Genomic DNA, 57,671 nt, shown 5'->3' with positions numbered 1-57,671 from the left:
GAAGGGCGCGTACTTGTGGTGGATGATTTACGTGATTTACGTATGCTTGTGGGGCACATGTTGACCTCTGCTGGTGCTGATGTTGTTTACGCTGAAAATGGTAAACAGGCGTTGCATAAAGTTGAACAAGCAAGGTCTGAGGGAAAGCCTTTTGATATTGTATTTTTAGATATTCATATGCCTGTAATGGGCGGGAAAGAGGCAACCATAGAGCTCAGACGTCAAGGGTTTAAAGGCGCTATCATTGCATTAACCGCAGCCACAATGAAGGGAATAAGAAGCGAATTGACGGCTTTGGGCTTTAATGAAGTGATTGGCAAACCTGTAGACGCAAGCCATCTTTATCAGTGTTTAGAGGAGTATCTAACACAAACTAAAGAAGCCGATATAACTGAGCTACCCAAGACGCAGAAATCAGATGAATCAGACCAGGTATTACCCCGTTTCTTACTCGTGGAAGATGATGCCGATGCTGCGCAAATAACCCAGTTATTATTGGAAAGTTTAGGGGTTAACACAGCTATTGCACGCAGTTTTGAGCAATGTATTTCAATGCTCAAAAGAGATTCGCAGTATGATAAAGCATTACTCGATATGCATTTACCAGACGGTAGTGGGCTTGAGCTTGCTCAGCATATAAAGCAAGATTACCCACATATAGAACGCGTTATTGTCAGTGGCGTAGAGCCTAACCCTATACAAATTGAACAGCTTAAAATTGAGTCGGTCTTATTAAAACCAATTAACTTATCGTTGTTATCAACCCTTATTGACGATTGATTGGCGAATTACAAGTTCAGGTTCAAAGAGGGTTTGTAGCACAGGGGTGGTTTTTTGATACACCTCGCTTAAAATCCAGTTAGCTGCCATGCGACCCATTTCGTTGATAGGGTAATTTATTGTTGTTAATGGTGGGAAAACGTGACGAGTGAAAAACACGTTATCGTATCCCATAATAGAAAGGGCTTCTGGTAGCACAACACCAAATTCGCGTGCAATTGCCATGGCACCTGTTGCCATTTCATCGTTTGCGCAAATTAAAGCTGTAAAAGTGCGCGCCGATGCATGTAAGTGTTTATAGCCATGTGCACCCCCGCTCTCCATGAAGTCACCTTCATACAGTAGTTGCTCATCAAATGGTATATGGTGTTCTTTTAAGGCTTGTTTGTGGCCTGCCAGGCGCTCTTGTGCATCTTTTTTCCAAAGTGGGCCGCTTATATAGGCAATGTTTTTGTGCCCTTGCTCTAAAACGTACTTTGCTGCTAAATAGCCACCGCGCTTATTATTTAAAGTAATACAGCGCTCTGCTAATTCAGGAATAAAACGGTTGAGCAAAACAAAGGGTGTTTTACCTTTGGATAGCTCAATAAGATATTGATCGCTTACGGCTTCAACATGCAAAATTAAGCCATCGCAATTGCGGCTAATTAAAAACTCTATTGCTTGCTCTTCACGTACTTTATCACTGTGGCCTGCAGCGATGATAACGTGCTTACTTTGCTTACGAAAAACATTTTCTATACCGCCCATCATCGGTCCATAAAAAGGGCCTGACAACTCAGATACCAATAAACCCACGCTATTTGAGCAATTTGAAGCAAGCGATTGAGCAATTGAGTTGGGTCTATAGCCGAGCTCATTCATTGCCGAAGTTACTTTTTTTCGCGTGGTATCACTGACATTCGCATTGTTGTTCATTACTCGCGAAACAGTCGCTAGAGAAACCCCTGCAAGCTTTGACACCTCATAAATGGTGGCCATGTTTTTCCTTTTAGGTATTTGTTTACGTGTTATTACTTGTTGCTAAATCAGCGTTTATTTGTCTTACGGTCTTATTATCAAGAATATACCTTTTCATGATTAAGGCGACAAGCACACTACCAATAGCGGGATATAACGTGAATGACATCAATATACCACTTTTAGTTGTTTCACTAAGTACAGTATTCGCTTGGTAATCATAATAAGCCAGCAACCAGCCTGCTAATGCACCGCCAAGGGCTAGACCAAGTTTGATAAAAAACACAACGCTAGCATAAACAAGACCAGTTAAACGTTGGCCATCTTGCCATTGGCCAAAGTCAATGGTGTCGGCCATTTTAGCCCATAATAATGGAGTTGCCATTTGGGTGAAAAAGCACCATAAAAAATAAACCCCAAAAGCAAGAACTAGGCTGTCACTGGGTAACCAAAACGCAAGACAACTTATAGCAGCAGAAATGTACTGTAAGTAAATGTAGGCAGTTTTCTTATCTACAAATTTACTTAAAGGCTGAGCACAGGCGCAGCCTAAAATGTTTCCTATCATTCCTAAGGTTACAAATTGTGTGACTAAATCGCCTTCACCCAGCACATATTTTATGTAGTAAATAGCCAGCGTTGTTCGCAATACCATGCTTGTTAGCAGCACAGCTGATGCACAGCAAAGAACTTTAAAGGGGCCATTTCTCCAAAGTGTTGTCATTTGCTGCTTTAAATTGAGGCGTATAGCCTGGCTTGCACACACTCGCTCTTTGGTAAACTTAAAACAAGTAAGAAACAACACAACGCCAAGGCAGCTCATTAATACCATGGTAAGTTGATAGCCTAACGCGTTGTCACCTTGGCCCAACCAACTCACTAGTGGTAGTGTGCACGCACTAACAATTAAGCCACCAAGCATGCCAAATACAAATCGGTATGACTGAATGGAGACACGTTCATTTGGGTCGCGGCTAAGTACACCACCAAGTGCGGAGTAGGGGATGTTAATTGCGGTATAAACCAACATTAGTAAGGTATAAGTAATAAATGCATAGATAACTTTGCCAGAATCACTTAGATCGGGGGTCGTGAAAGTGATAATGCTAATTAACCCAAAAGGCACAGCAAGCCAGAGTAAGTATGGTCGATAACTGCCATAACGAGTGCGAGTTGAGTCAGTTAATGAGCCCATAAGCGGGTCTGTAATTGCATCTATAACTCTAACTACTAAAAATAAAGTACCCACTACAGCAGGAGAAATACCAAATATATCGGTATAAAAAAAAGTTAAAAATAATATCACTGTTTGAAAAATGATGTTACTCGCGGTGTCACCTAAACCATAGGCTATTTTTTCTTTTTTAGTTAGCATAGCCGGTTCTCATTGATTCTTAGCGTTGTTTTAATAGGGCGCGATAGTGTTTTGCACTTTCTTTAAGTGTGCGTTGCTGGGTTATATAATCAACATAAACCAGACCAAAGCGTTTTTCATAACCGTATGCCCATTCGAAGTTATCCATGAGACTCCAAGCAAAATAACCTTGTACGTCAATGCCTTGTTTAATCGCGTCGTCAACGGCATTCAAATGGGTGTGATAATAACTGACACGGTCATAATCTAGCACTTGATTATTTTGGCAAGTATCAGCCATAGCTGCACCATTTTCAGTGATATAAATCTTAGGCAAGGTGTATAACTTATTTAATGAGATTAAAAGTTCAGTTAAACCTTGTGGATATATTTCCCAGCCCATATCCGTGACGGCAACATCGGGTAATGCAACTTCTTCAAACCAGTTACCAGCTGTTTTTTTATAATGTATTCGAGTGTAGTAATTCACCCCAATAAAATCAATCGACTGGCTAATAATTGCCATGTCATCTGGTGCGATAATCGGTTGTGCAGCAACAGGTAATTCATTTAAAAGTGACGGGTATTGCCCTTCTAGCACAGCCTTTATGTACCATTGATTGTGGTATTCATCAGCACGTTGTGCCGCGGGTGCATCATCTTCAGTAAGTGGATAAGCGGGGCTAAAGTTTAAAACGATGCCGGCTTCAACATTGGGGCAATTTTTACGTAACACTTTCATTGCTAAACCATGAGCTAGCAATAAGTAATGGGCTGCTTGTCGTCCGGCCTTTTGGTTTTTAATTCCAGGAGCATGAACACCAATTTCATACCCTAAATAGGCGCTGCAAAAAGGTTCGTTTAATGTTGCATATGAATCAACTAACCCACTTAGTGCGTGGCTCACTATGTCTGTATATGCAGCAAACGCATGCGCTGTATCACGGCTTTGCCAGCCCCCCGCATCTTCCAAGTATTGAGGCAGATCCCAGTGATATAAAGTGACGTAAGTTTTGATGTTACGTGCTTTTAATGCTGTTAATAGTTCACGGTAAAACGTGATGCCTTGTTGGTTCACACTACCATCTTGGTTTATTACACGCGGCCATGAGATGGAGAGGCGATAAGCATCCACGGCTAAATCGGCTATCATCTCAACATCTTGTTGCCAGTATTGAACATGCTGACATGCTTTATCGCCATTGCTTTGGTCTGCAATGGTATTGGGCTTAGCACAAAAAGTATCCCAAATGGATGCAAGGCGTGAGTCACGGGCCCCTTCAATTTGAAATGAGGCAGTAGCAACACCAAAAGTGAACGATGGCTTTAGCATTGCAGATTGCTTAGGTAAAGAGATTGTTTTATACACGACTAGGGATATCCTCTTACTTTTAGTGGCAATGCGCATTAGATAAAACACATCATAACGAGTTTATGTAAGCGCTTACAATATTATTGTAAATAAATTGATAAATAAATTTTATATGGTATAAATGTAAGCGCTTACATTTTATGTTGCAACTATTATTTACTTTTTAAATGCTTGGAAAAGTGCATAACTAGGGGCAATCAACTGATAATTATTAATAATTAGAGATATATTATGGCACAAGCGCCTTTGACAACACATCAACACAATGACACTCAGGCGATGCCGAAGCAAACATTTGCTCTTGCGTCGTTAACCACCTTATTCTTTATGTGGGGTTTCATTACATGTTTAAACGACATTTTAATCCCCTATTTGAAGGGCATGTTTTCGCTTTCTTACACACAGGCCATGTTGGTGCAGTTTTGCTTTTTTGGCGCCTACTTCGTGATGTCTATTCCCGCAGGTAAACTGGTCAGTAAAATTGGTTACCAATATGGCATTGTTGTTGGGTTAATAGTTGCAGCAATAGGCTGTGCACTGTTTTATCCAGCCGCTGATGCACATGTTTATGAACTGTTCTTATTCGCATTGTTTGTATTAGCCTGTGGTATAACAATTTTACAAGTGTCAGCTAATCCATATGTTAGTGTATTGGGAAGTTCTAAAACAGCTTCCTCGCGACTCACAATGACACAAGCGTTTAACTCATTAGGCACAACTGTTGCCCCTATCTTTGGTGGTTGGTTGATTCTTAGTGAAATAAGCCAAGCCACAGCTGAGCAAGTTAAACTGCCTTATTTAATCCTAGCTGCGAGCTTACTAATATTAGCTGTCATTTTTGCTTTTCTAAAACTTCCTAAATTAGGCAAAAGCGATTCTCAAGAACATGTTCAACCAGATGATAACTTTGTAGATTTAGGCAGCGTTTGGCAGTATCGCCACCTTATTCTTGGTGCGATAGGTATTTTTGTGTACGTCGGAGCAGAGGTTGCTATTGGTAGCTTTTTAGTGGGCTTTTTAACTCTTGACCATATTGCAGCGCTCAGCGAACAACAGGCTGCACATTATATTAGTTATTATTTTGCAGGGGCAATGATTGGGCGTTTTGCCGGCGCGGCTATAATGCAAAAAGTAAATGCGCATATAGTACTGGCTTGCCATGGATTATTAGCTGTTGTGTTTATTCTGATTGCTATGACTGGACAGGGCTCATTAGCTATGTGGGCTATTTTATTAGTTGGCTTATGTAATTCAATAATGTTCCCGACAATCTTTAGCTTGGCATTACAAGGCTTAGGTAAATATACATCTCAGGGTTCGGGGATTTTATGTCTAGCAATTGTTGGTGGGGCTATCGTGCCGCTGCTGCAAGGTGTATTAGCAGATAACATGGGTGTGCAATTAGCATTGATGCTGCCTATTGTTTGTTACCTTTACATCACCTACTTTGCGCTATCAGGCTCAAAGGTTTCTTCAACTCGTCAACAATAATTAGGTGCAAACCATGACTTTAAATAAACCATTCACACTATCGGCGCTACTAATAGCGACAATTGCGATGAACGGCTGTTCTGGCCCTGATACTAAATCTGGAAACGAGAATAGTGATTTACAAATTTGGCCCACCATTTCAACGGGTATTAAAGACGATGCCGACATGGAAGCTAAAATAGCCAAACTGCTGTCGAGCATGACATTAGAGCAAAAAATAGCACAAATGATTCAGCCTGAAATCCGTGATATTACGGTTGAAGATATGCGTAAATACGGCTTTGGTTCATATTTAAACGGCGGGGGAGCTTTCCCTAATAATAATAAACATGCCTCAGCTGCTGACTGGATAGATTTAGCTGAAAAAATGTATCAAGCTTCGGTTGATGATTCATTAGATGGTATCAGTATCCCAACTATGTGGGGAACCGATGCTGTGCATGGACACAATAATGTCATCGGTGCGACGCTATTTCCACATAACATTGGCTTAGGGGCGACAAATAACCCCGAGTTAGTTGAGAAAATAGCAGCAGCTACAGCACAAGAAGTAATGGTAACGGGCATTGATTGGGTATTTGCACCTACTGTTGCTGTAGTGCGAGATGATCGCTGGGGCCGTACTTATGAAGGATACTCTGAAGATCCTCAGATAGTTAAATCGTACTCTGCGGCAATTGTAAAAGGCTTGCAAGGCGCTACAGACGAAGACTTTTTATCAGATAGACGTGTGATCAGCACAGTTAAACACTTTTTGGGTGATGGTGGTACGCAAGGCGGTGATGATCAAGGTAATAATATAGACAGTGAAGCGGATTTGTTTGCTATTCACGCGCAAGGGTACGTAGGTGGCTTAAGCGCGGGTGCGCAAACGGTTATGGCATCGTTTAATAGCTGGCATGGTGAAAAAATACATGGCAGTAAGTACCTCCTTACAGATGTACTCAAAGGGAAAATGGGGTTCGATGGATTCGTTGTTGGCGATTGGAATGGTCATGGACAAATCCCTGGGTGCACCAACGGCGACTGTGCCCAAGCCGCTAATGCAGGCTTAGACGTATATATGGTTCCAACAGATGCATGGAAACCCTTATATGAAAACCTAATTAAACAAGTCAAAAATGGCACCATTGCGCAATCACGTATTGATGATGCAGTTACCCGTGTTTTACGTGTAAAAATGCGAGCAGGCTTATTTGACAAACCAAGCCCAGCAAAACGTCCATTGTCAGGTAAAACAGAAGTGATCGGGAGCGCAGAGCATCGTGAAATCGCAAAACAAGCTGTTCGTGAATCACTTGTTCTACTTAAGAATAAGCAGCAATTGCTGCCTCTATCACCTAAGGGGAATGTGCTTGTAGCAGGCCTTGGGGCTGATAATATCGGAATGCAATCCGGCGGTTGGAGTATTACTTGGCAGGGAACGGGCAATGAAAATAGTGACTTTCCAGGTGGTACGTCAATTTTGGATGGTATTAAACACACCGTTTTGCAGGCAGGCGGGCAAGTTCAGTATGACTTAAATGGTGAGTTTAATACCCGTCCAGATGTTGCAATTGTGGTATTTGGTGAACAGCCATATGCAGAAGGTAATGGTGATTTAGATAACCTTGAGTATCAACGTGGTAATAAAACCGATTTAGCTTTATTACGTAAGTTAAAAGACAAGGGAACTCCCGTTGTGTCTTTATTCATAAGCGGGCGACCAATGTGGGTAAACGCTGAATTAAATGCCAGTGATGCTTTTGTAGCAACTTGGTTACCTGGGACAGAAGGAGATGCTATTAGTGATGTGTTATTTTCGCACGCTGAGGGCTCTGTAAATTACGACTTTAAAGGCAAATTATCGTTTTCTTGGCCCAATAATCCAGTGGATAATCACAACCGTGGCGATGAAGACTACACCCCATTGTTGCCATACGGGTTTGGTTTGACGTATTCAGACAAAAACACGCTCAGTGATGACCTTGCAGAGCAAAGCCAATCATCACAACAACTTGAAGATTTAGTGATGTTTGAGCGTGCAGTTAAATCGCCGTGGAGCCTTGTGTTACAAAGCGCAGAGCAAAAAAAGACCATGGCTAGTAGTCGTGAGTCTGTAGGTGCTGTCAGTGTTAAAACGTTTGATAAAGATGTACAAGAAGATGCTCGAGCAATCAGTTTTACAGGCAATGAAATCGCTGCTGTGCGTTTGATGGCTGCATTTCCATCAGACTTGCGCTCATACGTTGAGAAGTCAGGTCAACTGCAGATGCAAATTAAAGTTGATCAGGCTGCTGATGCGCCGCTTTGGCTTGGTATGCAATGTGGCGATGACTGCCAGGGGAAATTTGATATTTCAGAGCAGCTTAAGGGGCAAAATGGTTGGCAAACCCTGAACATAGATTTAGCGTGCTTTGCAGATCAAGGTGTTAACTTATCTCAGGTATTCTCACCTTGGCAAATAAGTACGTCTGCAGATTGGCGTGTATCAATTGCTAAATTAAGTATTCACACTAATCGTGAGACTTCCTCTGCAATAACTTGCCAGTAAAACCAGCTCAATCCCTTTTAGCAGGTGCTTAGCCCATTAGCACCTGCTTTTTGACTATTCACATCCTGTATATTCTATTTTTCCATGCTAACTCATTGATGAAAAACATTAAGTTCTGTGCTACTGTGATTGGAAAATGAAATAACACGTTTAAACTCTAAATAAAGGCTGTTTAAAATGACCCCATCTTTATCGTTAGCCCCCTCAAAGATTGTCTGTGTTGGACGAAATTATGTTGATCATATTAACGAGTTGGGCAATCAAATAGCCGACCAGATGGTGGTGTTTAATAAGCCAAACACGGCGATTGCGACTCAATTGTTGAGTGAGCATAATGGCGAACCTTTACATTTTGAGACTGAAATTTGTTTTAAAATACAACAAGGCCGCCTAGCTGAGGTGGGGGTAGGGTTAGATCTCACTAAACGTGACTTACAATCCAAACTAAAAGCAAAAGGTTTACCGTGGGAGCGAGCCAAAGCATTTGATGGCTCTGCTTTGTTTAGTCATTTTGTACCAATAGAGCAAGATGATATCGCTGGATTAAACCTTTCGTTAATTATTAATGACCATCTTCAGCAGCAAGGTAACGTCGAGTTGATGCTCTACAAGCCATCAAATATTTTAACGCAAATAAGTGAGTTCATGACCTTGAATGACGGCGATATAATTATGACTGGCACGCCAGCTGGTGTAGGCAGGGTAATTGCCGGAGACGCTTTTAAAGCGAGTATAATGTGTGCAGACCAGTTGCTTATTGAAGTATCTTGGCTGGCGGTTTAGCTAGGGTCTGTTGACCTTTGCGGATTAAAATTTGTTCAAACTAGGGGCGGTTTAATCGCGGCGCGAGGTTTGTAACCTAGTGGGCTAAGTCAAAACCGAGCAAAGCTACCGCGTCCTGCTAACGCCCCTTACCTACATCCATGTAGGTAACAAAGAGTAAATCGCCCCTAGGCTGAACCCGAAGGGCAGCGCCTGTTTGGCATTGATGCTGCGTTATCGCCTATTTATGGGGAATAACCACACCACATAGGCGCTGCCTTGCCTAAATACCAAACAGACTGCTGCAAATTTAACCTTGAAAGGTCAACAGACCCTAATATATTTTGCTGGTAAATTTGATTAAAATTACTAAATGAGTTTTCTAACCAAAAGTGCTGGCCCTGTTGGTAGGTTTTTGAAGGAAGTATCTTTTGCGTTAGTACCTTATTTATTTTTTTTATAGCTTGTTGGGCAAACCCATTTGGTGCACTTGATGAACAACCAACAGCACCCATTACAAAGGGCGCTTGATTTGCTTCAAAATTTAAAGAGACAATTCTGTTGAGTTTATTTTCACGGTTAAAGTAATCAGCCATAAATGGGTAATCAATTGTGTAGTCTATATAACCATGATTAATCCGTGAAATAACTGTTTTAGATTCATTTTCACTGCTCCAGCTTAAAGACGCTGAATTATATACCTGCGTATTTCTTGCTATCTCATTTAGTTTAGGGGTGAATTTTCTCGCTGCACTTTGGCCAAACACAAATTCGGGATCAATAAGCAAGTTGACTAGCTTCACTGGCTGGCCATGTTTTTTATTTATTTTAGTGGCGTTTTTGGTTGTGGTAATAATACGAAAGGGTGGGTATACCGCAGTGGGTATTGAATAGGTTGCTCTGGCGGTATCTTTGGTCCGATGAATCATGCATGGGAAACACACATTTCTACCTTCGTCTAAATTTTTTCCTATGCGCTTTTGTGGCATCACAATCCGGGTGTGTTTGAGTGATGGCAAGTACTCTATCAACTGCTCGATAAGATTGTCACATAACCCGCCGTGCGGATTGAGTTTCGTTTTATTTAGGTGAAAGGGAGGGGTCGCACTTTGCAGCCACGTAATTTCTTTTATCGTGCTAGCGGTGTCAGCAAGTGTACCTGGTATCCATAGTAATAAGAGCGCTGCGCTTTTCCTGTACCACCATTTATTCATTGATAAACCCCAACTAAGTTGTTAATTCTCGAATTAATTATAGAAGGTTTTTAATGAGCTGCTAATGATTAACCATTAGCAGCTCATTGTTTTTTCAATAGTATGTATTAAAAAGGGACAGGGTATTGCTGGTATACGTGTGCAATATCATCTAACGTTTGTTCGCTTAGTTGAATATTAAACGCATCTATATTTTCTTTAAGCTGCGCCATGCTGGTGGCACCAATGATTGTTGATGATACACCGTCAACTTGATTACACCATGCAAGGGCTAATTGTGCAGATGTAATGCCTAGTTGCTTGGCAATCTCCATATAATGGTTGATTGCTTGCTCTGATGCTTGGGTATTACGGAATAAACCATTACGCTGCGATATTGTCCAGCGACTACCACCAGGGCGAGCGCCATTTTGATATTTACCACTGAGCATGCCGCCACCAAGCGCAGACCAGGGAAGGTAGGCAACATCTTCATGAATGCATTGTTCTATTAAGTAAGGCCAATCTTTGCCATGAATAAGGCTAAATTCGTTTTGAATAGACACCATACGTGGCAAGTTATGCTCATCACTTAGGCGTAAAAATTGGCTAATTCCCCAAGGGGTATCATCAGACAGGCCACAGTGCTTAATTTTTCCTGCTTTTACACAGTCATTTAATCCCTCAAGAATATCGAGCATGCTGGCAGTATTTTGTTCGGTGTCTGCATCACTAAAGCGAATTGTGCCCGGAAAATGACGGCCAAAGTGTGGCGTCGAGCGATTTGGCCAGTGTAATTGGTATAAATCGATTACATCGGTTTTTAAGCGTTTGAGTGAGTCCTCAACAGCATCAATAACGGATTGGCGAGTAATATCACCGCCTTCTCTTACCCAAGGTAAGCCATTACCCGCAATTTTAGTCGCAATCACAATATCATCACGTTTGGCTTTATTTCGTGACACCCAATCACCGATGATGGCTTCCGTTTTGCCATAGGTCTCAGCAGAAGGTGGCACCGCATACATCTCTGCGGTGTCAATAAAGTTAACACCGTTGGCCAATGCATAGGCTATTTGCTCATCTGCATCAGCTTGTGAATTTTGCAAGCCCCAAGTCATACTTCCTAAACATACGCGAGAAACATTGACTCCACTTCTACCTAATGGACTATATAACATGGCTATTCCTTTTATTCTTGCGAGTAAGTTTTTAGCGCCTCGATGAGCGGGTCACTTAAGGTGGCTTTTTTACCTGTTTTAAAATTAAACATAACGACTTGTGATGATCCAACGGTTGTTATGGCATTTTGTTGCTGACTAAAAACAGTGTAGTGCATCATAAAACGATCAGCTTTAATATCGCTGATTGTTACACCGACAAGTACGGTATCAGGAAATGTTACCGGGCGTTTATAGCGAGCATTATTTTCGCTGATCACAGGCCCTATACCCGTTATTTGTAGGTCTTCGAGAAGGTTTACTTGATTAAAGAAGTCAATGCGAGCGGTTTCAAAGTAACGAAAATATACCACGTTGTTCACGTGTTGCAGGGCATCCATTTCACCCCACGCTACATTTATTTTAGTGTGGATAGGGTATTGTTCTATAAACGATTGCATAGCAAAGCTCTATTAATTTAAAGAATCGTTAGGTTAGCAATATGGCGCTTTTAGCTCAAGGAGATTAGAGTTTTTATAAAACACCCCTATATTTAATTAATGATGGACGTGAAGGAGTTGATTATGCAATCGATTACAAGGAAAGCCCTTAAGTGGAGTGCTTTATTCATTTTGATTTGCTTGTCATTAACTTGCTATGCAATGGGCAATGCGTCAGGGGCTATTATTTTGGTTGCGCTTGGTTTTGTACTTGAGGGTGTTTTTTGGTTGTTTGGTCATAAGTTGCTTACACGCAAAAAAATCCCCTAGCCCTCAGTCACATTAACAAACTTGCTAATCAATAAAACTTAATTAATAATAGCTGTTCATATATACAGTTGTTTGGTTTAGGGGAATGAAAAAGTTTATTCATATCGACATGGATTGCTTTTATGCGGCCGTTGAGATGCGAGATAACCCATCGCTTGCGAATGTTCCCTTGGCGATAGGGGGAAAAAGCCGCAGAGGGGTGCTCTCGACCGCAAATTATATTGCTCGGCAATATGGCGTACGCTCGGCAATGTCAAACTACCATGCAAAACAATTATGCCCTGATTTAGTTATCGTACCAGGGCGCATGCACGTATATAAAGAGATATCTAAGCAAATCCGCGCGATATTCCAAGACTATACTCACCTAATAGAACCTCTATCATTAGATGAGGCATACCTTGATGTGACCGATAGCACGGCATGTAAAGGCAGCGCTACGTTAATTGCGCAACAAATTAGAGCAGATATATTTGCAACGACGGGGTTAACCGCCTCTGCTGGAATTGCACCAATTAAGTTTATTGCCAAAATTGCCAGTGATGAAAATAAACCAAATGGTCAATGTGTTGTGCTACCAGAAAATGTAGACGACTTTTTAGCAACCCTGCCACTTGGAAAAATCCCCGGCGTTGGTAAGGTCACATTAGAGAAGCTTAATTTAAAAGGGTTATATACCGGGGCTGATGTATGCGAAAAAGGGGTTAACTGGATGCAACAGCATGTGGGTAACTTTGGTGTATCGCTGTACCAAAAGTGTGCGGGGTTACACATTGGCACAGTATCAACAGAGCGGGTTAGAAAATCGCTAAGTGTTGAACATACTTATGAATACAACAAAACCAGCTTACAAGAGTGTTTAGAGCAATTACCTTCGTTATTAGAGGAGTTAACCCGTCGGTTAGCTAAACAGCAGTTAGAGCAGCAAATTAATAAATTAAGCGTAAAAGTAAAGTTCGCAAACTTTGTAGTAACGTCAGCAGATCAGGCATCTCACCAACTTAACTCAGGCATCTTGAGTGAGCTGTTAACTAAAGCATATGAGCGTGGAAACCAGCAGCCAGTGAGGCTACTAGGGATTGGAGTTGGTATCAAAAGCGAACCACAACAGCACCTACAGTTAAGCATATTAGACTAAAGGTTTAGAGTCAGAATAAGGGAATTATTGTTAGGGTGTAGATTGAACATAATTCTATTGTGTCGCTTCAAAAAATCAGGTTGAAAGCTTTAACACAGTGGGGAATAAACCTTGCTACGAGTAAGTGGTCACCTGTCTTTTTAAAGTAATAAATACAATTAGGTAACGTGTTTTTTAAAACGTATATAACCGATTTGCTAATTTAATGGATGATTATCTTTTTTAAATTTGCTGTCAAAATAACGCGCCGCACTCAACCTTGCTTGTATTGTGTGCACACACGGGTATATCAATTTTAATTATAAGAGAGAATGCTATGCAATCAGTCGTAATTGTACTGCTGGGTATGGTTGGAATGCTTTTTGGTTGGTTTGTTTATTCTAAATTTATCGCCGAGAAGATTTTCAAAATGGACGACAATTTTGTCACACCCGCGCATGAGTTAGAAGATGGTGTGGATTATGTGCCAACAAACAAAGTCGTTCTTTGGGGGCATCATTTTACCTCCGTTGCCGGAGCCGCACCAATTGTAGGGCCCGCTATTGCTGTTTACTGGGGCTGGGTGCCTGCAGTGCTATGGGTTGTGTTTGGTACCATATTTTTCGCCGGTGTGCATGATATGGGTGCTTTGTGGGCAAGTGCGCGCAATAAAGGTAAATCCATGGGAGCACTCTCAGAGTCAGTTATAGGCAAACGTACTCGTGCTTTGTTTATGATTGTTGTTTTCCTTGTATTGTTGATGGTTAATGCCGTATTTGGCGTGGTCATTGCCAAGTCGTTCATTAACAGCCCTAATGCTGTGTTTCCTGCATGGTCAGCCATTGTGGTAGCGCTTGTTATAGGTCAGCTACTGCGCAAGAAAGTATCGCTTATTCCATTGTGTTTTATTGGCGTTGGGATCTTGTACTACACCATCTATTTAGGCAGTAGCATGCCCATTATGTTACCAGATGAATTGTTCGGTTTATCTGCGAATGCAAACTGGATAATTATCTTATTTATTTACGCTGCGATAGCGTCTTTATTACCTGTTTGGATGTTATTGCAACCACGTGACTTTATTAATGGCATGCAATTGCTTGTTGGCTTGGTGCTGTTATACGGAGCTGTATTTGTATCTATGCCAGATATCACGGCACCTGCATTTAATACGCAAACAGCCATGGATACCCCGAGTATTATTCCGCTGTTATTTGTGACCATTGCCTGTGGTGCGGTTTCTGGATTTCACGGCATTGTGTCATCAGGAACGAGCTCTAAACAATTAAATAAAGAGACTGATGGTCGCTTTGTAGGCTATTTAGGTGCGGTTGGTGAAGGTATGCTTGCATTAATCACGCTGGTGGCTGTCAGTGGTGTTGCCTTAGCGGTATCACCTGAGGAGTGGCATGAAATATACAGCCACCTAGGGGCTGGTAGTGTGGGAGCATTTGTTAATGGTGGCGCAAATTTGATTGAAAGCGGTTGGGGGATATCCAACGAAATAGCGTCAACATTGCTTGCTGTTATGGTGGTGTTATTTGCTGGTACTACAATGGATTCTGGCGTTCGTTTACAGCGTTATATTATCCAAGAGTGGGGCGATATCTATAACATAAAAGTGATTAAAAATGGTGTGATAGCAACACTCATTGCTGTTTTGAGCTGCTTATTACTCGCGTTTGGTGCAGGTGGCGCCAGCGGAAGCGGGGGGATGATTATATGGCCTCTATTTGGTTCGACGAATCAAATTTTAGCAAGTTTAACTTTATTGGTTATCTCTGTAATTCTAATTAAAGCTAATCGCCCTGCGCGATATACTCTGATCCCAATGAGCTTTGTTTTAGTTATGGCATTCTTCGCCGGTGTTATCAAATTAGGCGAATATTACCAGCAAGGTAATTGGCTACTTGTGATACTTGATGTTGTTGTGCTGGTGATCAGTGTGTTCGTAATGCTTGAAGCGTGGTCTGTTATTGCAAAACACCGCCGCGATAACGCACTTAAATCTGGTAAATAGCAGGCAGTTTAAGCTGTAAAACTTAGTTGCCAGTGATGTGTTGACTCATCTCACATTACTGGCAATAGGTACTTAAATAAATGATAATAAGGTTCTAAGCTTTTTGACAACAGGACCTTTTTTTATGGCATACCCACATGCAGTTGCGGCCCCGCAATTAGATAACGCTAAACACGATGCGCTTATTATTATTGCTGATGACTTTTCACAGCTAGACGATCCTAACTTGAGTAAAGCAATTAAAGCTCAAATGGCTGTTGATGCCCGCATAGGTAAAAAAGTAACATTACTTGTTGTTGACTCTAAACGTGTGATTTTAGCACCAACAGGTCCTTTAAATCGTGACTATGATGATGTACGTCGATATTTTGATGCAGCAAAACTGGCTATCAATGAAGCAAAAGCGTCTGGTAGTAAAAAACCTGCTATTTTTCTTCCTCAAGCCAGCCAAGATACTCGTTACCAATACGCGTTAGAAGTTGCGTACTTAGGTGCATGCCAAGCATTATGGCAACCACTTGAAGCGCGTGAACACCACGGTGAGGGCATTGAGCCTATTACACAAATCGCGCTATTTGGTGCCTCAGAACAAACGATTAAAGCCGTTAACGCTATTGCAGCGGGACAATACGCAGCACGTGATTTGTGTGGTACTGAACCTGAGCGTATGGCACCGCCAAGGTTTGCTGATTATTGTGTTGATTTATTTAAAGACTCTAGCGTAAATGTCGAAGTAATTTCAGATATCAAAGCGATTGATAAAGATTACCCAATGATGAGTACGGTTGCCCGTGCCTCGTATGCGGTAGAGCGCCATCACCCACGAGTAGTCAAACTTGAATATGTTCCAGAGGGAGAAGTTACCCGCACGTTGATGTTCGTTGGTAAAGGTTTGGTTTACGATACAGGCGGCGCAGATTTAAAAGTTGGCGGATACATGGCAGGCATGAGTCGAGATAAAGGCGGTGCAGCATCGGTTGCAGGCTTTATGAAATCAGTTGCTGACTTTCAACCAAAAGGCGTTAAGGTTATTGCCTTTTTAGCCGTGGTTCGTAACTCAATTGGCTCTGATTGTTTTGTCCCAGATGAAATTATTACTAGCCGTGAAGGTGTTCGTGTTCGTATTGGTAATACCGATGCTGAAGGGCGCTTGGCGATGGGCGATTTATTAAGTGAGATGAAAGATCTTGCTAAAAATGAAGTTAACCCTGAGCTATTCACTGTTGCAACATTAACAGGTCATGCTGCCCGTGCAATGGGGCCTTACAGTGCTTATGTTGAAAATGGCCCTGCACGTGTTGCTAATGTGTCTCGTAAGCTAGCCGATTGTGGTGATTTATGGGCTGATGGTGCTGAAGTATCACGTAGTCGTCGTGAAGATTACGATTTTATCAAACCACGCACTTTGGCTGATGATGTGTTATCAAGTAACAATGCAGCGTCTGCGGTCACTGCCCGAGGCCACCAATTTCCAATGGCATTTTTAGCGGTAGTTGGCGGGTTAGATAAGCATGGCAGTGAGTCAGCTCATCCAATTCCATATGTTCATATGGATATTGCTGGTAGCGGTGTTGAAGGCGGTGATTGGCAACATGGTAAACCTACAGCAGCAGGTTTAAGTAGCTTATTCGCACGCTATTGTTTGTAAGGTACGTGCAAGAAAAAAGCCCCGCTAATTAACATGGCGGGGCTTTTTGTTGCTTGAATTTTTTAATCCAATTTGAAACGATTTACGACATCATTTAGCTCTTGGCTGCTGTGCTTTAAATTATCACTGGCATCAGATAGTTGAGCCGTGTTTTGTAATGACTGTTGTGTTGATTGCGATAGCTCGTTAATTCGCAGATTTACTTCATCCGCAGCACTTGACTGTTGTTCAGTTGCCCGCGCTATTTGGCTGTTCATGTCTGTAATTACAGTTACAAGACGCTCAATCTCAGAGAGAGACATATTTGCAGTACCTACCTGTTCTACAGTGCGACTGGATAGTTGCTGGCTTGCGTTTACAGCGTCAACGGCCGCTTGTGCGCCTTTTTGCAGTTTTGCAATCATCGTTTGAATTTCATCAGTACTTTTTCCTGTTCGGCTGGCCAACGTTCGAACTTCATCTGCAACAACAGCAAACCCTCGACCTTGCTCGCCAGCTCTAGCTGCCTCTATTGCTGCGTTCAATGCCAGTAGATTTGTTTGTTCAGCAATGCCACGAATAACATCAAGCACCGATCCTATGTTGTTACTCTCTTGTGCCAAATCAGCTGTTACTTGGCTTACTGTTTCAATATGATGTGACAGCGTTTCAATCGCTTTAATTGTTTGTGCCACCACATTTTTACTATCAGATGCGTTAGTTGCCGCCTCGGCTGCGGCATGCTCTGCGGCTTCAGCATTGCGACTCACATCATGTATTTGGTTAGTCATTTGCGCCATAGCGGTTGCAACTTGGGTTGAGCTATCATTTTGTAATTCGATGAATGATAAATTTGTTTTGCTTGCCTCATCAATATTATGCGCATATTGATTTACGTTATTTGCACTTAAGGCTACATGTTTGAGTGATTCACGCATTTTATTTGTATATAAATTAAAGTGGCGAGAAAGGCGTGAAACTTCATCATTACCCTGCTCATTAAGTGCTTGAGTTAAATCGCCTTCACCTTGAGAGATATCTTTCATCATGTTGGCGGCAAGTTTTGTGGGTAATAAAATGCTGCGAGCAATTAAGTAACTAAGCCCAATTAGCAGTAAAATAATAACAGTTGCATTAATAATCACTAAGTTGCGAAGGTGTGCAAAAGCTTCATCTATTGTGTCAATGTAAACACCAGAACCTACAATCAGTTCCCAGGGGGGAAAGCCTTTAACGTAGGCAATTTTATCAATGGGTTTATCGGCTCCAGGTTTTGGCCATTTGTAGGGAATGATCCCCTCACCTTGTTTTTTAACTAAGTTAACCATGTCAACAAATAGCAATACGCCATCAGGATCCTTAGTATTACTTAATGACTTGCCAATGAGCTCTGGTTTAAAAGGGTGCATTACCATTTTTGGTGTGTAGTCATTAACCCAAAAATAGTTATCCCCATCATAGCGCAGTGCTTTTAATGCGTTCAGCGCTGCTTGTTTGGCTTGTTGCTCACTCATTTTCCCGCTTTGTTGTAGCGCGTAAAAGTGGCTAAAAATACTGTGCGCAGATTCAACCAAGTTTTTTGTTTTAGTGTGTTGCTCAGTTTTCAACGAATCGTATTGCTGAGTTAATGTGGTAACACTTAACAACATTAAACCAATGACAACAACGCATACTAATAGCGCTAATCGCTGAAAAATTGTAAATCGACGCAGGTAAGACATAGCTGTTCTCAATAAGTTAATGTGTTTGCTCGTTATTGTGTGTTGTTGCACCAGCTCTAATTTAAGAGTCTTTAAGGTATTGCTTGAGTGTTTACTAGTTTCTTAGTATTTACTAAGATTTTATTAAGTTGAAACTTACCTAATCGGAGTAAGCACTCTTAATTAAGTGTAGTAAAAACAGGTAATATATCTAGGGTCTGTTGGCCTTTGCTGTAGGTTTATCGTTTTAAAACTCACAGAAAGTGGAAGATAAGCAAAAAAAAGGCTGATTTTTGCAATCAGCCTTTAGTGAAATTTTAATGCTTTTTAAACAACTTATTTCACGTCAAAGTGACGGTTAAAGAAGTTAGTAATAGTTTGATGTAAATGTGTTTGCACTTGTTTACCGCGTAAGCTGTGTTTTGAGCCTGGGTAAGTCATCATTTCAAACTGCTTTTCATTATCTTGCAGTTGTTTAAATAACTTGGTTGCGTGGGTAAACAATACGTTGTCATCAGCCATACCGTGATAAATCATCAGTGGGCCTTTTAGACCGTCAGCGTACGGGAACACCGCGCTATTTTTATAACCCTCAGCATTTGTTGCTGGGTGAGATAAATAACGCTCGGTATAATGCGTATCGTATAAAGCCCAATCAGTTACTGGTGCGCCAGAAACACCCGCTTGAAAGTAATCGCCAGCTTTAAACATGGTCATTAATGCCATGTAACCACCATAACTGTGACCATAGATACCAATACGTTGAGGATCTACATAATCAAGCGTTCGTAAGAACTCGACGCCTTTTATCTGATCGGCAACTTCTACTTCACCTAAGTTTTTGTAGATGGCATCTTCAAACTTTTTACCACGGTTGTAAGAACCACGATTGTCGAGTTGAAATACCACGTAACCCTGTTGTGCCATATATTGGAAATATAAGTTTTTACTACGCCAGCTGTTAGTAACACGTTGTGCGTGCGGGCCACCATATACGTTAACAAGTACAGGGTGTTTTTTACCATTATTCACTGTTGCAGGTTTAAATAAACGGTAGTGCATAACTTGACCGTCTTCTGCTGTTAAGGTGCCGTACTCAGGCTCAGCTAACTCGTCAAGGAAAGGGGTTAGTGGGTGGTTATTATCAAGCTTATTTTGTTCAAGCCATGTAATAAATTCACCATTTACTTTGCGAAGTGCAGCCGAGTTAGGTTGATTAACTGACGAGCTATTATCAATAAAGGTTTTACTGTCTTTAGCCATAACCACTTTATGATAAGCACCTTGCTCGGTGATACGTTCAATATCACCTTTTTTAAATAATGGCACGCTGTATAAATGGCTTTCAAGTGGTGTATCTTTGCGGCCAGCAAAATACACAATGCCTTTGTTCTCATCAATGCCTTTTAAGCTATCAACAACCCAGTCTCCGCGGGTTATTTGACGAACAAGTTTGCCATTAGTACGGTATAGGTAAAGGTGTTTAAAACCATCACGTTCAGACGCCCATACGAAATGCTTTTTGTCTTTTAAGAACTGTAAGTCAAAATGTAAGTTGATCCACGTGTCGCTGGTTTCAGTTAGAGCAACTTTTTGTTTTTTAGTGTTGGCATTGTAAAAGCGCAGCTCTAATTTATGTTGTGAGCGGTTTTGCCATTGGTAAGATAACGTCGTGTCGTCTTCTAACCATTTGGCACGCGCAATATAAATGTCTTCGTTTTTACCTAAATCAATCCAATCAGTTTGCTGGTTATTAATTTTTACCACACCCAGTTGAATTTTTACGTTATTGGTGCCAGTAAACGGGTAGCGTTGGTTAAATAGCTTAACTTCGTCAGCGTAAATTTCGTTACGAATAGCTTCTTTTACTGGGCTTTCGTCAATTCGCGTGAAGGCAATTTTTGACTCATCACCTGCCCACCAGTAGCCAGTCATACGGCCCATTTCTTCTTGCGCGACAAATTCAGCCATGCCGTTTTTAATGACGCCGCCGCCATCTTTGCTAAGTTGAATCTCTTTACCCGATTTAAGGTTTAGCGCAAATAAATTCTGTTCACGTATAAAAGATACAAAATTCCCTTTTGGCGAGAAACGAGCATCGGTTTCAAATGCATCGGTATCTGTTAATTTACGGCTTTTTGCGGAGGCTAAATCGTAGTAATAAAGGTCGCCATTTAGCGGAAAAAGAAGGGCTTTACCATCCTTTGACCATTTATATTCCAAAATACCTTTACCAAAAATGCGCTGGCGCTCACGGCGTGCCTTTTCTTCGTCTGATAGGTTTTCAGGGCCAGAAAAAAGTTGTGCCGAATCGACTAGTAAGCGATTTTTGTTGTCTTTTAGATTGTATTCCCATAAATCATAGCGGTTGTAATCGTCGGTTTTACCTTGTAGGTAAGTAACACGGCTACCATCAGGCGAAAACTTCAGTTGCACAGGGGCTTTGCCCGCTAAACTAGGGTCGTCAAAAATACGCTCTAATGTGAGAGGTTTTGCTTGCACGGTTAGTGTTGTAGCTACTAAGGGCAGAGCCCATGAGAGGTGTTTGATTTTTTTTAACACGTAATTACCTTCGCTCGAATAAAAACTGCCATGATGTTAAAGCCAAGCGTGGGCAACTGCAACTAAATGCTATAAAGTAGTTTAGATGCTCCATTGAGATAAATAAAAGGAATAAAAATGACAGTTGAATTTGCTTTAGCACCAGAGCTGGCTCGTGATTGTATTGACGTGGCTGACTGGCCTCTTTGCAAAGTGTTATTAATGAATGATAGCCAGTACCCCTGGTTTATCTTAGTGCCTCGTAAAGCAGGCCTAAAAGAGAGCATTGATTTAAGTGAAACAGAGCAAATTGTTTTAATGCAAGAGTCGGCTAAGCTAAGTCGATTACTACAAGATGTTTTCTCCCCAGATAAGCTCAATGTCGCAGCGCTGGGTAACATGGTGCCACAGCTACATATTCATCATATTGCCCGCTATAAATCGGATGCTGCGTGGCCAGCACCAGTGTGGGGTAAATATCCTGCTAAACCATATTCCGATGAACAAATAGCTAAGCTAAAAGCCGTTTTCAATCATTCTTAACGACGTACCTTTGAGAGTAGTATGAAATTTATAAAGCAATGTTGCACAAGCTTACTGTTATTATCATTATCTAATGCCACTTTTGCTGTATCTAATGAGCAAGCAAGTGTTGGCTTGTCAGTGCAAGCTAATTTTCACGCAATTGACAATGTTGGAGTCGCTAATTTAACACCTCATGCAGGGCATGTGTATTCAGCAGGCCAACCAAGTATTGATCAGTTTGAGGCATTAGCGCATGAAGGTATTAAGCATGTAATTAACCTGCGTGGGCAAAGCGAACAAGACTGGGATGAAAAAGCACTGGTTAACAGCTTAAATATGGATTATGTCGCGCTACCTATTACTGGTGCCAAAGATATAAATGTGAAGAATGCACGTTTATTAACGCAGTTTCTGGCACAGAGAAAAGGTGAGGCTGTGTTAGTTCATTGTGCTAGTAGTAATCGAGTCGGTGCGTTGATGGCTATTGCAGCTTATGAACGCAGCCAAGATATAGAGGCTTCCATTGCTGAGGGAAAAAGTTGGGGCTTAAAAAGCCTGGAGCCAGTAGTACGTAATGTTATAAGTAATCTAGACTGAGTATGTGTGTTACAGCCAGAGGCCGTAACACACTAGGTTTAATGCTAAAGCCCTAGTACAGCTTTACCTTGTTTAAAGGTTACATCAACAGGAATATTTGCTTGGCTTAGTTTTTCTAAGTCTTTAGCAAGCTCGGCTTTAATATCACCATGTGTGGCAATAAGTTGATCTACTTTTTGATAATCACCATCCCCTTGTAACGTCAAAATAAGGTTCGATAATTTAGCCATTGCCTGACCCATTTTTTCCATATTTACACGGTAAAGACCTTGCTCGTTTTTAGAGAAAGCGCCTTCTTGTGCAAAAAAGTTAAAACGGATCATGTTTGCTTTGCCATGTGCACTTGAGGCACCAAAACGTACTGAACGGAAAATACCCGCCATAAACGTGGTGTAGTAATCTTCCAATGTGCCTTGCGTTATTTCGCCTTTCTTAAGTAATTGTTCAACCATGTAAAGACCAAGGATATCTGCTTTTCCTTCTTCAAGCGCGCTAGCGTGTTCTTGTAAAGACTGGCGAACGGTTCCTTTACCTGTGATTGTATTTTTGATACCTAAACCGTGAGCCACTTCGTGGAACATCGTATTAGCAAAAAACGCATCAAAAGTAATGTGTTTACGTTGCTCTGGCACGATTAGTTGCTCTGCGATAGGTACTAAAATTTTATCAAACTTAGCGCGCATGGCATTTTTAAGCTGTAGACGACGTGTACCCTTTTCAAGCTGAACTTGTTCATCATTTGGTAGGTTGATAGCAATTGTTTTACTACCCGCATTTGAGTGACCTGCATAGTAAACAACATCGTATGCGTTTAGGTCTGCATCTGATCCTGGTACTTCTTGTTTATACTTGATATCAACAGGCAAGCCTTTTTGTAACTCAGGTAAGAAAGCTGCAAACTTAGCTAAACGCTCACTCCATGCTAAGTCTTTTACTAATACGTATGATTCGAATGCCGCACGTGAACCAAATAATTGATCTTCATATGTTTCTATAGGCCCAATAACCACATCAATAGGGTTATTTTTCATGTCCATCCAAGCAAAGTCAGATGCTTGATATTCATCACTGAGTAGCGCCTCGGCACGAAGGTTTAAGTAGTTTGCGAATTCTTTATCATCAGCAAGTTTACTTGCTTCTCGCAGCAGGACTGCTGCTTTTTCTAGTGCTTGTGCATACTCAATGGAGTAATCAACTGTATAAAGCTGACCTGCTTCATCACGCTTTACAATTGAATACAGCCCGTTTTTATCTTTAACGTCCGCATTATTAAGTTCTTCTTTTGTTATATCTGCAGGATAAAATTGTGCGCCTGGTGCTTTATCTTCATAACCTGATAGAAATACTTGATCACCATTTAAGCGGTCCCAAGGGCCGTAGTTTATAGCGGCAAACTTTTGCACTTCAGGGTCGTTTATTTTTGCTAAAAAGCTGGTTTTGTCTTCACCAAATGCTTGACGCCAAAATAGGTCATCCATGATTTTTGATGCATCGATTAACGTTGCGATCATGGCTTTTTGATTGTCACTTAAATGCGAAAGATCTGTGGTTAAGCTAAAGTCAGTATAAATAGCTAAGCGATCTTTATCGGCATTAATAAGCTGCTGTGAGATCGGTTTTTGAGTTTCATTTTTAGCTGATGTGTCTGAAATTTGGGTTGTAGCTTGCTCTGAGCATGCACTAAGAAAAGCGGCACCGCATAAAACGAGTGCTTTGCTAATTTGGTTAAGAGTCATTTTATTGCCTGTTATAAGAGAAGTTGGTAGCCAGTCACTTTGGGTTACTAGCCTTGCTTGAATAATGCATTAAAGCAAACCTTAAGCGCAAATAGCAAGTTTACTGCAATTTTATAAACAGACAGGAGAAAGTGGGCTTACTTATAAAATAAAGCGAGATAATTTTAGTAATTTCCTTAACTTTAGCGAGAACTTAGACAATACTGTGGGTATAACAAATAAAAGTTCCATAGCATGGCTTTTTCAGCAGGCTAATAACAAAGGATGACACATTTATGTCAACAGAAAACGCACTATTAACCATTTTGGTTGACCGAATTAATAACGACACTCTCGTGTTACCTACATTGCCAGAAATTGCGATTCGCGTTCGCCAAGCAGCAGATGACCCAGATGTAAATTTAACACAGATGGCTGATGTTATATCTCATGACCCTGCACTTGCTGCGCGCATGATCAAAGTGGCAAACAGTGCATTTATGGGGCGCTCAGTTAAAGTATCCAATTTAAACCAAGCTGTAACTCGTATCGGCTTAAGGCAAATTAAAAATATTGCAACCGCTATGGCGATGGAGCAACTCTTTGTGTCTCATAATGAGTTAATTAAAGGATATATGGATAAAGCGTGGCAAAAAACGCTTAAGGTGGCGTGCCACTCTATCACTCTTATGGAGTTCTTTTTAAAAGAAAACAAGCAAACATCACTAAATCGAGACACAATTACTTTAGCAGCGCTTGTTTATAATATTGGTGTATTACCTATTTTAACAGAGGCCGAACGTCATCCAGAAGTGTTTGCAAACCCAAGCTTTTTAGCTCATGCGATTCAAAAACTGAGTGGAAAAGTAGGGGGCGCCATTATGCGTGCTTGGGAGTTTACTGATGAATTTGTTGAAGTAGCTGAGAGTTGGGCAAATCCAAATTATCGCCCAGAACATATTTGTTACGTTGATTTCATTCGTATCGGTGCGATTATGGAAGGAATTCTTCAAGTTTCTGATAAGTCAGCTGCTTTACAGATGTATATTGATAAAGGCACCATCTCTTCTTTAGAGGTGTTTACAACCGATGAATACAATGAAATGTTAGATGATGTGAAATCTGTTTTTAGCTAATAAAGTAATAGTAATATACCCAAACCACCTCAAAATGCAGAATTCAGCGTTTCACTGGCTTGGGTATAAGCGCCATTACGGCGCTTATTATTTTAAAGTTAAGCTAGATCGTCAGCATCACCCAAACCGGATGTTAGCTCTTCTAACATTTGCTTTATTTCTTCAGAAGCTAAAATAAAATCAGCATCAAGCTTAATCAGCATATCTTCTTTAGGAATATCAGCATTCTCTTCTTTTAGTGTTTCCGAGTAACTTAAGCGTTTGATTGAACCATCATTTTGTAGCATAAACTTCAGGCGTTCTTGCCAATCAAGGGCGAGCTTAGTTACTCGCTTACCACTTTCAAGGTGAGATTTAACTTCATCACAAGCAAGATCATGGCCTTTAAGTTTTACTTGCGCGCCACTATCGTCCGCTTCTTCAAGTTCTGCATCAGAACCAATGGCAAAACCTTCTGGCGTACTAAAGTTGGTTAACCAGTCGGTTAGAAATACGTCTAAATCATAGTTTGCAAATGCAGGTACCACAGGTAATGTGCCAAGTGATTTACGTAAAAGTGCTAATAGTTCTTCAGCTTTATTAAAGCTACCACTGTTAACCACGACCCAACCATTTTCTTGGTCAACAAAAGCAAATTGTAAGCTCGATTTTTTAAACGCTTGAGGTAATAAAGTGTGAAGAATATTTTCTTTTAGCTCGTCTTTTTCTTTTTTCTTTACTGGGCGATTTTCTTCAGCTTCGATTTGCTCTATTTTTTCAGCAACCATTTCATTTACAACGGCAGCGGGTAAAACTTTTTCTTCGCGTTTTGCGCAAACTAAGATGCTTTTTTGAGAAAAATGAGAAAGAGATTCACCGTGTTTACCAAAGGCTTTGGTCCAGCCAAACGTGCTTAAGTCTTGGCTGCCGCAAGGGCGAAATACATCTTGCTCTAGGGCGTTATCAAAGTCTTCTTGAGTGTATGAAACATCTTGTTTAAAGCGGTAACAAATAAGGTTACTAAACCACATAGGGGATTTGATCCATTTGGTAAATTTGCTCAATCATAGCAATAAAAACCGGATGCTGAAATGGCTGATTTAGTTAATGCTCAGCAATTAAGCCAAGCATTAACCTAAACTTAAAATGCCTTTAATTATTGAAGATTGAAAGTGGCTTTGGCATGTCCTTAGGGAAGCTAATGTGGTAATGGAGGCCATTACCTGGCGAACTTGATACGTCGATATCACCACTAAGCGTTTGCTTAACTAAGTTAAATGTAATGTGTGTACCTAAACCACTTCCGCCTTGGTCGCGTTTAGTTGTAAAAAATGGGTCAAACAGCTTTTCTAGTTGTTGTTCGCTCACACCATTACCGTTGTCTTTAAAATCAATAACAACGTAATTATCATCATCCTTGATAATGATATCAATGATGCCATTTTCTAATCCATCAAAACCGTGAATCAATGAATTCATAATTAAATTAGTAAAAATCTGGCTTATAGCCCCTGCGGGTAAGTTCAGTGTTAGCTCTTCAGGGCAGTCTAAATTTATGTGGTGGCTAGTATTTTTAATTTTAGGGTGCAACGAGCGAATTACTTCTCCCAGATACTCTTTAAAATTAATAGTCCGCACAGCTTCACTTGCTTGGTCGACAGCTATTTGCTTAAAGCTGGCAACAAGCTCTGACGCTCTATCAAGGTTGCTGGTTAATAAGCTAGTGCTTTGTTTAGCGTCGTTAATAAACTCTTCCAATGCTTTTGGCGACAATGTTTTATCTTTGTAGGCGGCTTCAATTTGAACAAGTCGCTCTTGTAAAAACGATGTAGCTGTAACACCTATTCCTACAGGTGTATTGATGTCGTGAGTAATACCAGCGACTAAGCCACCCAATGCAGCCATCTTTTCCGAACTAACTAAACGTTCCTGAGCAATATTTAACTCATCAACATAGCGTTGTAGCTGAGTTTGCTTTGTAAGGAGTTCTTGCTCTGTATGGCGGCGTAGATCAACTTCTTCAGTCAATGTCAGCTTTTGTTTTTCTAGTTCATACTTTTGCTGTTGTAAGTCCATCATTGCTTGGCTCAAATTAGAGGTCTTTCGTGCCACTTCTTGCTCTAATTGTAGATTTTGTTGGTCAAGCTTTTCATTGCTGATAATAAGTTCTTTTTGAGTGTGCTCAAGTTCTTTACGGTATTGCACTACTTTGTCTATTAATGTATTGAAAGACTGCTCCATAACTTTTAATTCGTTATGTTCAGTTGTTTCAATATTGATGTGTTGTCCTTCAATATCGTTCAGTTCTAAATCTTCTATTTGCTCAGTTAATTGAGCAAGAGGATCAGTCAATAGCTTTCTAAAGGCCATTAAAAATAGGATGATTAAAAATGTGGTTTTGATCATCGCATTACCTATTAAAAAGTAAATTGAGATCATAATTCGACTAAAGACAACTTCTCTACTTGAGAAAAGGGTCACGTCACCTACTTGGGTGGCGCGTCCTGAAAATTCAAAAATTAAAGGGAAAGTGTAGCCAAATAAACCTGAAGGAGTATCTTCAATAATCGCCTCTTCTTGAACAAGCTGCTGACTGTATAGTTCTCGTATATCTAATGAGCGGCCTAGTTGTGATATTATTTCACCGCTGTCATCGCGTACAATAATGCCCTCAATCATTGGGATCGCAAGCAGTCCTTCAGCAGTTGTGATGGTTTGCTTTGTGTTTAACTCCCAAATTGCGCGAGTTAAACTACGGCTAAAAGTTTTTTGTAACGTAGTTAGCTCGTTGCGAATGTAATCTTTAGTATTGATATATTCAGCAATTACTTGGCCGCAAGTGACGACAAATGTAAGTAAAAAGTAGACAGATAATACGCTGGTCAATAGCTTTTTTGAGAGACTTTTTTGTAGCATGGATTGTCCATAGCTCCTTGGTGGCAATTGAATTACGTTTTGCTTTTACTAAAGTTAGCTAATAAACGTATAAAAATAAATAAAAGAATTGTTTATTAAGCAACAAAGTAAGGAAATTTTCTTTTTTTAGCAAAAACTTAAGCTTATCTCATTTTATTATTTGTGATATAAAATCTATTATCATTTGTCAAAACGTAATGAGTGTATGATCCACTTATTAACTTTTTTATTCTTAATCTAGTAGTTAAAGGTATGAATTTTTCTGTATTAGTCTGTGACGACTCAACTGTAGCACGTAAGCAAGTAGTGCGCTGTTTAAATGAATGTATTGATGCAGATATCAAGCAGGCTAAAAACGGTAAAGAAGCACTTGAATTAATGAAGACCCAGAGCTTTGACCTACTGTGTCTTGATTTAACGATGCCTGAAGTCGATGGCGTGCAGGTATTAGAAGCGATAAGAGCACAAAAAATTGAGTGTTTTGTTTTGGTTATCTCAGCGGATATCCAAGAAAAAATGAAGCTGCGCGTCACTCAATTGGGGGCTATCGACTTTATTCACAAGCCAATAGATAAACCAAGGTTGAAAGAAGTCTTGCATAAATTTGGCATTCGATAGTTTTTTATATAACCAAAAAACATAATTTATCTTTTCAAGTGGGTTGACAGAATAGCCACCTTTGAGGCAGTCTAAAGGCTATGAAAACAAATAATCACGTACTGACCATTATTATTACAACCACCATTCTTACTGGATAGTGGCATAGGTCGGTGCAACAAATTTAAAGGCCTGTGTTCACTAAGAACACAGGCCTTTTTTCGTTTTATGGGATGAGGAAACATAAAAAATGCGAGTATTAAAATTTGGTGGGTCATCACTTGCCGACTTTGCGTGTTTACGACAGGTAGCTCAGTTAGTCAAAGCGCAACTAAAAGATGAAATGTTATTGGTATTGTCAGCGCCAGGCGGTATGACTGACTCTCTTGTTGCGCTGGCTAGCAGCGCAGAACAAGGGCTAGATTACAGCGACCAATGGCAAGCTTTAACGCAGCGTTGTGAAAGTTTAAAAAGTGCAGTAGAAGCCGATTTTGGTCAGGTCGAGAACTGGCCAGATCTTGATGAATTAAGCAATAAACTGGCAGGCGTAAAACTGATTAAGTGTTGCCCTGATCAAGTACGTGCGTATGTTATTAGTTTTGGTGAACGCGTTAGTGTGTCATTAATGCAATGTTTATTGAGCTCACACAATGCACGTTATTTAGAAGCCACAGCCTGCATCGCTTCAACGGGTGGTCATATTGATGCTGAAGCTGATTTAGCTGCCAGTAAGGTTCGTTTTCAAGCAGCATTAAAAGAAAGCCCTGCTAACATTTACATCATGCCTGGTTTTACGGCAAGTAATGAACAAGGTGAGTTAACAACACTTGGCCGTAACGGCTCTGATTATTCAGCTGCGATTGCAGCAGCGTGTTTAGAAGCCGACGTGTGCCAAATTTGGACTGATGTAGATGGCGTTTATAATGCCGATCCTCGCTATATTAAAAAGGCGACTAAGGTCGATTTTTTATCTTATAAAGAAGCGATGGAACTGTCTTATTTTGGTGCTAAGGTGCTTCACCCGAAAACAATTTTACCGTGCGCTAAAGCGGGCGTGCCATGTGAAATTAAAAATACCCATAACCCAGAGGCGCAAGGCTCATTAATTGGTAATGATTATTCGTCAGATGAACCTGTAAAAGCGCTGTCTAGCTTACAAGATCTTGCCATGTTAACGGTTTCGGGCCCAGGCATGAAAGGTAAAGTAGGTATGGCATCAAAGGTATTTAATGCCCTTGCCCATGATAACGTGTCTATCGTATTAATCACGCAATCGTCGTGTGAATTTAGTATCAGTTTTTGTGTTCATGAATCAGATTTAGCCCTTGCACTTGAAGCTTTACAAACGGCCTTTGAACTAGAGTCGCAAGCGGGTCTGATTGAGCCTGTACAAGTGCAGCGTAATTTAGCGATTGTTACCCTAGTAGGTGACAACATGCGCGCGCACAAAGGCTTAGCTGCCAAGTTTTTTGCCTCTTTAGCACAAGCACAAGTAAACATTGTTGCAATTGCACAAGACTCGACTGAAAGTGCTATCTCAGCGGTTATTGACGGTGAACTGTGTAACGATGCTGTAAAAGTGTGCCACGAAAACTTCTTTACTCATATCCCATCAATCGATGTGTTTTTACTGGGCTGTGGCTTAGTCGGTCAAGAGCTAATTCAGCAACTTGAGCGCCAACAAGCCTGGCTTGAAAAACGCAACATTAAACTTAACTTGTATGGCGTAGCCAACTCTCGTCAACTTCATTTAGACAGTGAAGGGGTGCAATTTAATGATTGGCAGCAAAAGCTCGCAACATCAGAGCAAGGGTTTGATTTAAAACTGGTTGAGCAATTTGTAAAGCAAAATCATTTAATCAACCCGGTGCTGGTTGATTGTACTTCTTCGGATGCATTAGCTGCACAATACGTCGACTTTTTAAATGCTGGTTTTCATGTCGTTGCGGCCAATAAAAAAGCCACAACTAGCTCGTATACGTATTACCAAGATTTAATTAGTGCAACGCAAAAAAATAACCGCAAGTTTTTATACGAAACCAACGTAGGCGCTGGCCTTCCGGTTATTGATAACTTGCAGTCGCTATTTGGTGCTGGTGATGAGTTACTTGAATTTAGCGGTATTTTATCAGGTTCGTTGTCGTATATGTTTGGCGCGCTAGAGGATGGCTTGTCACTATCAGAGGCCACAGTTAAAGCAAAGGAGAGTGGCTTTACTGAGTCAGATCCACGGGATGACTTATCAGGTACTGATGTTGCGCGTAAGCTTCTAATCATTGCTCGCGAGGCAGGGTTAAAACTAGAGCTTAGTGATATCGAAGTTGAATCTGTGCTACCACAAGGGTTTGCACAAGATGACAGTGTTGATGACTTTATGGCCAAGCTGCCTAGCTTAGATGCCGCATTCAATGACCGCATCCACAGTGCAGCAAGTGAAGGCAAAGTGCTACGTTATGTTGGTACTATCAAGCAAGGTCACTGCAAAGTCGGTATTGAGGCTGTTGATTCAAGTCATGCACTGAGTGTTATTCGTGATGGAGAAAACGCATTAGCAATTTTGAGTGAGTACTACCAACCGCGCCCATTTGTTATTCGTGGATATGGGGCGGGCTCTGCGGTGACCGCCGCGGGTGTATTCGCTGACATCTTAAAAACATTGTCTCGTTAGGAGAGAGCTATGATTGAAGTATATGCTCCGGCTTCTATCGGTAATTTTGCGGTAGGGTTTGATGCCTTAGGTGCCGCGCTTGCACCAATTGATGACACTTTATTGGGTGATGTTGTGGCTGTTAGTTCAGCATCGGCTGATGAGTTTATTTGCTCTGGCGACTATGCCCATAAACTGCCCACTGATGCCAGTGAAAATTTAGCGTATCAATGCTTAGTGCATTTTCGTGAACATGTAGCGCCCAATATGCCGACGGTTAAGCTTGAGCTGAAAAAGAACTTACCTATAGGCTCAGGGCTTGGTTCTAGCGCATGCTCAGTGGTTGCCACATTTGCAGCGCTTGATAAATTTGCTGATACCAAGCTTAGTCAAGTTGCACTCATTGAATTAATGGCTGATTTTGAGGCTATTGTTAGTGGGGGGCGTCATTATGACAACATTACCCCATGTTATTTAGGTGGGTTGCAGCTAACGGGCGATTTAATCCCCGATAAATCACTGGCGTTACCTGTCGATGATAGCTGGTATTACGTGGCGGCTTTTCCGGGGTTTTCACTCAATACAGCTAAAGCTCGTTCGGTGTTACCCACACAGTTAAGCATGCATGCGAGTGTAGAGTTTGCTCAGCGTTTATCGGCGTTTAGCACGCTACTGCTTACGAACCGTTTTGATGACGCTCTATCAATTATGAGTGATGAAATAGCCGAACCACACCGTGCTCCTCTCATCACTGGATTTAGTGAAGCGAAAGCAGCGCTACCTGAGCTAGGTGCTGAAATTGTCAGTATTTCAGGAGCAGGACCAACGTTATTTACTGTGTGTAAAACGCTTGAAGCGGCAAAGCAGTGTGAGCAATGGTTACAAAGTAATTATATAAACGAACAAGGCTTTTGCCATATCTGTAAGCTTGATAATGCCGGCACGCGTCAGCTATAAGAATTAAGGAACTAAGAATGCAATTACATAATTTAAAGGACGATACGCAAAAAGTGTCGTTTGTTGAAGCGGTTAAAACAGGCCTTGGCCGTAATCAAGGGGTGTTTTTTCCTGAATCTTTAGCGCCCATGGCAGATATTGATGCCTTGCTTGAAATGGACTTTGTCAGCCGTAGCTCGGCTATTTTATCGCACCTGATTGGCGATGAACTCCCGGCAGATACCGTGGCACAAATGGTGCAAAATGCCTTTAACTTCCCGGTTAAGTTAGTGGAAGTAGAAGAGAATATTTATTGTTTAGAGCTATTTCATGGGCCAACCCTTGCGTTTAAAGACTTTGGCGGGCGTTTTATGGCGGAGTGTTTAGCGCAGTTCAGCCAAGGTGAAAAAACCACTATTTTAACGGCGACCTCAGGAGATACTGGCGCCGCTGTGGCACATGCTTTTTACAATAAGCCCAATATCGACGTAGTCATTTTATACCCTAAAGGCAAAATATCACTGGCTCAGCAAAAGTTATTTACGACTCTTGGCAACAACATTCATTGCTATGCGGTAGAGGGCAGTTTTGATGATTGCCAAAGCATGGTAAAAAATGCCTTTTTAGATGATGAAGTAAAAACACGCCTAGGCTTGAACTCCGCTAACTCGATCAATATTAGCCGTTTAGTGGCACAAGTATGCTATTACTTTGAAGCCATTGCACAGCTACCAAAAGAAAAACGTGCAACTGCACATGTTTCTGTACCAAGTGGTAACTTTGGTAATGTGTGCGCCGCGATGATAGGTGCCGTAATTGGCTTACCTGTTGCTAAGCTCAGCGCCACAACCAATCAAAATGATACAGTGCCGCGTTTTATTGCAGATAAAAACTGGGCACCAAATGCAACAATTGAGTCGCTGTCAAATGCGATGGACGTGAGTAAGCCTAATAACTGGCCTCGCGTGCAAACCATGCTTGATAACAACTGGTTTAGTTATGAAAACTTTTACTCAACCAGTGTGGATGAAAACGACACTCAAGCTGTTATGAAAAAAATCCAACAAACAGGGTATGTTGCTGAACCACACACCGCGATTGCTTACCAAGGCCTAAAAGCTGATTTAGCCCCAGGCAGTGCAGGTATATTCTTAGCAACTGCACACCCTGCTAAATTTAAAGAAAGTGTTGAAGAGATTTTAGCTATTGAACTTGATATGCCAAAGCCGCTTGCAGATGCCCTTGCTAAGCCGTGCTTAGCACAAGAGATTAAAGATGATTATGAAGAGTTACGAAACATCATCTTAGAAAAGCTAGGTTAGACCTAAAGTGCAACAGCAGCGAAGTGATTAATGCTGTTGCACTCTCAGCTAGAGCCATAAATAAAATATTCCTACCAGTGAAGCAGTTAATCACACCATAGACCGTGAGCGCCTGTTTAATACTCTTAGCAATATGATTAGCATCGCAATTAAACACAGTATTAAGCCTGCAATTGTTACTATTTGATAAGGAGCCCATCTAATCAAAAGTAGTGCACACGTTAACAAAAGAAAGGGTTTAAATTCATAGTAGTAATAGTGCTTCTTTACTTTTTTGCGATTAACTTTGTGATCAATTCGTCGAGCGTTAGAGCGTAAGCGCCAAATGTTAGCGCCATTTAAAAACACTATGATACCAATCGCGGTTGGGATAATAGAGCTTGCAATAAGTAAGCAGCTTGCACCAAAGGTGAAGTAAAAATAGGGAATCGATTCGTATATAGGTTTTGCGAGCATAGCGGTTAAAGTATCATCCTTGATCACATTTCATTAAATTGTAGTTTAAATAGAAACATATGCAATGTGATTGTTACCCAAACACCTCAAAATGCAGAATTCAGCGTTTCACAGGAGTTTAATATCAAGGCGTTACTTTGCAAGAATGGCCATCCCTGTTAAAAAGTAACAACGATGAGAGTAAGTGCCTATTAGGCACCTTGAGGTGGTTTGTGTATATTATAATTGTAAATGCTTCGCCATTATATTTATTAATAATACTTATGCTTTTATAAAAAAATATCATTACAAAAACACTGTGAATTAATTTCAATCCCTGTTTAAATATGTTCAACATAAGAGCATAGGCAAATTGACGTTTTCAGCGTATAATTCAGCCTTCAAAATACCATACACGTTGCCCTAGGAGCCCCCATGTTAGAACGTAGCATGAATATTTCGGATTTCGATCCAGAGTTATTTGCAGCAATCAATAAAGAAACTGCACGTCAAGAAGAGCACATTGAGTTAATTGCATCTGAAAACTATTGTAGCCCACGCGTATTAGAAGCGCAGGGTTCACAGCTTACAAATAAATATGCAGAAGGCTACCCGGGCAAGCGTTACTACGGTGGTTGTGAACATGTTGATGTGGTTGAGCAACTTGCTATTGACCGTGCAAACGAATTATTTGGTTCTGATTACGCAAACGTACAGCCTCATGCTGGTTCGCAAGCTAACGCAGCTGTTTTCTTAGCGCTTTTAGAAGCGGGTGATACAGTACTAGGTATGAGCTTAGCGCATGGCGGCCACTTAACTCACGGTTCTCACGTAAGCTTTTCTGGTAAACTTTATAATGCGATCCAATACGGGCTTGATGAAGTAACAGGCGAAATTGATTACGCACAAGTTGAAGCTTTAGCGCTTGAGCACAAGCCAAAAATGATCATCGGTGGTTTCTCTGCATACTCAGGTATTGTTGATTGGGCTAAATTCCGTGAGATTGCAGATAAAGTAGGTGCATACTTATTTGTTGATATGGCTCACGTTGCAGGTCTTATTGCAGCAGGTGTATACCCAAGCCCTGTAAAGCATGCTCACGTTGTTACTACAACAACGCATAAAACACTTGCTGGCCCTCGTGGTGGTTTAATTATCTCAGCATGTGGCGACGAAGCTATTTATAAAAAACTTAACAGCGCTGTTTTCCCAGGTGGCCAAGGTGGTCCTTTATGTCACATTATTGCTGCAAAAGCAGTGGCATTTAAAGAAGCACTACAACCTGAGTTTAAAGAATACCAAACGCAAGTTGTTAAAAATGCACAAGCAATGGTTGCGGTAATGCAAGAGCGCGGCTACAAAATTGTTTCTGACAAAACTGAAAACCACTTGTTCTTACTTGATCTAATCGATAAAGACATTACTGGTAAAGATGCTGATGCAGCATTAGGTAATGCAAATATCACTGTAAACAAAAACTCAGTACCAAATGACCCACGTTCTCCGTTTGTTACGTCTGGTTTACGTATTGGCTCACCTGCAATCACGCGTCGTGGCTTTAAAGAAGCTGAGTCAAAAGAGCTTGCAGGTTGGATTTGTGACGTTCTAGACAACATTAATGATGAGTCAGTGCAAGCGCAAGTAAAAGAGAAAGTTCAAGCTATCTGTAAAAAATTACCTGTGTACGCTTAATCACAGGAATTTAGATAACATCAGCAATGTTTTTTGCTATCATAAAGGCCGCCCTAGAGCGGCCTTTTTGTTTTTAGTTACGGAATTTACACTATATGCATTGCCCTTTTTGCTCTGAGAAAGATACCAAAGTGATTGATTCGCGTTTAGTTGGTGGTGGTCACCAAGTAAGGCGCCGTCGTGAATGTAACGAATGCCATGAGCGTTTTACCACTTTCGAAGGTGCTGAGCTGGTTATGCCGCGAGTTATTAAACAAGATGGCAGTCGCGAACCTTTCAACGAAGATAAACTCCTTAACGGGTTACACCGTGCCTTAGAGAAACGCCCAGTAAGCACCGAGCAAGTTGATGAGGTTGTTAATATTATTAAATCTCAATTGCGTGCAACCGGTGAACGAGAGATTTCGAGTCACCTCGTTGGCGAATGCATCATGGAGTCATTAAAAAAGCTTGATAAAGTGGCCTATGTTCGGTTTGCTTCGGTGTATCGTTCATTTGAAGATATTCGTGAGTTTGGTGAAGAAATAGCACGCTTAGGGGAGTAGTATGAGCGCTCAAATGTTCACTGAGCAAGATCATCACTATATGGCTCGTGCGATAGAGTTAGCTAGTTTAGGTCGATTTACCACAACGCCAAACCCTAATGTAGGGTGTGTGTTGGTTAAAGATAATGTCGTAATAGGGGAAGGGTTTCATCAGATTGCAGGCCAAGGGCATGCTGAAGTAAACGCTCTTGCCATAGCTGGTAAAAAAGCAAAAGGGGCAACGGCCTATGTGACTCTTGAACCTTGTAGCCATTTTGGTAAAACCCCGCCTTGCGCTCAAGCATTAAAAGAGGTTGGCGTCAGTAAGGTCATTGCAGCTATGGTTGACCCAAATCCTCAGGTGGCCGGGAAGGGATTGGCCATATTAGCGAGTGCCGGCATTGAAGTTGCCTCAGGGTTACTTGAACAACAGGCACGATTGTTAAACCGAGGGTTTTTAAAGCGTATGGAACAGGGCTTGCCCTTTGTGACATGTAAAATGGCCGCTAGCTTGGATGGTAAAACAGCCCTAAAAAATGGCCAAAGTAAATGGATTACTGGCACGCCCGCGCGCCAAGATGTGCAGTTATTCAGAGCGCAAAGTTGTGCCATTTTAACGGGGGCAGATACGGTACTCATTGATGATGCAAAGCTCAATGTACGTATTAATGAACTGCCTCAAGCGTTACCAACAGATTTACCACTTCGCCAGCCAATACGCGTTATTGTCGATTCTCAAAACCGCTTAACGCCTGATCTCGCTTTGTTTAGTATTGAAAGTGAGATCATTATTCTTACGACTAAGCTTGATAAATCGATTCAATGGCCTCATTACGTTACCCATATTGAAGTGCCCGAAAAATCTCAAAAAGTAGATTTACTCGCTGCATTGCAAATTTTAGCTAAAAGACAAATAAATACAGTATGGCTTGAAGCTGGCGCGACATTGGCCGGTGAGATGACCCAGCAAAATCTAATTGATGAATTTATAGTGTATGTTGCACCTAAACTATTAGGGAATGATGCAAAAAGCTTACTAAACTTTGCAACTCTAACCAGTATGCAAGATACTATTAACCTAACAATTAGTGACTGTGCGCTAATTGGCGATGATATTCGTATCACCGCTAGTGTGACGGCCACCAAATCGTCTTAATTTATTTTTGAGAGTAAACTTTATGTTCACTGGTATTATTGAAGCAACAGGCATTATAAGTGATTTGCGCAAAACTCAAGGTGATTTGGCTATTCGTATTCAAAGCCACGATTTGAACATGGCAGATGTAAAACTAGGTGATAGCATTGCCACGAATGGTGTTTGCTTAACTGTTGTTGCTAAACATGATGATGGATTTAGTGCCGATTTATCAAATGAGACCATTGGTTTAACAGGGTTCGCACATTACAAACAAGGGCAAAAAGTTAACCTTGAAAAAGCAATGCAGCCTGTATCGCGATTAGGTGGTCATTTAGTTTCAGGTCATGTTGATGGCATTGCAACAATTACTGCAATCACCGCAAACGCACGCGCAACAGAATATTGGTTATCGACCGATGCGGCGTTGATGAAGTACATTCCATATAAAGGTTCAGTATGTGTGGATGGCATTAGTTTAACCGTAAATGCGGTTGAGGATAATAAATTCAAACTCACCATCGTGCCTCACACATCAGAACAAACCACGATTGCTGACTTTAAAGTTGGCACGTCAGTAAACTTAGAAGTTGACCAAATAGCCCGCTACCTTGAGCGTTTGATCAAAGGTGCAGAGCAACCAGCAAGCTCAGATATTTCCATGAGCTTATTAGCTCAAGCTGGTTTTATAAAATAAACTCCACAAATTAATTATGAGTAGACTATGAATTTACACAGCGCGCAAGAAATTATTGATGACATTAAAGCCGGTAAAATGGTTATTTTAATGGATGACGAAGACAGAGAAAATGAAGGCGATTTAATTATTGCTGCTGAGCATATTAGTGCTGAGGCAATTAACTTTATGGCTACTCATGGCCGTGGCCTTATCTGTTTAACGATGACGCAAGAACGCTGTGAGCAACTTGATTTGCCGTTAATGGTAAAAAATAACGGTGCTGCATTTTCTACGAATTTTACGATGTCTATTGAAGCATCAAAAGGCGTGACAACAGGTATTTCTGCCGCTGATCGCGCGCGTACAGTACAAGCTGCGATTGCAAAAGGCGCGGAACCATCAGATATTGTTCAGCCTGGGCATATTTTTCCAATTATGGCTCAGCCTGGTGGTGTACTAACACGTGCAGGCCATACTGAAGCTGGGTGTGATTTAGCTCGTTTAGCAGGCCTTGAGCCGTCTTCTGTAATCGTTGAAATACTCAATGCCGATGGCACTATGGCGCGTCGCCCAGATTTAGAGATATTTGCTAAAGAACATGGCATTAAAATTGGCACCATTGCTGATTTAATTGAGTATCGCAACATAAACGAAACCACTATTGAACAGGTTGCTAAGTGTAAGTTACCCACTCAGCATGGTGAGTTTGACCTAGTAACGTATAAAGACACCATTGATGGGCAGCTGCATTACGCATTATTAAATGGTGAAATTAAAGCAGATGAGCCAACATTAGTTCGTGTTCACTTACAAAGCACATTCAACGATATTTTATTATCAGATCGTAGTGCTGACAGAAGCTGGGGTTTATCAGACGCTATGGCGTATATTGCACAGCATCAAGGTGCACTCGTTATCCTAGGCAAGCAAGAACATACAGAAGAGTTAGAGGCAACAGTCAAAGCATTTGCAGCAGAGGATGCGGGCGAAAACGTGAGTCATCGTAAATTTCAAGGTACATCACGCACCGTTGGTGTCGGCTCACAAATTTTAGCGGATCTAGGTATTGAGAAAATGCGCCTAATGAGTCGACCTAAAAAGTACCACGCACTTTCTGGTTTTCACCTTGAAGTGGTTGACTACGTAGAGCCGCAATAAGCTAGGCTATTATTTTATTTTTGTGGTATGATGCGCAGCAATTTTTGCGCAATCGCTTAAACTTATTTTTAGGGTTATCGAATGAAAATTATCGAAGGTAATAAATACGCTCCGGGCAAGAAATTTGCCATTGTCATTTCTCGCTTTAATGATTTTATTGGTAGCAGCCTTTTAGCAGGTGCTGTTGATGAACTAAAGCGTACTGGTGGTGTATCTGAAGATGATATCACTGTTATTTATGTACCAGGTGCGGTTGAGTTACCTTTGGCAGCAAAACGCGTTGCGGCAAAGAAAGAGTATGATGCAATCATCGCTTTAGGCGTTGTGATAAGAGGTGGTACACCACACTTTGATCTCGTTGCTGGCGAATCAAATAAAGGCTTGGCGCAAGTGTCGCTTGAGTATGATATCCCGGTTGCATTTGGCGTATTAACCACAGAAAGCATTGAGCAAGCGATTGAACGCGCTGGCACCAAGATGGGCAACAAAGGTGGCGAAGCTGCTTTAGGTGCACTTGAAATGGTTAATGTGTTAGATAAAATTTAAGTTTAAGGAATTTTTGTGAAACCAGCAGCAAGACGTAAAGCACGTATCTTAGCACTTCAAGCCGTTTATTCTTGGCAACTAAGTGGCAATGCAATTGCCGATATCGAACAACAAATGTTGATCGAAAACGACGTGACTAAAATCGACGTTGAATATTTTAAAGATCTCGCTCGTGGTGTTGCTGTAAATAAAACGCAACTTGACGAAGCTGTCTCTCCTCATTTAACTCGTCCATTTGATGAGTTAGATATGGTTGAAAAGGCGATCTTACGTCTAAGCGCTTATGAGCTTAAATTCCGTGAAGACGTTCCTTACAAAGTAGCAATCAATGAAGGTATTGAGCTTGCTAAAATATTTGGCGCTGAAGATAGCCATAAATTTGTAAACGGTGTACTTGATAAAGCAGTTAAGCATTTACGTAAGTAACGCAACTGCAAAAGGAGAGCCGGCATAGGCCGGCTTTTTTGTGTATGAAGGAATTTGAATTAATAAATCATTACTTCAAGGGGCGTGGAGTGACTCGCCGCGATGTAAACCTTGGCATTGGTGATGATTGTGCTTTAGTAACTGTCCCAGAAAATTGCCAGTTGGCGGTCACTACAGATACGCTTGTGTCAGGCGTCCATTTTTTTGATGATATTTCACCTCGTGCTCTAGGGCATCGTGTATTAGCTGTAAATTTAAGTGATTTAGCTGCAATGGGGGCTGAACCTACATGGGTTTCAGTTGCTCTAACGTTGCCTAATATTGATGTTGAATGGCTTGAAGAGTTCACTGAGGGGATGCATGAAATTGCAGAGTACTATAATGTGCAAATCATTGGTGGTGATACAACTCAGGGTCCATTAACAATCACTATTTGTGCAAAAGGCACAGTCCCGCAAGGCAAAGCTTTACGACGAGGCGGTGCAAAAGTAGGTGATTGGATTTACGTTACAGGGCCCTTAGGAGATGCGGGTCTTGCTATTGAGTCTCGTAAGCAAGAATTTAAAATTGCTCCAGAGCATCTTCGCTATGTGAATCAGCGTTTTGACTACCCAGCTCCTCGGGTTGCCGCAGGGCAAGTGCTGAGAGGTTTGGCATCGTCTGCTATTGATGTTTCAGATGGTTTACTTGCTGACCTAGGTCATATTTTGGCTATGTCGCAAGTTGGTGCTCAAATCCATGTTGAGAAAGTACCAACATCAGATGCAATGCAAGACACATTAGATAAATCTCAACAGCTACCTTTTATTCTCAATTATGGCGATGATTATGAATTACTGTTTACAGTGCCTGATGATAATAAGAGTATGTTAGAACTTAAATTACGCCAATATGGCGTAGAAGCGACCTGTATCGGTCAGATAAAAAGTGGTGAAGGACAAATTGAGCTCTCGCTTAATGGTGAAAAACTCGATTTTAATGATACTGGCTTTGAACATTTCTCCAAGGAGCCGGTTTGAATAACCCCTCAAAATTTAACTTAAAGCGCCCACACCAATTTTTTGGTTTGGGCTTTGGTTTGGGTTTAGCACCAAAGGCACCAGGCACTTTTGGCACATTTGCCGCCCTGCCATTTATTTTTATTACGCTGCATTATCCACTCTGGCTACAAATAGTATTTGCTGTGGTTATTAGTATATTTGGTATTTGGGCGTGTGGTAAAACTGCAGATGATTTGGGTGTACATGATCATCCTGCAATTGTGTGGGATGAGGTTGCAGGCTTTTATATAACAATGATTGGTGCTGCGTTAAGCTGGCAATCACTGTTAGTTGGATTCTTGTTATTTCGCTTTTTTGATATTGCTAAACCAGGCCCAATCCGTATATTAGATAAGCGCCTGCATGGCGGTATAGGGATTATGGCAGATGATGTTTTAGCGGGAGTATTCTCACTAATTTGCTTGCAAGCTCTATTCAAAATGGGTTACTTACCTTTTTAACCTTAGTTTTTCAACGAGGTATTGACGTTATGATGCGGTTTTTATTGGTTTATATTTTATTGTTTTGCAGTTTACCAAGCAGTGCGTCAATTACTGATTATGTTGTGAAGCAGTGGAATATAAAGAACGGTCTACCTTCGCAATCACTAAAAAGTGTTGTTCAAGATGAACAAGGTTATATGTGGTTAGGTACTCAGTTTGGCCTTAGCCGTTTTGATGGTAATACGTTTACAAATTACAATACGCTGAACACCCCTTTTTTACCGAGTAACGGTATTAATAAACTTATCATCGATAGTGAGGGGTATTTATGGGTAGGTACAAAAAAAGGGATTGTCGTTCTTGACCCACAAACTATGGCTGCTCAAGAGTACATAGTCAAAGGTCCTGTTCGCGATGTTATCGAAGATTCTCGCGGGAGCATTTGGATTGCAGCAAATGGGTTATATTTTGTTCCTCGTAATCAAATAGACCTCAAATTAAATACCCACATACCAAATCACACTGTGAAAGCCAGTTCTGTTAAACAAATTACAGGCACGGTAAGTCAATTAGCTTTATCACCTGAAGGCATTTGGCTTGTTAACGAAAGACAGCTATTACGTTTGACTAACTCCTCATCTGACTTTGCTAAGTTACGATTAGAACTAACCGCCAAAGTATCGTTACCTGAGCGTGTCGCACAAACAATTATTCATGACTTAACCTTTCTTGAAGGTAATCTCTACCTTGCTTCTGAGTTAGGTGCATATTTTCTTGATTTAGATGATGAGCTTCGTCCGTTCCCACTGCCTAATGCCAATAACTCTGCCGTTTATAAATTTATGAGCGACTCCGATGGTGCGTTATGGGTTTCTACCTATGGCCGATTGTTAGTTAGAGATAATTCAGGTGATTGGCAATGGGTTGAGCCAAGCCAGTTAGATCAAAATATATGGTTCGCTGACTTGTATCGTGATAACGATAATAACATTTGGTTAGCCAGCTTTAGCGAAGGGTTGTGGCTTGCTCACGAAGGGCGTATAGAGCGCCATTCAGCTATTTCCCAAATGACGGAAGCTGTTATGGCCATTACCAAAGCGCCTGACGGTAAGTTGTGGGTTGCTAATAGAAGTGGTGTTGGGTATTTCGATTTAAACAAAAACTTCATCAATCAGATCCCGAGCAACCAATACGGTCGAGCTGTTGTAAATGATTTACACTTTGATAGTGGTCGTTTATATATTGCGACAGGTCGAGGTGTGTACTTTTACGAAAATAAAACCTTATTTACAGTACCTGGACGCGCTTTAAGAGATAACCCTGTATTTGCTATAAGCAACTCAAGTAAAGATGGCTTATGGCTGGGTACTGGCCGAGGTATGTACCGTTTAAGTTATGGCGGGATAACACCGTTTGCATACAACGCATTTTTAGGCAGTAAATTTATTACCTATGTGTTGGAGCAACAAAATTTTGGTCTGATTGGTACCAGTAAAGGTGCTTATTACTTTACTGACCGCGGCATTGAAAAAGTGGGTGATCAAACGTCATTAGAAAGTGCTTATGTTACGAGCATTTTGTACCTGGATGGTGGAGCTATTTTAATTGGTTCATTAAATGATGGGCTATTCTATAGGAGTACCAAAGGTCAGTGGCGTCAACTAGACGCATCAAATGGTTTGCCTTACGGATCTATCTTTAGCCTGCGTTATGATGAGTCATTAAAGCGTATTTGGGTCAGTACCATGAAAGGTGTTTACCGAATGCCTGTAGAGCAATTTAGCGCGGATATAGAAAGCTTAAAGGTTGAGCAAGTAATCTCTTCCTTTGACCGACAACTAGATGGTAAAGCGAGCCAATGTTGTACAGGGCTTGGTCACGATGCAGTGGCAGAACACAACAACTCTATGTGGTATCCAAGTTTGCAAGGCGTTGTGGAAATTCCAAAAGACATCGAGCTATTTGGAGTGAAACAGTTACGCCCTAAAGTTGAAAGTGTAACAACGGGAATGCGTTCAGTGTCGGTTGCTTCTTTGGGAGATAATCCTACATTTAATACGGACGAACGTGACTTTACTCTTAAATACACGGCAATAGACTATTATGCCCCGACCAGTATTGAATTTCGCTACCGACTGAGTGGATTAGATGATGATTGGCGCTACGCAAACTCACGTCGTGAGGCGATATATACTAACTTACCTCCAGGACTATTCTTGTTTCAACTTGAAGCAAAACGACAAGGTGAGGGTTGGCAAAATGCAAAAAGTGCCGAGTATTCATTTATCGTACCTAAACGATTTGATGAAACGGTTTACTTCAGGTTGTTAATCACCAGTACGATTATTTTACTTTTCTATCTTGTTTTTTGGGTGTTCAGAAAACAGGAGCGCCGTAAGCAAGCGGCCTTAGAAAGTTTAGTTACAGAGCGCACTGGAGAGCTTCGTCAAGCTAACGACAAGCTAAATCAGGTTAACTCACAGCTGAAACTTGTCAGTCATTCTGATGAACTAACAGGCCTGAGAAGTCGTCGCTTTTTGTTTGATCAACTACCAAAGGATATTGAGCACTTCCAGCGCAACTCGCAATCATTACAGGCACAGGGAAAGTCATTGGTTTTATTGGTGATCAACTTCGATAGTTTCAGTAAGATCAACGACGCCTTTGGACCTATCGGTGGAGATAGCTGCTTACAACAAATGGCGGCTTTGTTAAATTCACGAACTCAAGGGTCTGATTATGTCGCACGCTGGAGTGGTGATGAGTTCTTGCTTTTACTACGTGATTTTAAGCGCACCGCTATTGATAAATATGTATCAGATCTTTGTAAAGCTGTCGCAGAACATTCATTCAAGCTGCCAAGTGGTGAAAGCATTAATTTAACAGCATCAATTGGTTACTCATTTTACCCTTTACCGCTGCTTGGTGGGCAAGTTATCGGATGGGAAACTTCTGTAAATCTAGCAGATATCGCGCTTCATCAAGTTAAAAAGCGCGGTGGTGATGGTGTGGCAAATATTACATTTGATGAACAGCTGGATGCGTTTGAATTTGAGCAAACGAATAATGTTGAACAACAGCTTAGCGTATTACAAGCCAATGGTTTGGCAGATATTAAAGTGTGGATGCGTTAGTCGTTTTATGCGGGCGTATAAAAATGCCTTAACGTATGACGTTAAGGCATCGAGAGGCCAACTAAAGTCAGTTTAATTAAACTGCTTTGAAGGTTAATGATTTAACCAAGTTGGTAAAATAGCGACTGATTCAGGTGCTGTGAATGAGTAGCTTAAACTCGCGGCTATATCTCCACTTGGGCTAGTTAAAATATTGTCATAGCGCATTACTAAACCATTTGATTTCTCGGCTACATAGAGGTGATTACCAGTAAACATAATATCGACTGGGTTACCAAGCATGGTGGCAGGCCCTGCAATATTAACACTGACATTATTCAAACCAGAGCTCATTCCTGCATTAGTTAATACGTACAATTTACCATCAGTTGCGTCTGCGGCACTGCCAACATCGGAGACGATTAGCGAATCACTGAGTGGATCGTAGTCGATACCATGGATGTTGGTTGGTGCAGGAAATGCGGCGCCGCCGGTTGCTGGGGTGATAAGACGGTCTTCACCTGTAATTGAACTCATACCCGCCATCAATTTAGTTTTTACTTCATCAAAAACGGCAATCGTACCATTGGTTAATGCAACAAATGCGCGGTCTGTAGCAACATCGTAGTCGACATCCCAAGGGCGGGCATTATTACTTGGTGTGAGTGTAATTAGTGGTGAAGCGTCCCCAGTTGTACAGCTTGAAAACACTAAAATTCCTGGCGTTGTTGCATTATTCTCAGCAACAAAAACTAAGCCGCTGTCTGATGCTACATCCAAGCCTTTTGGTGAGATAAGGCCGGTATTATCACCACTGATAATCGAATCTTGGCTTAGTGAAAAAACCTCACCATCACGATGCATAGCCACCTTATTAGAAATCACTATCCCACCAGTAGAAGTGGTGCTGTTATCAAACGTTGTATAGCTGTTACCTGCTTTATCAAAGGTAACACTTTCGATTGCTTGGCTCGCATTATAACTGCCAAACTCACTTGTGAGTGGTGTATTAAGGCGTGAAATATGTCCTGTTGTAGGACCCTCAACACCGGGGTTGCTACTTACTGCAACACCCATCAATGGCACATTAACCATATAGCTGTCTGATATATCCGCCATATCACTATGCATTACAGTTTCGGTTATAGATTCTGGTTTAATAGTCTGCGTTACGCTATCAGGGCTAATATCACCACTTTCACCTGAAAAAATATTACTAAATACCAATACCGCATCGTTTGATTTTTCTGCGACACGTAAATCACTGCCCGTTAAGCTTATATCTACTGGGTTACCAAGCATACTTGCGGGCCCTGCGATACTACGAGCAACACTGGTATTGCCATCTGCAAGCGAAGCATTGTTGATCACAAAGAGTGAGCCGTCTGTAGCATCACTGGCGCTACCTACATCTGAAAGCACTAATTTATTAGTTTTGGCATCATAAGCTATGCCATGAATATTGACTGAAATCTTTTCGCCCGCATCGTTACTTGGTGTGATTGTGCGTGTCGGCATTGCCACGAATCCGCCATCGACGTAGCTGTCATATACTGCAACATCACCATTCGTTAGTGCCACATATAAACGATCGTTTACATCATCATAGGTAACATCCCAAGGTTTTGCATCTGTAACTGTCGTGGCTAGAGGAGTTGCATCACCTGCGGCGGTGGCGCCAAATACAGTGATTTGAACTGCATTAAAGTCGGCTATGAATACCAAGCCTCGTTTGTGAGAAACATGGATACCTTTTGGGTTTACCAAGGTAGTATTAGTACCAGTAATTGTACGGTCACGATCAGTATTAAACATACCACCGTCATTACGACTTTGCACTTGGCATATAGTACTGATAGCCCCATTGCCTAAGTCACTTGCTTGAATTAAGTTGCCTAACTTATCAACTGCAACACCTTCATTTGCACCACTATTAAATATTTTTAACTTTGCAGCATTTTGATCAATTAGATCAATGGTGCCTGCATTGTCAGTGCCGTTATTCGCTAAAATAAATGTTGCGGCATTAAAGCCAGGTGTGCCATCAGCACCATCTACACCGTCATTACCATCAGCGCCATCTGTACCATTATCACCTGGGGCGCCCATTTCACCCTGCATACCAGCAGGGCCGGTGCTGCCATCATCGCCATCACAACCAGTTAAACCTATTAAAATTGCTAAACTAAGCGCAGATAAGCATATTTTACTTGTCATTAAACGAGACTGAATAGATTGAGAAATGTTGCCTGAGTTGAACGTTTTCATAGTTTGTACCTTCTTAAATATTCCATTAAATGTGAACATACAAAGAGTTTGCTTAAAACAGCTTATACCAATCGTGTTAAGTTATTAGTCATTTATAGCGACGGATAAACGCCGTTAGCGCTTTATTTAGCACGCTAGAAAGGCTAAATATTTAAGTCGATTGGTATAATTTAAAAGCGTGAAACTTTGCTCACGAGTTAACCTCAGTGTGAAAACGTTTAAGGAATATAATTGGATGCAAATAAGAGAAAATAATCGGATTTTATTTTTAGTATTATGATTTTAAATAAAAAAAAGGAGCATTTGCTCCTTTTTTATTTGACCTTGAAAGGTAAACAGACCCTAGTCAGTAACAAATTTTTGTATGCTGTCGAGTATACCCTGAGCACCTAAACCCATTTCATCATGCATTTGCTGTTGTGTTCCGTGTTTGATGAATTCATCTGGAATGCCTAGGTTTAAAATGCTTGCCTTTGCTTTCACTGTTGCTAAGTACTCATTAACCGCAGAACCAGCACCACCAACAATGGCGTTATCTTCAAGCGTTATAAAGCTATCATGATCGCTAAGCAGTGAATCGATTAAGTCTGTATCTAGTGGCTTTACAAAACGCATATCTATTAAGCTTGCATCTAACTCATCAGCGGCTAAAAATGCGTTTTCAAGTAGCGTCCCAAAAGATAATATTGCAATTTTGCTGCCGTGTTTAATAACTCGTCCTTTACCGATTTCGAGGGCGGTCATTTGCTCATTAATTTCGCTATTACCGGCACCGCCACGAGGGTAGCGAACAGCAACAGGCTGATTGCATTGATAACCAGTATAAAGCATTTGGCGACACTCATTGGTATCGCTAGGTGCCATAATGATCATATTTGGAATACAACGCATAAAGCTTAAATCGTATGCACCTTGATGGGTTTCACCATCCGCGCCAACAATACCTGCACGGTCAATGGCAAATAGTACCGGTAAATTCTGTAGTGCAACATCGTGAATTAGTTGGTCGTACGCGCGTTGTAAAAAGCTCGAATAAATAGCAACAACGGGTTTTAAGCCTTCACATGCAAAGCCGGCAGCCAAAGTAACGGCGTGTTGCTCTGCAATAGCGACATCAAAGTATTGCTCTGGGTGTTCTTTTGAAAAGCGCACCATACCAGAGCCTTCACGCATGGCTGGAGTAATCGCCATTAGCTTGTCATCTTGGCTTGCCATATCACACAGCCAATCACCGAATACTTTTGAAAACGTTGCAGCACCTGGTTTAGACTTTGGTAAGCTTGACACGGCAGGGTCAAATTTAGGCACGCCATGGTAGCCAATAGGGTCAGCCTCGGCGGGCTTATAGCCTTTCCCTTTTTGTGTTTTGATATGCAGCAGCTGTGGACCTTTTAAGTTGCGCATATTGCGCAACGTGTCTACCAACATATTTACATCATGACCATCAATAGGGCCGATATAATTAAGGCCTAATTCTTCAAAGAAAGTACCAGGGATCACCATGCCTTTTAAATGCTCTTCCATGCGACTGGCTAATTCTTTTACCGGAGGTACACCTGAAAGTAGTTTTTTGCTGCCTTCACGAATATTGGTATAAAAGCTGCCTGATAAAATTCGTGCGAAGTGATTGGTTAAAGCACCGACATTTTCAGAAATAGACATTTCATTGTCGTTTAAAATGATCAGCATGTCTGATTTAACATCACCTAAATGGTTCATTGCTTCAAACGCCATACCAGCAGTAATTGCGCCGTCACCAATTACAGCTACTGTTTTACGGCTTTTGCCTTCTTTTTGTGCGGCAATTGACATACCTAGGGCAGCTGAAATAGATGTGCTTGAATGACCAACACTAAATGTATCGTAAGCACTTTCATCACGATAAGGGAAAGGGTGCAGGCCATCTTTTTGGCGAATTGTATGCATTTGGTCGCGACGACCCGTTAGGATTTTATGAGGGTAGGCTTGATGACCTACATCCCAAACGAGGCGGTCTTCTGGTGTATTATATACATAATGCAACGCAACAGTGAGTTCAACGGTGCCTAGACCAGAGGCCAGATGACCACTGCTTTGGGAAACTGAATTAAGCAAATAATCTCTAAGCTCATCACTAAATGCGGGCAGTTTTTCTTGCGCTAGATCGCGCAGCTGGGCTGGCTCTTCAACCAAACCTAATAATGGATACTTGTTACTATCAAGTGTCATGATTTTTAATACATCCTTCGCTAACCAGAGATTATTATAGCGTATTGTTGCTCTGATTTTTTAGTTATTTTGTATGTCTTTATTCGTTTGCCATTGTGTTTTATTAATGGTCACGTTCAACAATATACGCTGCTAAGCGCGCAAGAGATTCAGTATTGGCATCGATATTCGATAATGCATTAAGGGCATCTGCTAATAACAACTGAGCTTTCTCTTTTGCACCATCAAGACCAAGAAGTGCAGGGTATGTGGCTTTATTCGCCGCTATATCTGACCCTTGAGGCTTACCAAGGATAAAGGTATCGCCTTCTACATCAAGAATATCGTCCTGTACCTGAAATGCCAAGCCAATAGATTCACCAAAAATTTTTAACTGTGAAAACGTATAGTCACTGGTGTTAGGTGCACACAATGCCCCTAGTGTAATTGCGCAATTGAGCAAAGCACCGGTTTTAAGCTTATGAATGCGTTCGAGTGCTGGTAATGAAATAGCTTCATCAGTCGCAGCAATATCGAGCGCCTGTCCTCCCACCATACCCTCAATACCTGACGCCTTGCTTAATGCAGCAATCATTTTAAGCTGTTGAGAAGCTGGTATGTTAAACGTATGGTTAGCGATTAAATCAAAGGCCAATGTTTGCAGTGCATCACCAGCTAAAATTGCATGAGCTTCACCGTACACAATATGGCATGTCGGCCGGCCTCGGCGTAAATCGTCATCATCCATCGCAGGTAAATCGTCATGCACTAATGAATAGCTGTGTATACACTCTATTGCCGCAGCAAGCACATCTAAATCTTTTTTTTCTGCGCCCAACATTTTACCCGTTTCATAAACCAGAAAGGGGCGTATACGCTTACCGCCATTCAATACCCCATAATGTGTTGCTTTTTTAATATTATCTTCAGTATCAAGCGGTAGTGAAAAGTAGTTATCTAGTTTGGCTTCAACGTCATGTTGTGCAACTTTTATTTGCTCTAAAATATGCACCGATTAATCCAAGTCGTTTTTAAAGTCAGTAAGTGGTGACTGAGGGTCATTGCCCATCAAAATTGCCACTTTTTGTTCTGCTTGTTGTAATTTACTTGAAGATGCATTGGCTAGCGCAATGCCGCGTTCGAACTGCTTTAAAGACTGCTCAAGAGATAAATCACCTTGTTCCATGTCGGTGACGATTACAGTTAATTCTTCAAGTGCTTGCTCAAAGCTCAAATTTTCAGGTTTTTTAGTCGCCATCGTGGATTCAACTTAGATGATATGAAATTGAGGCCAATTTTAGGGGGAATGCTAAACTAGGTCAAAGACTGATGCATTTTTTTTATTTATTTACGCGTTATTTGTTTTTTTATTTTGACTGAGCCTATGCTTAAACCTTGCAGCTTAAGGTGGTTAGATTAAAATAACAGTATAGAAGGCAACGTCATTCTCATTTATTCACGTAAATGATTTAAGTAATTCAATCTATTGCCGATAAGCAGTTAATAATAAAAGTTTGTTATTAAAAGTAGCAAAGTATCAATTCCTCTGGAGGGGTAAGTGGATTTAGCAACCATTATAGGTATTCTTGGGGCAATTGGCTTAATCGTAATGTCGATGGTGCAAAGTAGTAACGGTGAAGTGGCTATGTTTTACAACACGCCATCAGTTGTCATCGTATTTGGTGGCTCGATATTTATCGTTCTATCCAACTACACCATGGGCCAATTCTTAGGTATTGGTAAAGTATGCGCTAAAGCATTTATGTTTAAAATTGAATCGCCTGAAGAGCTGATTGAAAAGGCCGTTGAGCTTGCTGATTCTGCTCGTAAAGGAGGATTCTTGGCTCTCGAAGAGGCCGAAATTCCCAACGGCTTTATGCGAAAAGGCGTTGATATGCTCGTGGACGGACATGATGCTGATGTTGTTCGCGCAACGCTCCAAAAAGACATCTCGCTTACTTCTACACGTCATGAATCAGGGGCAGGGCTATTTAAAGCGCTTGCTGATATCGCACCTGCTATGGGCATGATCGGTACGTTGATTGGTTTGGTTGCAATGTTATCAAACATGGATGATCCAAAAGCAATCGGCCCAGCAATGGCGGTTGCGTTATTAACTACCTTATATGGTGCCTTTTTAGCAAACGTTATCGCGATCCCTATTCAGGTTAAATTAGAGCTTCGTAAAGAAGAAGAGGCAATGAACCAACGTTTGATTTTGGATGCTGTTTTAGGTATCCAAGATGGCCAAAATCCAAAAGTTATTGAAGGGATTTTAAAGAATTACCTCGCTGAATCTAAGCGTAATGTGGACACTGAGGAGTAAGCATGTCTGATGAAGAGTGCAAATGTCCCCCCCCAGGATTGCCAGCTTGGATGGGGACCTTCGCTGATTTAATGTCATTGTTAATGTGCTTTTTTGTACTCTTGCTCGCATTTTCAGAAATGGATGTGCTTAAATTTAAACAGATTGCGGGCTCAATGAAATTTGCTTTTGGTGTGCAAAATAAGATTGAGGTAAAAGATATACCAAAAGGAACCTCTGTCATAGCGATGGAATTTACCCCAGGTAAACCTGAACCCACGCCCATTGAAACCATTCAACAGCAAACCGTTGAGATGACTCAACAAATGCTTGAGTTTCAAGCAGGAGATGAAAGCTCGGCCGGGGGGCGTCAAGAACAACGTGGTAATAAACGTGGTGGTGAGTCGCAAAGCACCGCTCAACAACAAGCTTCTGAACAATCCACATCGTCTGCAGATCAAGAGCAAGTTAATGAGCTCGTTAAGAAGATTGCGCAACAGTTAGAGCAACAAATTATGGATGGCGCAGTTGAGCTAGAGTCATTAGGGCAACAAATAATTATTCGTATCCGAGAGAATGGTTCGTTCCCATCAGGCAGTGCATTTTTACAGCCCCGTTTTAAACCTATTATTCAAGATATAGCGACTTTATTAAAAGACGTACCGGGTGAAATTACGGTTTCAGGCCATACCGATGACTTCCAGGTGTCAAATGAGCTGTATACAAATAACTGGGATCTGTCATCTAAGCGTGCTGTTGCAGTTGCAACAGAAATGCAAAAAGCTCAGGGTTTTGATAAAACCAGGATGGTCGTTGTTGGTCATGCTGAAACACGTCCATTGGTTCCTAATGAAACAGATACCGACAGACGCAGAAACAGACGCGTTGAAATTTCAATTATGCAAGGCAAGGCAAAAGAGTCTGATCCTATAGAAGTAAGGTAATGGATTGAGTCGAATGGTATAAATTTTAAGTGTGAAAGGTTTTGTTGTGCTTAAATTTATGTAATCGATAATATAGTGTGCTAAAGTACTGTTTATATGAACAGTGTTGGAGCTCGTTGTGAAACTGTATATCGCAGAAAAACCATCATTGGGTCGTGCTATCGCTGATGCACTTCCTAAACCCCATAAAAAGCATGATGGTTACATTGAGGTAGCAAATGGTGATTGCGTTTCGTGGTGCATTGGTCATTTGCTCGAACAAGCTGAACCTGACGACTATAACGAGCAGTATAAAAAATGGCGCTTTGATGATTTACCCATAGTGCCTGATCAATGGCAATTAAAAGCTAAACCAAAAACCCGCAAACAACTTACGATACTTAAAAAGTTAATCAAACAAGCTGATCAATTAATTCATGCTGGTGATCCCGATAGAGAAGGGCAGTTACTTGTTGATGAGGTGATTGAGCAAGTAAAACTTAGCCAAGCCAAAAAACAACAAATTCAACGTTTATTGATCAGCGATTTAAATATTAGTGCAGTAAAGAAAGCGTTGGCAAGTATTCGCAGTAATCGTGACTTTATTCCATTGAGTGTTTCTGCACTGGCGCGCTCTCGCGCCGATTGGTTATTTGGTATGAACTTAACCCGTGCATATACCTTAGCTGGGCAAAAAGCAGGGTTTGGTAATGTGCTTTCTGTTGGGCGCGTACAAACACCTATTTTAGGGTTAGTGGTAAATCGTGATAATGAAATTACTAATTTTGTAGCAAAACCATTTTATGAAGTGTTTGCTCATTTAAATACGGAGGAGCAACAAAGTTTCACCGCTAAGTGGCAACCAAGCAAAGCGTGCGAGCCTTATCAAGATGAAGAAGGGCGAGTACTACATCGAGGTCTTGCAGAGAATGTCGTATCAAGAATAGCAGGACAAAAAGGCGAAGTTACGGCACTTGAGCAAAAGCAGAAAAAACAGCAAGCCCCTTTACCGTATAATTTATCAGCCCTGCAAATAGATGCAGCGAAAGCGTTTACGATGCCAGCTCAAAAAGTGTTAGATATTTGCCAAACTTTGTATGAACGCCATAAGCTCATCACATATCCGCGCTCAGATAATCGTTATCTACCAAAAGATCACCACCGGGAAGCTGCAAGCATTGTAAAAGCGATTGCTAGCAATGGGGGGCAAAGTGCAATTCACTGTAGTCAGGCCGATACCAGTAAGCGTAGTAAATGCTTTAATGATGCAAAGGTAGCTGCGCATCACGCCATCATTCCTACTGCTAAACAATTAAAGTCGGTAAGCTTAAATTCAGACGAAGCAAAGGTCTATAGCCTAGTATGTCGGCATTACCTCATTCAGTTCTATCCTGACTATATATTTAATGAAACAAAGGTTGAGGTAACCATTGCTGGTGGTTTATTTAAAGCGAATGCAAAACAAGAGATCAGCTTAGGTTTTAAAGTACTAATGGGTAAATCAGAGCTAAAAGATCAGCAAACTTTACCGCCGTTAGTTAAGGGGCAAGTGCTTGAGTGTTCCCATGGCGAAGTGGTTGATAAAATGACGACTCCGCCTGCACATTTTACGGATGCAACCTTATTGAGTGCCATGACGGGAATAAGTCGTTATGTGAAAAACCCAGATATTAAAAGAATTCTCAAAGATACTGATGGCTTAGGCACAGAAGCAACGCGTGCAGGTATTTTAGAGTTATTATTCAAGCGCCGATTTTTACAACGCCAAGGTAAAACCATTTTAGCCACTGAAACAGGAAAAGCACTTATAGGAGTATTACCTGAAGGTTTAGCAAGCCCAGATTTAACGGCAAAATGGGAAGCCTCATTAGGGGATGTTGCAGAGCAGCGTATGAGCTACCAACAGTTTTTAACTCCGTTATTAAACGATTTATCACATTTCATTGGACTAGCAGGGCAATGTAATAGCCAAGTTTTTGCGCAATTACCAAAAACGCCGCAAAAGCGACGTTTTAAAAGAAAGGCTAAACCAAAAGCAAAGTCGGCCTAGTTACAAAGTCGATTTAGTTATTAAACAGCGCAACGGCTGCATTACTCATCGCTTTAATACCTGTGGGTAAGGCGACTTTGTAATCTGGGGCGAATTTACTCGAGTGCAATGACGGTAGAGTTTGCCCTGATTCCTGTGCTGCACTATATTGAGATTGCTCTACACCACCAAGCCAAAATAAAGTAATAGGAATGTTTTGTTCGGTTCGGCCATATAAACCAAAGTCCTCGCCAGCCATAACGGCTTGCGTTTCTAGCACGTTATCTTTTCCAATGGCCGAGCTAATAGCACTGCGTACAATATTTGTTTGATCAGGGTTATTATATGTTGATGGAATTGACTCATCTTCATGTACATATACTTCTGGCATAAGCGACTTGTCCAAGCCTGCGCTTAAAGCAATTCCTTGTGAAATTCTTTTAATAGCGGCAATTTGCTGTAAACGTACGTCCGGATTATAACTGCGTAATGTAAGTTGTAGTTTTACTGCGTCAGAGATTACATTGTGCTTCGAACCTCCATGAATAGAACCAACTGTTATAACTGAAGGCTCTAGCGGGGAAAGTTCCCGGCTAGTAATAGTCTGCAGTGCTAATACAATCCGTGATGCTATAACAACAGGGTCAATAGTTGTGTGTGGGTAAGCACCGTGTCCGCCTTTACCCTTTACTGTGATATCAACAGAGTCAACACTGGCCATCGTGTATTCGTTTTTCATACTCACTTTACCAGCGGGAACACTCGCGCTAACATGTAATGCTATCACGTGATCAGGTGTAGGGAACTTAGAGAATAAACCTTCTTTTAGCATTGCTTTTGCACCGCCACCGACTTCTTCAGCGGGTTGCGCGACCATCATTAATGTTCCTTGCCATGAATCTTTATGCTTAACAAGTTGTTGTGCTGTGCCAATAAATGAACTCATATGAATATCATGGCCACAGCCATGCATAACACCCACATTCGCGCCATCGTCATTCACCACTGTAACTTTTGATGCATATGGCTTACCCGTTTGTTCTGTTATAGGAAGGCCATCGGTATCAGTGCGGATCATCACTGTTGGGCCATCACCATTTTTATAAAGACCAACTACACCAAATCCACCGACATTATCAGTAACTTCGAATCCAATTTGCTTTAATTGCCGCGCAATTTTTTGACCTGTTTTTTGTTCTCGATATGAAAGTTCGGGAGATTGATGTAAATCTAAATACAACTTTTCGATAGCAGGCATGGCTTTATCGAGATTGAGATCTAAGGTTGTGGCACTGGTGAGCGGGCTAATAAAAAGTAAGGCTGCATATATTTTGTGAAATTTCATAAAAGACCTTTTGGCTGGTGGCTTGTAATTATTGTTATCGACACCATATAAAACCCTAAATAGTCTGATATGGCAATTAATCGCAATGAATAATATGGTAAATGTTAATCCACAAAACCTTCAGCAAGTATTAGGTGAAACCTCACAAGAGAAACTTGTGTTGCTTAGTTTCTATTCTGCACAAAGCCCTGAGTGTCAATCGCAAGCTGCTATCCTAGATAAAATTGCAAGTGAATATCCTGAGCATTTACTTGTTGCGACACTTGATTGCGATGTAGAGCAACAGTTGGCTGCGCAACTAGCGCAGCAAATTGGTTTGCAAACACTACCAACACTAGTGTTTTTAAAAGACTCGGCCCCGGTAGATATGTTGCCTGGTGCGCAAACAGAGCAACAAGTTAGAGATGTTTTATCAAAGCACTTACCGGCACAACATGAGTTGTTATTAGAACAAGCAAAACAGGCTCTCGTTGCAAAAGACTTAAATAGTGCATTTAATTATGCGAAGCAGGCTTACGAACTAGATACCACTAATGCACGCATTAAATTAGTGCTAGCAGATATTTGTATTCAAATTCATAAATTAGATGATGCGCAAGCACTGCTTGATACAGTTGAAGAAGGTGAGCGTGATGCGTATTACACAAATATTCGTGCTAAGTGCGAACAAGCTCTTGAAGCGACAGATTCACCAGAGATAAAAGCATTGCAGTTAAAAGCAGAGCAATATCCGAATGATTTAGATATTAAGCTAGAGTTAGCTGCTGCACTTAATACCGCAGGCCGAAAAGAAGAAGCATTAGAAACATTGTTTAGCATTTTAAAGAAAGATTTAAACTTTGCAGATGCCAAGTCAACATTTCTTGAAGTTATAGCATCATTACCTGATGGCGATAGCTTAGCATCTAAATATAGAAGAAAGCTCTACAGCATCCTGTATTAATCAATTTTATAGATTATAAGCTCAAGCGCTGTTAATTAATGGCGCTTTTTTATATCTAAAACTTGATAAATACAAAAATTAGACAATACTTAAATTCCTCTCGAGAGAAATTGCTGATAATTTAGTCACTAAATAGCGTCTTTTAGATGTTTTAGTTTGTTTTTTAAACTAACGGGCTCTTTTTTAAAGTTTCTGATTAAAAACGCTTGCGTATAATTCGGATCTCCCTATAATGCGACCCCACTGAGACGGCAGAGCAGGCAACGCTTAGCGAGGCAAGCAGCTAATCAGTAAGTCGAGTAAAACTTAAGTTTAGATTTTTAAGAAAGTTTAAAATTAAGTGTTGACAAAAAAATAGGAAAGCGTAACATGCGCAGCCCTAGCGAGATAAAGCAACGCGCTTTAATCGCAACGTTCTTTAACAATATAAAGCAATCATCTGTGTGGGCACTCGTACAGATTGAGTTCTAACAGCCAAGCTTAGTTCGCTAAGTGAGGCAAAAAATTTAGAGTCTCAATTGAAACTGAGTGACCAACAGCAATAAATTTATTTATTGCAGCACAGTCAATTCAATATCGAAAGATATTAAATAAATTCAGAATTCATTGAGCTGTCGAAAGACAAAAAACTTTTAATTGAAGAGTTTGATCATGGCTCAGATTGAACGCTGGCGGCAGGCCTAACACATGCAAGTCGAGCGGTAACAGAGAGTAGCTTGCTACTTTGCTG

General features: G+C 41.1%; 45 protein-coding genes and 1 rRNA gene (1 of these 46 running past the window's edge). 30 read left to right on the top strand and 16 right to left on the bottom strand.

The genetic code is table 11. The features are described from left to right. Nucleotides 1-780, top strand: partial view of a response regulator gene (locus C7Y70_RS17510; RefSeq protein ID WP_135476155.1) — the final stretch only. Its footprint begins 1,197 nt before the window's first position; only the last 780 of its 1,977 coding nucleotides appear in the window; the start codon falls outside the window, past its left edge; the stop codon is at nt 778-780. Here C7Y70_RS17510 and C7Y70_RS17505 read toward each other — a convergent pair. From C7Y70_RS17505 to C7Y70_RS17495, 3 genes are read right to left on the bottom strand one after another with little or no spacing between them, the layout of a single operon-like run. Beyond that, nucleotides 760-1,761 (bottom strand): LacI family DNA-binding transcriptional regulator, encoded by a 1,002-nt coding sequence (locus C7Y70_RS17505; RefSeq protein WP_135476153.1) that lies wholly within the window; start codon nt 1,759-1,761, stop codon nt 760-762. The genes C7Y70_RS17510 and C7Y70_RS17505 overlap by 21 nt on opposite strands. Nucleotides 1,762-1,783: 22 nt before the next feature. Beyond that, the gene (locus tag C7Y70_RS17500; protein WP_135476151.1) at nt 1,784-3,115 is read right to left on the bottom strand and encodes a glycoside-pentoside-hexuronide (GPH):cation symporter; all 1,332 of its coding nucleotides are present in this window, start codon (nt 3,113-3,115) and stop codon (nt 1,784-1,786) included. Between the two features lie 19 nt (nt 3,116-3,134). Continuing rightward, nucleotides 3,135-4,427, bottom strand: a complete 1,293-nt coding sequence (locus C7Y70_RS17495; protein ID WP_167850845.1) for a GH1 family beta-glucosidase — start codon at nt 4,425-4,427, stop codon at nt 3,135-3,137. Nucleotides 4,428-4,745: 318 nt separating this feature from the next. On the opposite strand from C7Y70_RS17495, the gene C7Y70_RS17490 reads away from it, so the two are divergent. The 3 genes from C7Y70_RS17490 (at nt 4,746) to C7Y70_RS17480 (ending at nt 9,273) form a co-directional block, all read left to right on the top strand. Beyond that, nucleotides 4,746-5,957, top strand: coding sequence for a sugar MFS transporter (locus C7Y70_RS17490; protein WP_245321587.1), 1,212 nt, complete (start codon nt 4,746-4,748; stop codon nt 5,955-5,957). A 13-nt stretch (nt 5,958-5,970) separates the two neighbouring features. Beyond that, entirely contained in the window at nt 5,971-8,490 is a 2,520-nt protein-coding gene (locus C7Y70_RS17485) for an exo 1,3/1,4-beta-D-glucan glucohydrolase (RefSeq protein ID WP_135476145.1), read from the top strand. Between the two features lie 177 nt (nt 8,491-8,667). Continuing rightward, nucleotides 8,668-9,273 (top strand): fumarylacetoacetate hydrolase family protein, encoded by a 606-nt coding sequence (locus C7Y70_RS17480; protein WP_135476143.1) that lies wholly within the window; start codon nt 8,668-8,670, stop codon nt 9,271-9,273. A gap of 224 nt (nt 9,274-9,497) precedes the next feature. On the opposite strand, the gene C7Y70_RS17475 is transcribed toward C7Y70_RS17480, so the two are convergent. From C7Y70_RS17475 to C7Y70_RS17465, 3 genes are all read right to left on the bottom strand, one after another. Next, entirely contained in the window at nt 9,498-10,466 is a 969-nt protein-coding gene (locus C7Y70_RS17475) for an ABC transporter substrate-binding protein (RefSeq protein ID WP_210114676.1), read from the bottom strand. A gap of 107 nt (nt 10,467-10,573) precedes the next feature. Continuing rightward, nucleotides 10,574-11,626 carry an aldo/keto reductase gene (locus C7Y70_RS17470; RefSeq protein ID WP_099296328.1) on the bottom strand — a complete coding sequence of 351 codons (1,053 nt, stop codon included), beginning with the start codon at nt 11,624-11,626 and terminating at the stop codon, nt 10,574-10,576. A gap of 11 nt (nt 11,627-11,637) precedes the next feature. Beyond that, nucleotides 11,638-12,066 carry a thioesterase family protein gene (locus C7Y70_RS17465; RefSeq protein WP_135476141.1) on the bottom strand — a complete coding sequence of 143 codons (429 nt, stop codon included), beginning with the start codon at nt 12,064-12,066 and terminating at the stop codon, nt 11,638-11,640. 123 nt (nt 12,067-12,189) lie between these two features. On the opposite strand from C7Y70_RS17465, the gene C7Y70_RS17460 reads away from it, so the two are divergent. The 4 genes from C7Y70_RS17460 to C7Y70_RS17445 all read left to right on the top strand — a co-directional run bounded on the left by C7Y70_RS17460 (nt 12,190) and on the right by C7Y70_RS17445 (nt 17,160). Further along, nucleotides 12,190-12,375 carry a hypothetical protein gene (locus tag C7Y70_RS17460; RefSeq protein WP_135476140.1) on the top strand — a complete coding sequence of 62 codons (186 nt, stop codon included), beginning with the start codon at nt 12,190-12,192 and terminating at the stop codon, nt 12,373-12,375. Nucleotides 12,376-12,460: 85 nt separating this feature from the next. Then, entirely contained in the window at nt 12,461-13,513 is a 1,053-nt protein-coding gene (gene dinB / locus C7Y70_RS17455) for a DNA polymerase IV (protein WP_135476138.1), read from the top strand. Nucleotides 13,514-13,829: 316 nt separating this feature from the next. Then, nucleotides 13,830-15,512 (top strand): carbon starvation protein A, encoded by a 1,683-nt coding sequence (locus tag C7Y70_RS17450; RefSeq protein WP_099296332.1) that lies wholly within the window; start codon nt 13,830-13,832, stop codon nt 15,510-15,512. 124 nt (nt 15,513-15,636) lie between these two features. Further along, nucleotides 15,637-17,160, top strand: a complete 1,524-nt coding sequence (locus C7Y70_RS17445; RefSeq protein ID WP_135476136.1) for a leucyl aminopeptidase family protein — start codon at nt 15,637-15,639, stop codon at nt 17,158-17,160. A 62-nt stretch (nt 17,161-17,222) separates the two neighbouring features. Here C7Y70_RS17445 and C7Y70_RS17440 read toward each other — a convergent pair whose 3' ends face one another. Together C7Y70_RS17440 and C7Y70_RS17435 are read right to left on the bottom strand one after the other, a co-directional pair. Continuing rightward, nucleotides 17,223-18,860 carry a methyl-accepting chemotaxis protein gene (locus C7Y70_RS17440; RefSeq protein ID WP_135476134.1) on the bottom strand — a complete coding sequence of 546 codons (1,638 nt, stop codon included), beginning with the start codon at nt 18,858-18,860 and terminating at the stop codon, nt 17,223-17,225. 315 nt (nt 18,861-19,175) lie between these two features. Beyond that, complete coding sequence (locus C7Y70_RS17435; protein ID WP_135476132.1) at nt 19,176-21,401, bottom strand: S9 family peptidase; 2,226 nt, start codon at nt 21,399-21,401, stop codon at nt 19,176-19,178. Nucleotides 21,402-21,518: 117 nt separating this feature from the next. Between C7Y70_RS17435 and C7Y70_RS17430 the strand changes: the two genes are divergently transcribed. Together C7Y70_RS17430 and C7Y70_RS17425 are read left to right on the top strand one after the other, a co-directional pair. Further along, a complete protein-coding gene (locus C7Y70_RS17430) occupies nt 21,519-21,923 on the top strand; it encodes an HIT domain-containing protein (RefSeq protein ID WP_135476130.1) in 405 nt (134 codons plus the stop codon). Between the two features lie 21 nt (nt 21,924-21,944). After that, on the top strand, nt 21,945-22,502 hold the full coding sequence (locus C7Y70_RS17425; RefSeq protein ID WP_135476128.1) for a sulfur transferase domain-containing protein: 558 nt from the start codon (nt 21,945-21,947) through the stop codon (nt 22,500-22,502). A 44-nt stretch (nt 22,503-22,546) separates the two neighbouring features. On the opposite strand, the gene C7Y70_RS17420 is transcribed toward C7Y70_RS17425, so the two are convergent. Then, complete coding sequence (locus tag C7Y70_RS17420; protein WP_135476127.1) at nt 22,547-24,238, bottom strand: Zn-dependent hydrolase; 1,692 nt, start codon at nt 24,236-24,238, stop codon at nt 22,547-22,549. Nucleotides 24,239-24,513: 275 nt separating this feature from the next. Here C7Y70_RS17420 and C7Y70_RS17415 point away from each other — a divergent pair, with 275 nt between their 5' ends. Next, entirely contained in the window at nt 24,514-25,353 is an 840-nt protein-coding gene (locus C7Y70_RS17415) for an HDOD domain-containing protein (RefSeq protein WP_099296339.1), read from the top strand. Between the two features lie 98 nt (nt 25,354-25,451). Here the strand turns inward: C7Y70_RS17415 and rdgC are convergent, their stop codons facing one another. Both rdgC and C7Y70_RS17405 read right to left on the bottom strand, forming a co-directional pair. Next, on the bottom strand, nt 25,452-26,363 hold the full coding sequence (rdgC, locus tag C7Y70_RS17410) for a recombination-associated protein RdgC (RefSeq protein WP_135476125.1): 912 nt from the start codon (nt 26,361-26,363) through the stop codon (nt 25,452-25,454). Nucleotides 26,364-26,484: 121 nt separating this feature from the next. After that, complete coding sequence (locus tag C7Y70_RS17405; RefSeq protein WP_099296341.1) at nt 26,485-28,248, bottom strand: HAMP domain-containing sensor histidine kinase; 1,764 nt, start codon at nt 28,246-28,248, stop codon at nt 26,485-26,487. Between the two features lie 252 nt (nt 28,249-28,500). Here C7Y70_RS17405 and C7Y70_RS17400 point away from each other — a divergent pair, with 252 nt between their 5' ends. The 14 genes from C7Y70_RS17400 (at nt 28,501) to C7Y70_RS17335 (ending at nt 44,962) form a co-directional block, all read left to right on the top strand. Next, nucleotides 28,501-28,866 carry a response regulator gene (locus C7Y70_RS17400; RefSeq protein ID WP_099296365.1) on the top strand — a complete coding sequence of 122 codons (366 nt, stop codon included), beginning with the start codon at nt 28,501-28,503 and terminating at the stop codon, nt 28,864-28,866. Between the two features lie 229 nt (nt 28,867-29,095). Beyond that, nucleotides 29,096-31,513 (top strand): bifunctional aspartate kinase/homoserine dehydrogenase I, encoded by a 2,418-nt coding sequence (gene thrA / locus C7Y70_RS17395; RefSeq protein ID WP_135476123.1) that lies wholly within the window; start codon nt 29,096-29,098, stop codon nt 31,511-31,513. A gap of 9 nt (nt 31,514-31,522) precedes the next feature. Further along, nucleotides 31,523-32,449, top strand: a complete 927-nt coding sequence (gene thrB / locus C7Y70_RS17390; RefSeq protein ID WP_135476121.1) for a homoserine kinase — start codon at nt 31,523-31,525, stop codon at nt 32,447-32,449. 17 nt (nt 32,450-32,466) lie between these two features. Beyond that, complete coding sequence (gene thrC, locus C7Y70_RS17385) at nt 32,467-33,750, top strand: threonine synthase (protein WP_135476119.1); 1,284 nt, start codon at nt 32,467-32,469, stop codon at nt 33,748-33,750. Nucleotides 33,751-34,620: 870 nt separating this feature from the next. After that, entirely contained in the window at nt 34,621-35,877 is a 1,257-nt protein-coding gene (glyA, locus tag C7Y70_RS17380; RefSeq protein ID WP_099297786.1) for a serine hydroxymethyltransferase, read from the top strand. Between the two features lie 95 nt (nt 35,878-35,972). Then, on the top strand, nt 35,973-36,422 hold the full coding sequence (gene nrdR / locus C7Y70_RS17375) for a transcriptional regulator NrdR (RefSeq protein ID WP_058561959.1): 450 nt from the start codon (nt 35,973-35,975) through the stop codon (nt 36,420-36,422). A 1-nt stretch (nt 36,423) separates the two neighbouring features. Next, entirely contained in the window at nt 36,424-37,557 is a 1,134-nt protein-coding gene (gene ribD / locus C7Y70_RS17370; RefSeq protein WP_135476117.1) for a bifunctional diaminohydroxyphosphoribosylaminopyrimidine deaminase/5-amino-6-(5-phosphoribosylamino)uracil reductase RibD, read from the top strand. 22 nt (nt 37,558-37,579) lie between these two features. Then, a complete protein-coding gene (locus C7Y70_RS17365) occupies nt 37,580-38,233 on the top strand; it encodes a riboflavin synthase (RefSeq protein WP_099297782.1) in 654 nt (217 codons plus the stop codon). A 27-nt stretch (nt 38,234-38,260) separates the two neighbouring features. Then, nucleotides 38,261-39,373, top strand: a complete 1,113-nt coding sequence (gene ribBA / locus C7Y70_RS17360; protein WP_099297780.1) for a bifunctional 3,4-dihydroxy-2-butanone-4-phosphate synthase/GTP cyclohydrolase II — start codon at nt 38,261-38,263, stop codon at nt 39,371-39,373. A gap of 81 nt (nt 39,374-39,454) precedes the next feature. Next, complete coding sequence (gene ribE / locus C7Y70_RS17355) at nt 39,455-39,919, top strand: 6,7-dimethyl-8-ribityllumazine synthase (protein ID WP_008110216.1); 465 nt, start codon at nt 39,455-39,457, stop codon at nt 39,917-39,919. A 15-nt stretch (nt 39,920-39,934) separates the two neighbouring features. Then, the gene (nusB, locus tag C7Y70_RS17350) at nt 39,935-40,345 is read left to right on the top strand and encodes a transcription antitermination factor NusB (protein ID WP_058561963.1); all 411 of its coding nucleotides are present in this window, start codon (nt 39,935-39,937) and stop codon (nt 40,343-40,345) included. Between the two features lie 44 nt (nt 40,346-40,389). After that, a complete protein-coding gene (gene thiL, locus C7Y70_RS17345; protein ID WP_135476115.1) occupies nt 40,390-41,364 on the top strand; it encodes a thiamine-phosphate kinase in 975 nt (324 codons plus the stop codon). Beyond that, nucleotides 41,361-41,846 carry a phosphatidylglycerophosphatase A gene (locus C7Y70_RS17340; protein ID WP_135476113.1) on the top strand — a complete coding sequence of 162 codons (486 nt, stop codon included), beginning with the start codon at nt 41,361-41,363 and terminating at the stop codon, nt 41,844-41,846. Before thiL ends, C7Y70_RS17340 begins: the two co-directional genes overlap by 4 nt. 29 nt (nt 41,847-41,875) lie before the next feature. Continuing rightward, entirely contained in the window at nt 41,876-44,962 is a 3,087-nt protein-coding gene (locus C7Y70_RS17335) for a ligand-binding sensor domain-containing diguanylate cyclase (protein WP_135476112.1), read from the top strand. A 93-nt stretch (nt 44,963-45,055) separates the two neighbouring features. Here C7Y70_RS17335 and C7Y70_RS17330 read toward each other — a convergent pair whose 3' ends face one another. The 4 genes from C7Y70_RS17330 to xseB form a co-directional block, all read right to left on the bottom strand. After that, nucleotides 45,056-47,158 carry a hypothetical protein gene (locus C7Y70_RS17330; protein WP_135476170.1) on the bottom strand — a complete coding sequence of 701 codons (2,103 nt, stop codon included), beginning with the start codon at nt 47,156-47,158 and terminating at the stop codon, nt 45,056-45,058. Between the two features lie 393 nt (nt 47,159-47,551). After that, the gene (gene dxs / locus C7Y70_RS17325; RefSeq protein WP_135476110.1) at nt 47,552-49,417 is read right to left on the bottom strand and encodes a 1-deoxy-D-xylulose-5-phosphate synthase; all 1,866 of its coding nucleotides are present in this window, start codon (nt 49,415-49,417) and stop codon (nt 47,552-47,554) included. 103 nt (nt 49,418-49,520) lie between these two features. Continuing rightward, complete coding sequence (gene ispA, locus C7Y70_RS17320) at nt 49,521-50,408, bottom strand: (2E,6E)-farnesyl diphosphate synthase (protein WP_099297770.1); 888 nt, start codon at nt 50,406-50,408, stop codon at nt 49,521-49,523. 3 nt (nt 50,409-50,411) lie between these two features. Further along, the gene (xseB, locus tag C7Y70_RS17315) at nt 50,412-50,654 is read right to left on the bottom strand and encodes an exodeoxyribonuclease VII small subunit (protein ID WP_099297768.1); all 243 of its coding nucleotides are present in this window, start codon (nt 50,652-50,654) and stop codon (nt 50,412-50,414) included. Nucleotides 50,655-50,954: 300 nt separating this feature from the next. Between xseB and pomA the strand changes: the two genes are divergently transcribed. From pomA to C7Y70_RS17300, 3 genes are all read left to right on the top strand, one after another. Further along, on the top strand, nt 50,955-51,722 hold the full coding sequence (gene pomA / locus C7Y70_RS17310) for a flagellar motor protein PomA (RefSeq protein ID WP_099297766.1): 768 nt from the start codon (nt 50,955-50,957) through the stop codon (nt 51,720-51,722). 2 nt (nt 51,723-51,724) lie between these two features. Further along, the gene (locus C7Y70_RS17305) at nt 51,725-52,645 is read left to right on the top strand and encodes a flagellar motor protein MotB (RefSeq protein ID WP_099297764.1); all 921 of its coding nucleotides are present in this window, start codon (nt 51,725-51,727) and stop codon (nt 52,643-52,645) included. Nucleotides 52,646-52,763: 118 nt separating this feature from the next. After that, the gene (locus tag C7Y70_RS17300; RefSeq protein ID WP_135476108.1) at nt 52,764-54,674 is read left to right on the top strand and encodes a DNA topoisomerase III; all 1,911 of its coding nucleotides are present in this window, start codon (nt 52,764-52,766) and stop codon (nt 54,672-54,674) included. Between the two features lie 13 nt (nt 54,675-54,687). Here C7Y70_RS17300 and C7Y70_RS17295 read toward each other — a convergent pair whose 3' ends face one another. Then, nucleotides 54,688-55,998, bottom strand: coding sequence for an amidohydrolase (locus tag C7Y70_RS17295; protein ID WP_135476106.1), 1,311 nt, complete (start codon nt 55,996-55,998; stop codon nt 54,688-54,690). A gap of 85 nt (nt 55,999-56,083) precedes the next feature. Here C7Y70_RS17295 and C7Y70_RS17290 point away from each other — a divergent pair, with 85 nt between their 5' ends. After that, on the top strand, nt 56,084-56,941 hold the full coding sequence (locus tag C7Y70_RS17290; RefSeq protein WP_099297758.1) for a tetratricopeptide repeat protein: 858 nt from the start codon (nt 56,084-56,086) through the stop codon (nt 56,939-56,941). Between the two features lie 633 nt (nt 56,942-57,574). Then, nucleotides 57,575-57,671: ribosomal RNA gene (locus C7Y70_RS17285) — 16S ribosomal RNA — on the top strand; the annotation flags it as partial.

Origin of the sequence: Pseudoalteromonas sp. KS88 (assembly GCF_004766475.1) — a bacterium.
Lineage (GTDB): Bacteria > Pseudomonadota > Gammaproteobacteria > Enterobacterales > Alteromonadaceae > Pseudoalteromonas.
This window is presented reverse-complemented; position numbering and strand designations above follow the sequence as displayed.

Bases quoted from the DNA above. Each gene is read 5' to 3' on its own strand.
- C7Y70_RS17505 (WP_135476153.1), bottom strand. From the start codon at position 1,761: ATGGCCACCATTTATGAGGTGTCAAAGCTTGCAGGGGTTTCTCTAGCG.
- C7Y70_RS17305 (WP_099297764.1), top strand. From the start codon at position 51,725: ATGTCTGATGAAGAGTGCAAATGTCCCCCCCCAGGATTGCCAGCTTGG.
- C7Y70_RS17405 (WP_099296341.1), bottom strand. From the start codon at position 28,248: ATGCTACAAAAAAGTCTCTCAAAAAAGCTATTGACCAGCGTATTATCT.
- nrdR (WP_058561959.1), top strand. From the start codon at position 35,973: ATGCATTGCCCTTTTTGCTCTGAGAAAGATACCAAAGTGATTGATTCG.
- C7Y70_RS17330 (WP_135476170.1), bottom strand. From the start codon at position 47,158: ATGACAAGTAAAATATGCTTATCTGCGCTTAGTTTAGCAATTTTAATA.
- rdgC (WP_135476125.1), bottom strand. From the start codon at position 26,363: ATGTGGTTTAGTAACCTTATTTGTTACCGCTTTAAACAAGATGTTTCA.
- C7Y70_RS17495 (WP_167850845.1), bottom strand. From the start codon at position 4,427: ATGCTAAAGCCATCGTTCACTTTTGGTGTTGCTACTGCCTCATTTCAA.
- dxs (WP_135476110.1), bottom strand. From the start codon at position 49,417: ATGACACTTGATAGTAACAAGTATCCATTATTAGGTTTGGTTGAAGAG.
- C7Y70_RS17490 (WP_245321587.1), top strand. From the start codon at position 4,746: ATGCCGAAGCAAACATTTGCTCTTGCGTCGTTAACCACCTTATTCTTT.
- C7Y70_RS17465 (WP_135476141.1), bottom strand. From the start codon at position 12,066: ATGCAATCGTTTATAGAACAATACCCTATCCACACTAAAATAAATGTA.
- C7Y70_RS17415 (WP_099296339.1), top strand. From the start codon at position 24,514: ATGTCAACAGAAAACGCACTATTAACCATTTTGGTTGACCGAATTAAT.
- C7Y70_RS17290 (WP_099297758.1), top strand. From the start codon at position 56,084: ATGAATAATATGGTAAATGTTAATCCACAAAACCTTCAGCAAGTATTA.
- thrB (WP_135476121.1), top strand. From the start codon at position 31,523: ATGATTGAAGTATATGCTCCGGCTTCTATCGGTAATTTTGCGGTAGGG.
- thrA (WP_135476123.1), top strand. From the start codon at position 29,096: ATGCGAGTATTAAAATTTGGTGGGTCATCACTTGCCGACTTTGCGTGT.
- dinB (WP_135476138.1), top strand. From the start codon at position 12,461: ATGAAAAAGTTTATTCATATCGACATGGATTGCTTTTATGCGGCCGTT.
- ribE (WP_008110216.1), top strand. From the start codon at position 39,455: ATGAAAATTATCGAAGGTAATAAATACGCTCCGGGCAAGAAATTTGCC.
- C7Y70_RS17425 (WP_135476128.1), top strand. From the start codon at position 21,945: ATGAAATTTATAAAGCAATGTTGCACAAGCTTACTGTTATTATCATTA.
- C7Y70_RS17440 (WP_135476134.1), bottom strand. From the start codon at position 18,860: ATGTCTTACCTGCGTCGATTTACAATTTTTCAGCGATTAGCGCTATTA.
- C7Y70_RS17480 (WP_135476143.1), top strand. From the start codon at position 8,668: ATGACCCCATCTTTATCGTTAGCCCCCTCAAAGATTGTCTGTGTTGGA.
- ribBA (WP_099297780.1), top strand. From the start codon at position 38,261: ATGAATTTACACAGCGCGCAAGAAATTATTGATGACATTAAAGCCGGT.
- C7Y70_RS17430 (WP_135476130.1), top strand. From the start codon at position 21,519: ATGACAGTTGAATTTGCTTTAGCACCAGAGCTGGCTCGTGATTGTATT.
- C7Y70_RS17445 (WP_135476136.1), top strand. From the start codon at position 15,637: ATGGCATACCCACATGCAGTTGCGGCCCCGCAATTAGATAACGCTAAA.
- C7Y70_RS17450 (WP_099296332.1), top strand. From the start codon at position 13,830: ATGCAATCAGTCGTAATTGTACTGCTGGGTATGGTTGGAATGCTTTTT.
- C7Y70_RS17295 (WP_135476106.1), bottom strand. From the start codon at position 55,998: ATGAAATTTCACAAAATATATGCAGCCTTACTTTTTATTAGCCCGCTC.
- C7Y70_RS17365 (WP_099297782.1), top strand. From the start codon at position 37,580: ATGTTCACTGGTATTATTGAAGCAACAGGCATTATAAGTGATTTGCGC.
- xseB (WP_099297768.1), bottom strand. From the start codon at position 50,654: ATGGCGACTAAAAAACCTGAAAATTTGAGCTTTGAGCAAGCACTTGAA.
- C7Y70_RS17475 (WP_210114676.1), bottom strand. From the start codon at position 10,466: ATGAATAAATGGTGGTACAGGAAAAGCGCAGCGCTCTTATTACTATGG.
- thiL (WP_135476115.1), top strand. From the start codon at position 40,390: ATGAAGGAATTTGAATTAATAAATCATTACTTCAAGGGGCGTGGAGTG.
- C7Y70_RS17460 (WP_135476140.1), top strand. From the start codon at position 12,190: ATGCAATCGATTACAAGGAAAGCCCTTAAGTGGAGTGCTTTATTCATT.
- C7Y70_RS17485 (WP_135476145.1), top strand. From the start codon at position 5,971: ATGACTTTAAATAAACCATTCACACTATCGGCGCTACTAATAGCGACA.
- C7Y70_RS17400 (WP_099296365.1), top strand. From the start codon at position 28,501: ATGAATTTTTCTGTATTAGTCTGTGACGACTCAACTGTAGCACGTAAG.
- C7Y70_RS17500 (WP_135476151.1), bottom strand. From the start codon at position 3,115: ATGCTAACTAAAAAAGAAAAAATAGCCTATGGTTTAGGTGACACCGCG.
- C7Y70_RS17335 (WP_135476112.1), top strand. From the start codon at position 41,876: ATGATGCGGTTTTTATTGGTTTATATTTTATTGTTTTGCAGTTTACCA.
- C7Y70_RS17470 (WP_099296328.1), bottom strand. From the start codon at position 11,626: ATGTTATATAGTCCATTAGGTAGAAGTGGAGTCAATGTTTCTCGCGTA.
- ribD (WP_135476117.1), top strand. From the start codon at position 36,424: ATGAGCGCTCAAATGTTCACTGAGCAAGATCATCACTATATGGCTCGT.
- thrC (WP_135476119.1), top strand. From the start codon at position 32,467: ATGCAATTACATAATTTAAAGGACGATACGCAAAAAGTGTCGTTTGTT.
- glyA (WP_099297786.1), top strand. From the start codon at position 34,621: ATGTTAGAACGTAGCATGAATATTTCGGATTTCGATCCAGAGTTATTT.
- C7Y70_RS17420 (WP_135476127.1), bottom strand. From the start codon at position 24,238: ATGACTCTTAACCAAATTAGCAAAGCACTCGTTTTATGCGGTGCCGCT.